This is a genomic window from Pseudarthrobacter sp. NIBRBAC000502771, assembly GCF_006517215.1.
GTDB classification, from domain to species: Bacteria; Actinomycetota; Actinomycetes; order Actinomycetales; family Micrococcaceae; genus Arthrobacter; species Arthrobacter niigatensis.
The window spans coordinates 508,678-563,550 of sequence record NZ_CP041187.1 but is presented as its reverse complement, the minus strand read 5'-3'; the positions used below and the strand labels follow the sequence as shown (position 1 = coordinate 563,550).

The window sequence follows — 54,873 nt, the reverse complement described above, 5'->3', positions numbered from 1 at the left end:
CTGCTTCCGGACCGGCCACGCCTTCAATGGCACCCTTGCCGAACTCTTCCGGGTGCTTGCTGAGGCGCTTTTCCGTCACGTAGGACAGGAACGTGGGGATCTCTGCGCCACCGGCCGGCAGGGCACCGAACGGGAAGCCGAAGGCGGTACCCCGCAGCCACGGCTTCCAGGACCGCTTCCAGTCGGACTTGCCCATCCAGGGCTGGCCCACCGGGATGGCGTGCAGGGGAGTGCGGCGCAGGTGTGCCGCCACCCAGAGGGCCTCGCCCACGGCGAAGATGGCCACGGCCACCACCACGATGTCCAGGCCGTCCGCAAGGAGCGGCTGGCCGAACGTCAGGCGGCGCTGGCCGGTGACGGAATCCATCCCTACCAGGCCGATGGCCAGGCCGAGGCCCAGGGAGGCGAATCCACGCAGCCGGGACGACCCGAGCACGGCGGTGACGGCCAGGAGGGCCAGGACCATGATGGCGAAGTAGCTGGGGGCGCCCAGGCTGACGGCGAACTTCACCACGACCGGTGCGCAGACGGCCAGCAGGGCCGTGCCAATGGTGCCCGCGACGAACGAGCCGATTGCCGCCGTCGCCAGTGCCTGCGCCGCCCGGCCCGCCTTGGCCATCTTGTTGCCTTCGATGGCCGTGACCACCGACGACGATTCACCAGGGGTGTTGAGCAGGATCGAGGTGGTGGAGCCGCCGTACATGCCGCCGTAGTAGATGCCGGCGAACATGATGAAGGCGCTGGTGGGTTCCAGGGCGTAGGTGACGGGGAGCAGAAGGGCCACGGTCATGGCCGGGCCCAGGCCCGGGAGGACGCCGACGGCGGTACCCAGGATGACGCCGATGACGGCGTACAGGAAGTTCATGGGGGTGAGGGCGGTGGCGAAACCGTCCATCAGGGAGGACCAGACGTCCATTTAGAGGATTCCTTCCAGGAGGCCGGCCGGCAGCGCGATGCCCAGGCCGAGGTAGAAGCCGTAGAAGGTCAACAGGGACAGGGCAACGGAGATCAACCCGTCCCGGACAAAGTGGCGGCTGCCCAAGGCAAGGACGCTGCCCCAGAACAGGACCGTTCCGGAGACCACCCACCCGGCCCAGTCGATGAGCAGGATGTTGAGGATGAAGGCTCCGGCCAGCGGCAGGACGGTCTTCCAGTCGGCGGGGTGCGCCAGGTCAACGTCCTCGCCGCCCTCGGCCTCACCCTTGCCGCCGCGCAGGACATTGATGGCCAGCAGGACGGCGCAGACCACCAGCATCCCGGCCACGATGAACGGGACGGTTTTGGGCCCAACCGGATCAGACTTCGAATACGGGGTTGCCAGGCCGTTGGCGTCAAGGAAGACCAGGACGCCGGCCGCCCCGAGCAGGAGTGCGACCCCCAGCTCGGAGCGGCCTTTAAGGCCTGTGGTCAGCGACGTCACGCCAACCCAAGCTTGGTCAGGACATCCGCTACCCGCTTGTCCTGCTCGCTGAGGAAGGTTTTGAACTGGTCGCCGGTGATGAAGGCGTCGGTCCAGCTGTGGGTCTTCAGCGCTTCCTTCCAGCCCGCAGTGCCGTGCATCTTCTCCAGGGCTGCGATCAGTGCCGCCTTGTCCTTGTCACTGATTCCCGGAGGGGCCACCACGCCGCGCCAGTTGGTGAACACCAGGTCGATGTTGGATTCCTTGAGCGTGGGTGCGTCCACGCCGTCAAGGCGCTTCTCGCCACTGGTGGCCAGGACACGGACCTCGCCGGATTCGATCTGCTTCAGGTACTCGCCGGCGCCGGAGGCGGCGAAGCCGAGCTTGTTGCCAAGGATCGCGGGGAGAAGGTCGCCGCCGCCGTCGTAGGAGACGAAGTTGACCTTCGTGGCGTCGATGCCCACGGCGCCCGCCAGCTGCATGGGCAGCAGGTGGTCCGGACCGCCGGGGGAGGAGCCGCCGCCTACAGCGATGGAACCGGGATCGGCCTTCCAGGCCTTCACCAGGTCATCGATGGTCTTGTAGGGCGAATCCTTGCCCACCATGATGGCGCCGGGCTCTTCGATGAGCCGGGCCAGCGGGGTGGTGTCCGTCAGCTTGGACTCTGACTTGTTGGTGTAGCTGGCACCCACAACGCCCAGGCCCATGAGCATGGCAAGGTCGCCGTTGCCCTTCTCGTTGACAATGCGGGCAAGGCCAACGGTGCCGCCGGCACCGGCGAGGTTGAAGACCTCGGTGTTGGTGGAGATCTTCTCGTCGTCGAGGACCTTGGCGGCGGCGCGGGCGGTGGTGTCGTAACCGCCGCCGGGGGTGTTGGGGACCATGATCTGCAGGCCGGTGATGGGTGCCGCGGCGGCGCCGGAGCTTTCCGGGCCCGTGGAGCCCTTGCTGGTGGCACCGCAACCGGTGGCCATCAGGGCGATGCCGGCAGCAACGGCGGCAACTCGCAATGCGCGGATCTGGCGCATGTGTTCCTCTTCTCTCGAACAAATCTGGCCGGCATCGGCTGACTCGTGGTTCCGATGCCTTGTGGTTCCGATGCTAGGGGCGGCAGTGACGCCGATCACTCTTGTGTACGCAGAGAAAGTTGTGTTCATTGCGTTCACGTTTCCGGCATCCCACAGCCGCCCTGCCGCTGGCTTTGGGATATAGTTCCCGGTACACCACCCCAGGCCCTGCGCCCATATCCTGTGTGCGCTGCGGCCTGCCACTGGCGCCGGGCCTCCGGTTCCCCTGCCCGCACATACCAGGAAGACCATTGTGACTCGACGACGAGGAATGTCCCTTGCGGGGCAGTACCTGCTGCTGCAGTTGCTCATCGTCCTGGCCGTGCTGGTGGGCGTCGTGGCCATCTCCCTGGCGCAGTCCGCGGCGGCCTTTGAACGGATTGAGGGCCGGCGCGCCCTGTCCGCAGCGGAAGCCTTGGGCGGCAACCCCGTGGTGCGTGAGCTCCTGCCGGAGACGGAACCGCGCGGAGGGGCAGTACTGCCGGCGGTGGCGGAGTCCGTCAGGATCGTTTCCGGCTCATCCCGGGTGGCGCTGGCACGCATCGACCGCACGGTGGTGGCGTCCTCGGATCCCAGCCTGCTGGGCCTGCCGCTGGAGCTTGGTGCCAGCAGGGTCATGGAGGGCCGTGCCTGGACGGGAGTGGTGGGCGGGACCCCTGCGCCGTTGCTGTCCGCGCACGTCCCCGTCCTGGATGACACTGGGCGCATGATCGGGATTGCCTCCATCAGCCGCAACTATCCAACGGTGCTCGAACGCCTGGGCGACGCCGTGCCCAACCTCCTGACCTACCTGGGCGTGGCGAGTGTCCTGGGCATCGCCGGGTCCTTTTTGCTGTCGCGCCGGGTAAAGCGGCAAACCCTTGGCATGGAGCCCAGTGAGATCACCAGCCTGGTGGAAAACCGCGAGGCCATGCTGCACGGCCTCAAGGAGGGCGTCGTGGCGCTGGACCTGCATGAGCGGATCACCGTGGCCAACCACAGCGCGCGTGCCCTGCTGGGCCTCCCGCCTGACTGCGTGGGCAAGCGCGTGGCGGCGCTCGCCGTCGAACCCGCCCTCAAGGAAGTCCTCACCCGCGAGCAGCCCGGGCCCGACCAGTTGGTGCTGGTGGGGGACCGGCTGGTGGTGATGAACCGGGTACCGTTCCAGTCCCGCGGCCGGGTGATCGGCTCGGTGACAACCCTGCGCGACCGGACCGAGCTCTCCGAACTGGAGCATGAGCTTGGCACCACCCGCACCGCCACGGACACCCTCCGCGCCCAGGCGCACGAGTTCGCCAACCAGCTCCACGTCATCTCCGGCCTGATCCAGATCGGCGAGTACGATTCCGTGGTCCAGTTCGTCAACGGCGCCACCGTGGACCGGACCCGGCTCAACGACGAAGTGTCGGCCCGCATCAAGGACCCCGCGCTCGCCGCCCTGCTGATCGCGAAGTCGAGCCTCGCCACCGAACGGGGCGCGGCCCTGCAGCTGGACCCGGACTCCGTGCTGGACAGCGTCGATGACGGGCTGTCCCGGGACCTCACCACCGTGGTGGGGAACCTGGTGGACAATGCGTTCGACGCCGTCACCGGGCTTCCGCAGGCGGCCGTCAAGGTGCTGGTGGAGGGCAACGGGGCGGGAGACGTGGTGGTGACTGTCCGCGATAACGGTCCCGGTGTCCCCGGGGGTGCCACTGACCGGATCTTCCGCCAGGGCTTCACCACGAAGGATCCCGGCCCGGCCGGCAGCCGCGGCTTCGGATTGGCGTTGTCGCGGGCAGTGTGCCGCCGCAGCGGCGGGAACCTGACGGTGGCGAACGATAATGGTGCAGTCTTTACCGCTGTGCTGAAACGAGGGAGTAGCCGGCCGTGATCAAGGTTTTGATCGTCGATGACGATTTCATGGTTGCCAAGGTGCATGCCGGCTTCATCCAGCGCACGCCCGGCTTCACCGTGGTGGGGGCCGCCCATACCGGGGCGCAGGCCGTCGCGGAAACCGGGCGGCTCCAGCCGGACCTGGTGCTGCTGGACATCCACCTGCCGGACATCAACGGCCTGGACCTGATGCAACGCCTCCGCGCTGTCGCTCCGGAGCTGGACGTGCTGGTCATCAGTGCCGCGCGCGAGGTTGAGACCGTCCGTAAAGCGCTGCGCGGCGGCATTGTCCATTACCTGATCAAACCCTTTTCGCAAACGGACCTGCAGGAGCGGCTGGAGCACTACCGGAATGCGTACCAGGGCCTGGATGCGTCCAAGGACGTGGCCGAACAGTCGGATGTGAATCGGGTGTTCGGCCTGGACCGCGCCGAACGGCCGCTGCCAAAGGGTTGCAGCATAGAGACGCTGAAGCTGGTGGAGGCAGCGTTGAACGCCGCCACCGGCGACGTGTCGGCGGCGGAAGTGGCCGAGGAACTTGGAACCTCCCGTGTCAGCGCCCGCCGCTACCTTGAGTACCTGCACGATGAAGGAACGCTGGACGTGCGGCTCAAATACGGGGTGGGACGGCCCGAACGGCGGTACGTCCTGAAGGCCTGACGGGACCCCGCCGGAACGCCGCCGGGGGACCAGCCCTCAGCGCAGCAGCGTGTCAATCAGCCGGGCGGCGGTCCTGGCCGTCCGGCCGTCAATGTCGAACGCGGGATTCAGCTCCGCCACGTCCAGGTGCAGCAGCTTCCCGCTCCGGGCCACCTGCCGGCAGACGGCCGAAATGACGGGTAGCTCGACACCGTAGGCTGCCGGCGCACTGACCCCGGGTGCCACCGCGGCGGGCAGCACGTCAAGGTCGATGGTCAGGTACAGCACGTCAATGTCGGCCAGGAAGGCCGCCACGAAGTCCCGGGTCCGGTCCGCGTCGCAGTCCTCATCCAGCAGGTACCGGACCCCCAGCTTGTCCGCGGTGTCGAACAGGACCCGGGTGTTGTTCGGCTCCGAGATGCCGGCGACGGCGTAGCGGAATTCGCGTCCGGCGTCCGCTTCCGCGCGGGCCATCTGCAGGAACGGCGTGCCGGAGCTGGCCACCGGCTCCTCGCGGAGATCGAAGTGCGCATCCAGGTTCAGGACCCCGAGGCGCTGCCCGCTGTGGACCGCGGCTGATGCGCTGAGGCCGAGGTAGCTGGCATAGGCGGTTTCGTGTCCGCCGCCCAGCACCACGGTTTGGTGGCCGGCATCCAGCAGTTCCGCCAGAACCTGGCCAAGCCGTTCCTGGCCCGCCTCGAGGTCTTCCCCGGACACCACCACATCGCCTGCGTCGGCCACGGTACGGTCCAGGTGGAAGGCCAGCGGACCCAGTGCTTTCCGCAGCGCCGCCGGCGCCGCCGCCGCGCCGGGCCTGCCCTTGTTGCGGCGCACCCCCTCATCGCTGGAAAAGCCCAGCAGGGCCACCGGCTGCCGGCTGGATGATGCCACCAACGGTTCTTCATCCTGTCCCGCTGCAGCCCCGCCGGCCGCCGACGGACTCTCGTGGTTCACCGCCTGCCACCAGCGGCGGTGGGCCGGCCCATCGCCGTCGAACCTGCCGGTCCAGGGCTGGGGCGGGACGTCGACGGAGGGAAGCTGGAAGGACATGCTCCAAGCTCACCGCACGCCGGGCGCGAAAGCCAGCACGCCCGCCGTCGTCCTGTCCGGAATCCGAGAATCAGGAGGCGCCGGACATCCGTGGAACGTCCCGCCGTGGGTACGGGGGATAGGGTGGGACCGGGCCGCTCCGCAGGCGCAGGCAATGGCTGCGGGCCGGCAACGAAACACTTCCAGGCTGGAGAGCCCATGTTTGAAGCCCCCGACATCCTTTTTGCCGCGGCCGGCGTGGCCGTCTTCGTCGCGGCGGTCCTGCCCAAGCTGCTGCGCAACATGCCGCTGTCCATGCCCATGGTCTTCCTGGGCGCCGGGATGGCAGCCTTCGCGCTGATCCCCTCGCTGCCAAGTCCCAACCCGGTGGAGCACAGCGACTTTGTCATGCACCTTGCCGAGGTGTGCGTGATCATCTCGCTAATGGGCGCCGGGCTTGCCCTGGACCGCCCCGTTGGACGCCGGCGGTGGTCCACAACGTGGCGCCTCCTGGGTATTGCCATGCCGCTGTGCATCCTCGGGCTGACCCTGCTGGGGATGTGGCTCCTGGGCCTGGGGCTCGGCGCGGCCCTGCTGGTGGCCGCCAGCCTGGCCCCCACGGACCCTGTCCTGGCATCCGAGGTCCAGGTGGGAGAACCTGCCGACCAGGACGACCACACCGACAAAGAGGACGAGGTCCGGTTCGGCTTGACGTCGGAGGCCGGACTCAATGACGGGCTGGCGTTTCCGTTCGTCTACCTTGCCATTGCCATCAGCGTTGCCGGAGCGGACCCCGCAGGCTGGTTCGGCGAATGGTTCGGACTGGACGTGGTGTGGCGGCTGGCTGTCGGGCTGGTGGTGGGGTTCCTCACCGGAAAGCTGCTCGCCAGGCTGTTCTTCTCCGCCCGCGCGGAGAGCTTCAGGCTGTCCAACCACTCGGAGGGCTTTGTGGCCCTGGCCGCGACGTTCCTGGCCTACGGGCTGACGCAGATGGTGGAGGGCTACGGGTTCATTGCGGTGTTTGTGTGTGCCGTGACCATCCGCGCCGCAGAACGCACCAACGGCTACCACCGGGTGCTGCACTCCTACGTGGAACAGCTGGAGCGGCTCCTGACGGTGGTGATCCTGGTCCTGCTCGGCGGTGCCATCGCCCGGGGGCTGCTGGCAGGGATCGGGCTGCCGGAACTGCTGGTGGCCCTTGCCTTCCTGCTGGTGGTCCGGCCGCTGGCAGGCTGGCTGGGCCTGCTGGGAGGCAAGACCGGTCCGCGGGAACGCGTGGCACTGTCATTCTTCGGCATCCGCGGAATCGGCTCCCTGTACTACCTGGCCTTCGCGTTGGGGGAAGGACACTTCATCGGCCAGGGACGCTGGCTCTGGTCCTTTGTCGGGCTGGTGGTGGCCCTGTCCATCGTGATCCACGGAGCCACCACCTCGCCCCTGATGAACCGGCTGGACCGGCTGCGGCAGCGGAAGGCGCTGGCCGTGTCCGGCGACGAGGGGCTCGCCCCCAACACCCCGGTGTAGGCGCACCGCCAGGGAAACCCGGGCAAAGCAAAAGGGCTGGTGCGGCGGACGCCGCACCAGCCCTTTCCCGGGACAGGGGTTACTTCATCCCCAGGGCCGCCTCGATGGGGCCGATGGCGAAGAACAGCGCGAACGCTGCGGCCACGGCCCACATCAGCGGATGGATGTCCTTGATCCTGCCTTGGACGGTGCGGATCAGGACGTAGGCAATGAAACCTGCGCCCAGGCCGTTGGCGATGGAGTAGGTGAAGGGCATCAGGGTGAAGGTGAGGAACGCGGGGATGGCGATGCCCCAGTCCTGCCAGTCGATCTTGCCCACCTGGGAGACCATCATGAAGCCCACCACCACCAGTGCGGGGGCCACGGCCTCGAACGGGACCAGGTTGATCAGCGGAGTGAAGAACATGGCCACCAGGAACAGCAGGCCGGTGACGATGGACGCCACGCCCGTGCGGGCGCCCTCGCCGATGCCGGCGCCGGCTTCCACGTAGATCTGGTTGGAGGAGACGGAGGCGCCGCCGCCGATGATGGCGCCGAGGGCGTCCACTTGGAGCACGCGGTCGACGTCGGGAATGTTGCCGTTCTCGTCCACCGTGCCGGCTTCGTTGGCCAGGCCCACCATGGTGCCCATGGCGTCGAAGAAGATGCTGAGCAGGATGACGAAGGCCAGCAGGGTGGCTGCCACGAAGCCAAGGTGCTCGAAGGCGCCGAACGGGTTGGCCTTGCCGATCAGCGACAGGTCCGGGGCAGCCCAGCCGGAAAATGCCGGGGCAACCAGGGACCAGCCCTGCGGGTTGAAGTTCTTGCCGTCGAAGCTGGGGCCGATGTGCAGGGTCATCTCAAGGATGACGGACAGCACGGTGGAGGTGATGATGCCGATCAGGATGGCGCCCTTGACCTTGCGCACCACCAGGGCGATGGTCAGGATCAGGCCGAACACGAACACGGCGGTAGGCCAGCCCAGGAGTTTGCCTTCGAAGCCCAGGCCCACTGGGACGGTGGTTCCCGCAACGTCCGGGATGCGCCGCACAAACCCGGCGTTGACCAGGCCGATCAGGGCGATGAACAGGCCGATGCCCACCACGATGGCCGTTTTGAGTCCGTCCGGAACGGCTTTGAAAACGGCGGTGCGGAAGCCGGTCAGGACCAGGATCAGCATGGTCACGCCGGACAGGACCACCAGGCCCATCATGTCCGGCCAGGTGAGGCCGGGGTTGGTGGCCACGGTGACAGCCACGAAGGCGTTGACGCCAAGGCCGGTGGCCAGGGCGAAGGGATGCCGTCCCCAGGCCCCCATGAGGATGGTGAGGACGCCGGCCACCAGTGCGGTTACGGCGGCGACGGCGGTGAAGCCCAGGGTGGTGCCGTTGGAGTCCGCGCCGGACAGGATGAGGGGGTTCAGCACCACGATGTAGCTCATGGCGAAGAACGTGGCGAACCCGCCGCGGATCTCGCGGGAAAGGTTGGAGCCGCGCTCGGTGACCCTGAAATACCGGTCCAGGGCAGAGCCTTGCTTAAGCATTAGTCCTCCGGGGAAGTGTGTGGGGATACCTGCATCCTAAGGGAGCGGCGGGGAGGGGGCAGGCAATTTCGCCTAGTCTGTAAGGAAGCCAACACGAGGAGCAGCCCCACCATGCGCCAAGTCCCCCGCCAGTTGCTGAGCATGGTGCTCGGTGTGTTTATCTTGGCAGCCGCTGCACTGGGCCTGGCCGCCCCGGCCTCCGCCCATGATGCCGCTGAATCCACCAGCCCGGCGCAGGGGGCGGCACTGGCTGCTCCGCCCGCCGAGGTTTCGGTGACGTTCAGCAGCAAGCCGCTGGGCATCGGGTCGTCCTTCTCCGTCAAGGATGCCGGCGGAACCGAATGGTCTGACGGCTCCGTGCAGATCGTGGACAACGTGGCCACCCAAAAGCTGCGCCCGGGCGGCCCGGCGGGAACGTACACGGTGGCGTGGCGCGTGGTCAGCTCGGACTCACACCCCATCGAGGGAACCTTCACTTTTTCTGCGGCGTCCGGCGCCGCACCGCCAGGCGCGTCCACCGGTGGAAGTTCGACGGCGGCCGGTACGGTCCCCGGCATGGGCACCGCACAGCCGGGAACCACGGAAGAGCAGTCGGAGCCTGCGGCCGCGGGCGAGCCGTTCCAGTGGAGCATCGTGATTTTTGCGGTGGTAGCCGTCGGCCTGCTGGTAGCGCTCGGCGTCATGGCCAGGCGCAGGCTCACCGGTGACGGAGACGCCGAGTAGGACGGGAGCAGTCCCACCCGCTCCGGGCCGTTGGTTCCTGCCGCGCACCCGGCCGGCGGACCCTCAGCAGGTGAGTACCGCAAAGCCGCCGGCGGCCGGCAGGGCACCCCGGGAGGGCTGCCCGCCGGCCGCCAGTCCGCTGTCGGGGTTGACCTTGGCGGAGATGGCCTGGCCCACGGTTTTAGCCTGGCGCAGCACTTCCTTGGGTGATGGCGTGATGAGTTCGCCCACCCCCACCAGGTAGATGCCAATGGCCCGCATGGCGGCTGCCACGTTGCGGCCCACGGCAATGCCGAAATCGCTGAGCATGCGCCGCAACTGGCTGTGTGCGCAGCGGGTGAGCACAATATGGTCAGCCACCAGGATGCCCGTGGGGGTGTGTACCTGCCACTGGGGCGCCACCTGGTCCGGAGTTTCCAGCATGGTCAGCTGGACCGCCCGCGTGGTGTTCCGGACATCCACACTGTGGCTCGCGGCGTAGTTGCGCAGGTGGCGCAGGATCTCGTTGCGTTCCCGGAGGGTATCGCTGTCCGCTGCGTCGCACCGTTGCAGTGAAGTAGTGTTCGCAGGCTGCGCCTGGCCCAGGATGTCGAGGCCGTCCACCACGATGGAGTCCACCCCATGGCGGCGCAGTTCGGCGGCCACGGCCAGCCCGGACAGGCCAGTGCCAATGACGACAGTGGTGGTCTGTTCGGTCCCGGCGTTCCCAGGCGTGCTTGACACTACAGTTTCCCTCCTTTGGAGCTTCGGCAGGTGCCGGCGTCCTCGCCGGCGCGCGTTCCGTTACCCCCAAGTACGGCCGCAGCGCATGGTCCGGGACCGTCCTGGCAGGAAAATGCGGTTGGCGTCCCGGACCAACAATGTCCTGAAGACTACAGACAAAACGCGGCCGTGGATAGCCCAGTGGAGAAAACATTTCCGCCCTGCGAAGGCGCTTTCCGGAAGCCATCCGAAACCCTGTGGATAACTTCGCCCACATGCCCCTGAACAGGCTTGCTAAGCACTGGGGGACGGAGAATAGTGGGGAGCAGGAGCGGTCCTGTTCCTGCCCGCGCCGGTGTTGTGCCGGGTGCGCAGGAAGCGGCCCGTTTTCTGGCAGAATAGCCGCAACATCAGGCGTATCGCGAGGAGGCGGCCCCCATGGGCTCACGAGAGTTGCATCCGGACCCGGCCCGGGACGGTGGCGGTACACCTTCCGCCCCGCGGGGCATCGTGGTCGGCGTCGACGGATCGGACCATGGCCAGTGCGCCCTGGTGTGGGCCGCTCGCGAAGCCCAGCGCCGCCGGCGCCCCCTCCATATCGTCACCGCCTACTCCGTACCGATCTTCGCCGCATCCGGCCTGGACGGGGGTTACGCCACCGTGGACGACTCCGTGATCCGCGAGGGTGCCGAGGCGATTCTCCGGCAGGCACTGGAAAAGGTTGCCGCGTACGACGTCGATGTCACTTCCTCGGTGGAGAACGGCGACGCCGCAGGCGTCCTGCTGGAGATCTCCGAAACCGCTGAACTCCTGGTGGTGGGAACCCGCGGCCGCGGCGGCTTCGTAGGGCGGCTCCTTGGTTCCGTCAGCAGTGCCCTGCCCGCCCACGCGAAGTGCCCTACCGTGACGGTCCCCTTGTTCTGCTCGGACCGGCTTGGGGAGTCCACGGAGGACCGCCGCGTCAAGGCTGAACAGGCCAAGTCCGGCCACCGCACGGTTGAGAATGTGGTGGTGGTTGGTGTGGACGGCTCCGAGCAGGCCCGCGTCGCCGTCCTTGAAGCAGCCGACCAGGCCGAGCGGCTCGGGGCCTCCCTCCGCGTGGTCTGCGCCGTTCCCCAGTACAGCGGCTCGCTGGCCTGGGTTCCCGCGCCCATGGACCGCAAAGCCCTCTTCGACGATATCCGCGTCACCCTGGAAGCCGGCATGGCGTGGCTCCGCAGCCACTACCCCAGGCTGCAGGCAGAGTACGAATTGAAGGACGGCTCGCCGGTGGACGTGCTCGTTGAGGAAAGCCGGCACGTTGAGCTGGTGGTGGTGGGTACCCGCGGCCACGGCGGCTTCACCGGAATGCTGCTGGGCTCGACGTCGGACGGCGTGCTCCACCATGCGAAGGGCCCAGTCATGGCTGTCCCGGACCGGGAGGACCCGCGCCTGGCGGACCGTGGACGGTTCGGCCCCATCCTGGGCGACGCCGCGTAGACGGCGACTTTACCGGGCAGCCAGCGGAAGACCACGGACATGACGCAGCGCACCCCAACCGATGACGGGTCCGGCGGGCTGGTGCTTGACCTGGCCCAGCTCAACGCCGGAATGCTGGCGCTGGTGGGTGGCAAGGCTGCGAACCTTGGAGAGCTGTTGTCGGCCGGGCTGCCGGTTCCGGAGGGGTTTTGCCTCACCACCGCTGCATACCGGCAGGCTATAGGCGCCACCGATGCATTGCTTCCGCCGCTGGCCGGGGTGTACGCCGCGCTTGGGGATGGGGATGGGGATGGGGATGGGGATGGGGCGGGGGCCGGCGGGGCGTCACCCGATGTGGCAGAACTCGCCGGAACCGCCCGCGCAGCAATCCTGGCGGCTCCCATTCCCGCAGGAGTTGCCCAGGCGGTGGAGCTGGCCTACACCGCCTTGGGTCCCGACGTCCCGGTGGCAGTAAGGTCGTCCGCCACGGCGGAAGACCTGCCTTTCGCCAGCTTTGCCGGCCAGCAGGACACCTACCTGAACGTGGTGGGCACCGCCGCGGTGCTGGATGCCGTCCGGCGGTGCTGGGCATCGCTGTGGACCGACCGTGCAACTGCCTACCGGGCAAGCCTCGGGATCGACCCGGCCACCGTGGCGCTCGCGGTGGTGGTCCAGCGGATGGTGGGCGCGGAGACTGCGGGCGTGATGTTTACGGCGAACCCGGTCACCGGCAGCCGCCGGCAGGTGGTGATCGACGCCAGCCCGGGCCTCGGCGAGGCCGTGGTCTCCGGCGCGGTCAACCCGGACCACTTCGTGGTGGACGCCCTGACCGGGAGGGTGCTGGAAAGCAAACCCGGCGACAAGACCGTTGAGATACGTCCGGCCGCCGGCGGCGGGACTGAGCTGCGAGAGGTGCCGGGCCGCCGGGGTGCCGCCTGCCTGACGGACCGGGAAGTGGCCGGCCTGGTGCGGCTGGGGTTGCGGGCAGGGGAACATTTTGGTGCCCCGCAGGACACCGAATGGGCCGTGGACGGTGGGGGCGCCCAATGGCTGACCCAATCGAGGCCCATCACCACGCTCTATCCCGTCCCCCGGAGTAATGGTGCCGCCGGCCGGGTTCCGCCGGGTTCCACCGCCGGCGGGACCAGGGCGTACCTCTGCTTCAGCCTCGCGCAGGGACTCACCCGGCCTCTTACTCCGATGGGCCTTGCGGCCGTCCGGCTGATCGCCTCATCGGTGGCCACCGTTGCCGGGTTCCCCGTTCCCGACCCCCGGGGAGGACCGTCCCCGTACGCCGAGGCGGGGCAGCGGATCTACATCGACTTCACCACGCCCATCCGCAGCAGCGTGGGCCGCCGCCTCGTTCCCCGCGTCTTCGACATCATGGAAGCCCGGACGGCAACGGTCATGCGGCAACTGTTCGCAGACCCCGCCTTTTCGGTGACCACCAGGACGCCTTTCGGGCTGCTGCGGCACGTCGTGCCCGCGGCCGTCCGGGCAGAGGTTCCCGCCAACTTCCTCCGTGCGTTGTTCCGTCCCAGCGCGGCCTTCCGCCGGTTGGACCGTTTTATCCAGGAGTTCGACGCTTCCCTGGCTCCCGGTGAGGACGCGGCCGCACTGGCACGCCTTGACCATGCCGAGGAGCTGGTGGGCTCACGCCTGTTCCGGATCGTTCCGGCGATCCTTCCCCTTCCCGCCCTTGGCTTTGCGATGCTGGGTGTTGCCGGCAGGCTGCTGGGCGGGGATGCCTGGGCCGAGCTGCAGCCCGTGATCCGCGGCCTGCCCAACAACGTCACCACGGAAATGGACCTGGAGCTGTGGCACCTGGCACAGGCAATCCAGGAGGACGCCGAATCACGTACCGCCCTGATGGACGGCGACCCCGCAGCCCTGGCTGCAGCCTTCCAGGCCGGCCGACTGCCGGCGCGCCTGGACACCGGCCTGGCAAGGTTCCTGGACAGGTACGGCCACCGGGCCGTGGGCGAAATCGACGTCGGACTCCCGCGGTGGTCGGAGGAGCCGGCACACATCCTGGGAATCCTTGCCAACTACCTGCGGCTGGACAACCCGGCCCTGGCGCCAGACGCCCAGTTCAGCAAGGCCGCCGAGGCCGCCGAGGCGCAGGTGGCACGGCTTGTGGCCAGGGCATCCGCACGCGGCAAGATCCGGGGACGGCTGGTGCGTGCCGCGCTCCGCAGGGCACGGCTGTTCGCCGGCCTGCGCGAGCTGCCAAAGTACCAGCTGGTGCTGGCCCTCGGGGAAGTCCGCCGCCAACTGCTCCTGGTGGGCAACGAACTGGCGCAGGCGGGAACGGTGGAAAGGCCCGACGACGTATTCTTCCTGGACTTCGCCGAGACCCGGCAGGCCTTGGCCGGAACAGCCGGGAACAGCGGAGCTGCCGTCCGGGACATGCAGACCCTCGTGGCGGCGCGGCGCCAGGACTATGCCGTGGAGCTCAGGCGCCGGCACATCCCCCGGGTCCTGCTCTCGGACGGCACGGAACCCGAAGCGGTTCGTACCGCCGTCGGACCCGCAGGAAACGGAGCCGTGCCAAACGGGACCCTGGCCGGCAGCCCGGCCTCGGCCGGGACGGTGACCGCTGCGGCACGGGTCATCCTGGATCCTGTCGGGGCGCGCCTGGAACCCGGCGAGATCCTGGTTGCCCCGTCCACGGACCCGGGCTGGACACCGCTGTTCCTGACGGCGGGAGGACTGGTGATGGAGATGGGCGGGGCCAACTCCCACGGCGCCGTCGTTGCGAGGGAATACGGTATTCCCGCGGTGGTCGGAGTGCCGGACGCCACCGGCCTGATCAGCACGGGCCAAAGAATAACGGTCGACGGCGCCGCAGGAACCATCGTGCCGGAACACCCCGGCAACCCCCGGAATGGACCCGTCCCCAGGGGCACAGACCCCCCTGCGCGGGCGTAGTCTTGGTTTATGGGCTCCAACAGGCTGGATTCCAGCGGACAGTCTCAACACATCAACGTGCAACGAAGCAGCACCAGGGGCCGCAAGGCGTGGCTGCGATGGCTTCCGGCCGTCGTGGCTCCGGCGGCCATCGCCTCCGCAGCCCTGGTCGGGTCCCTTCCGGCCGGTGCCAGCAACCCTCTCCCCGCCAAGACGCCCGCCCAGGTCCTCGAGCTGGCCGCCAGCCACCGAGGGGGCACATTCTCGGGCACGGTGGAACAGTCGGCCGACCTGGGGCTGCCGGAACTTCCGGCCGCCGGGAAACCATCCGGTTCCGCGTCCGGTCCTGCGTCCGCCGGCAGTGTCGCTTCGGTGATTGAGCTCCTGACGGGCAACCACACCGCGCATATCTACGTGGACGGCAAAGACAACGCCCGTGTACAGGTGATGGACCAACTGGCCGAACGGGACGTGGTTCGCCACGGAAACGATGTCTGGTTCTACTCCTCAAAGGACAACACGGCAGCCCATCTGGCCCTGCCCCAGCGCGCCCAGGGCCCTGCCCCCACAACGGACCCCGCGCCTCCAAACGACCCGCACGGGTCACCCGGCATGCACACTCCCGCTGAACTGGCCCAGCAGTTCCTGTCGAAGGTGGACCCGAGTACCGCCGTTTCCGTTGGCCCCGATGTATCCGTTGCGGGGCGTGCCGCCTACAACCTGCTGCTTGAGCCCCGCACGGACGGGACCTTGGTGGGCAAGGTGGCCATCGCCGTCGACGGTGAGAGCGGGATGACTTTGTCCGTCCAGGTGACCGCTCGCGGCGCCGACAAGCCTGCGTTCGCTTCCGGGTTCACCAGCCTCTCGCTCGACGCGCCGGACCCGTCAGTCTTCAGCTTCAGCCCGCCCCCGGGCAGCACGGTGAAGGAGATCCCGGTCCCGGAGAATCCCCATGATCCCGCCGATGCCCATGGCCCGGGTGCCATGCACGGCGGCGCCAAGGGGAATGTTGCCGTCACCGGTACCGGCTGGGAGACGGTGGTGGGAACGTCGGCTGGCTCGGCTGCGGCGGCCGAACCACTGCTCCAGGACCCGTTGCTGTCCCAGGCCGCCATCGCCGTACCCGGCGGCCGGCTGCTCTCCACCGCGCTGCTGAACATCCTGGTGACCGACGACGGCCGGATATTCGCTGGAATGGTGCCGCCCGAGGGGCTGCAGGCCGCAGCAGCAGCGCGGTAGGCGTTGGACGGACGGGGGAGTGGCGGCCGGGCCGGAGCAGGCCAGGTGACTTCGGGGCTGGCGATTGAGACCCGGGGCCTCAGCAAGCACTTTGGCCAGCAGGCCGCCGTCGACCACGTGGACCTGGCTGTCCCGCACGGGACGGTCTTCGGATTCCTGGGGCCCAACGGGTCCGGGAAGACCACCACCATCCGGATGCTGCTGGGACTGGCTGCCGCGTCTGCAGGCACCGTGACGCTGCTGGGCCAGGAGATGCCGGACAAACTCCACGAGGTGTTGCCGCGCGTCGGCGCCCTGGTGGAGGGCCCCGCGTTCTACCCCTTTTTGTCCGGCGCCGCCAACCTCCACCGGCTCGATTCCGCCAGCCCGCACACTGTGCCTGCCACGCGCAGGGCCCGCGTGCAGCAGGCCCTGCAGCGTGTAGGCCTGGAACACGCCGCAGGGAAGCGCGTGCATGCGTACTCCCTGGGCATGAAGCAGCGGCTGGGCATCGCCAACGCACTGCTCTCGCCCCGGGACCTCCTGGTCCTGGACGAGCCCACCAACGGCCTGGATCCGCAGGGGACCCGCGAAGTCCGCAACCTGGTGCGCTCGCTGGCGCACCAGGGCACCACTGTCTTTGTCTCCAGCCATCTTCTGGCCGAGGTGGACCAGATGTGCACCCACGCTGCGGTCATGAGCGCCGGCAAGCTCGTGGCGCAGGGGCCGCTGGCCGAGCTGCGCCAGGCCGGAAGCACGCGCCTGCGGCTGGTAACACCCGACGGCGGTGCGGCGCGGCAGATCCTGGCGGGGCTGGGGCTGGTGCCCGGGCTGGGGGACGCCGAGGCGGAGCCTGCACGTTCGGGCCGTCCAGGCCCGCAGGGGCCGGAACCACGGCGCACCCAGCCGGACGGGGAGACCATCGTTGCGGCGTTGGATGCGAGCCTGCAACCGGCCGTGCTGCCGGAGGACGTCGTGGTGCGCCTGGTCCACGCGGGGGTCCGTGTCCGGGGCTTCGCCGTCGAACGTGAAAGCCTTGAGGACCGCTTTGTTGCCCTGACCGGGGAAGGATTCGACGTTGCCCAGTAGTGTTCCCGCGGATCTTCCGGAGGCTGCCGGAACAGCCCGGCCGGCCGCAGTGCCGCGCAGTTCCGGGCTGTCCCTGTTGGGGTCGGAGTTCAAGGTCCTTTTCGGGCGGCGGCGGACCTGGGCCTTGCTCCTGGCGCTCGCCGCCATCCCCGTACTCATTGCCGTGGCCGTGAAGGTTTCCTCCAGGGTCCCGCCGGGGCGGGGCCCTGCATTCCTCGACCGGATCACCCAGAACGGCCTGTTTGTGGCTTTCACCGCCATGCTGGTCTCGGTCCCGCTGTTCATGCCGCTCGCGGTGGGGGTGGTGGCCGGCGATACGATCGCCGGAGAGGCCAACCTGGGCACCCTCCGGTACCTGCTGGTGGCGCCGGCCGGGCGGGTGAGGCTCCTCCTGGTGAAGTACGCGGGGGCACTGGCCTTCTGCATCGCGGCTCCGTTGACCGTTGGCCTGGCAGGTGCGGCCATTGGGGCTGCGTTGTTCCCCGTAGGCCCGGTGACCCTGCTCTCCGGAGGGGTAGTGCAGCCTGGCGAAGCCTTCCTGCGGATACTGCTGATCGCCGCCTACCTGGCTCTGTCCCTTGCCGGGCTCTCGGCAATCGGGCTGTTCCTGTCCACGCTGACCGTTGTTCCGGTGGGGGCCATGGCCGCCACGGTGGTGGTGTCTGTGGTGTCCGAGGTCCTGGACCAGCTTCCCCAGCTGGAGTGGCTGCACCCGTGGCTCTTCAGCCATTACTGGCTGGGTTTCGCCGACATGCTGCGCCAGCCACTGGTGTGGGACTCGTTCGGCAGCAACGCCCTGCTCCAGGCCGGCTACGTGGCGGTGTTCGGGGCGCTCGCGTATGGCAGGTTCGTCACCAAGGACATTCTGAGCTGACGACGGCGGCCGGAGCCTTCAGGAGATGCAGCCCCAGGTAGCAGCTCAGTAGCGGGCCGCGTACGGATACAGGTCCATGCCCACCATCGAACTGATCGTGGAAACGGTGATGCCCTCCTGGGGGTTCAGCGCCTGGACCACTCGGCCGTTCCCCAGGTAGATGGCCACGTGGTAGAAGTTCGGGGCGGAACCCCAGACCAGCAGGTCACCCCGGCGGGCCTGCGAAATCGGAACGTGGACGGGGGCTGCCGCGTACTGCTGGGACGCGGTGCGCGGAAGGTACGTACCGGCCGCGGCGAAGGCATTCTGCACCAGGCCCGAGCAGTCGAAACCATACGGCCCCGTGCCACCCCATTGATAGAAGTACGGTGCGCCCACCTTGCCCAAGGCGACGGAGATCGCTGCCTCGTACGTGCCCGAGCCGGCGGGAGGCGCAGGCGCGGGGGCAGGGGCCGGTGCGGCGGGGGCAGGTGCGGGTGCCGGGGCAACCGGAGCAGGGGCCGGAGCAGCGGGTGCCGGGGCGGCCGGGGCAGGTGCCGGGGCGGCAGGGGCAGGTGCTGCTGCAACGGGGGCCGGTGCCGCCGGCGCGGGGGCTGCCGGGGCTGGCGCGGCGGGAGCGGGAGCCGCAGGGGCAGCCACCTGTCCGCCGCCGTTCTGTCCTGCACCGTCCTGGCGGCCGGCTTGGTCGTTGGCTGCCTTGTCCTGTGCTGCTTTATCGGCCGCTGCTTTGTCGGCGGCAGCGGACAAAGCAGCAAGGCGTGCCTCTTCGCGCTGCCGGTCAAGGGCATCCACCCGCGCGGATTCGAGCGCCACTGTGGTGTTGCGGAGCTGGGCCAGCTGGTCCACCAGGACGGTCCTCTGTGCCTTGGCATCGGCGACTGCCTTTGCCTGCGCGGCGTTGGCCTGCTCCGCCTGGGACCTCCGTTGCTCGGCGGTCTTGGCGGCGTCGTCAGCAGCCTTGGTGGCATCATCCGCGGCTGCGGTCAGGGACTGGTAGGCGGTGGCTGCGCTGTCCGCGGCTTCGAACGCGCGGCTGCGGCTGGCGGATAGGGCCTCAAGGGTGGCGGCCTGCTGGAGGCTGTCGCTGCCGCTGGCCAGGGTTCCGAGGGTGGGGTTCAAGCCGCCGTTGCGGTACAGGTCGCCGGCGAGCTGCCCCACCTGCTTCCGGGTCCTGTCCTGCTGGTCGCGGGCGGACGATGCTTTGGCGGCGGCAACGGAAGCCGCTTCAGTCCGCTGCTGCAGTTCCACGAGCGCTTCACTGTAGGAATTGTTGGCCTGCATGGCCACCGCGAACGCCGCCTGCTGGGCAGTTGACGCATCCGCCAGAATCCGCTCGATCGCCGTGACCTGGTCTGCCGTCGCGGACTCACTTGCCTTTGCGGCGGCGATGTCCTCCGGGGACGGGATCTCCGGTGATGCGGGACGGACCGTAAGTGCGGATGGTGCCGGCGCCGCCAGCGCGGGCGGGGCCACAGAGGCAAAGAGTACGACGGCGGCGCACAGCGCAGCGGTCCTGCGGCCGGATCCGGGTATAGCCATCTGCAGAGACCTCGCAACGGTAAGGCTGGGAGTGAGGTTCTGGATGCGGCACGACGGTGCCCCTCAGCTGCTCGCCAGCAGTCCGAGGTTACGTGACGGTATGCACATTGGCAACAGCAGTCACATGAATAACATAAACCACAAAGATGTCATTCTCCACGGAATTCACCACGGTGTGTCGGGGTCAGGCGTGCTGGTGTTCCTCGTGTTCTGAGTGGCTGGCAGGCTCCAGCTGGAAGGTGCAGTGGTCGGTATCAAAGTGAGAGCCCAGGCAGGTGATGAGCTTGTCCAGCAACTGGTCGGCGCCCCGGGCGTTCAGCACCCCATCCTCCACCACCACGTGCGCTGAGAAGACGGGGACGCCGGAGGTGATGGTCCAGATGTGGATGTCGTGGACGTCGGTCACACCGGCTACCGACAGGATGTGCTCGCGGATCATCTGGACTTCCACTCCCTTCGGGCTGGCCTCCAGCAGGACGTCCACCACGTCGCGCAGCAGGCTCCAGGCGCGGGGGAGGATCATCAGCGCGATAAGGACGGATGCGATGGTGTCTGCTGCCTGGAAACCGGTGGCCAGGATCACTATGGCGGCGATGATGACGGCCACCGAGCCCAGGAGGTCGCCCAGCACCTCCAAGTAGGCGCCGCGGATGTTCAGGCTCTCCTCCTGCCCCCCACGCAGGACCAGCAGCGATACCAGGTTTGCCACGGCGCCGAGGATTGCGGCGAACAGCATGATGTCCGTCTGCACCTCGGGGGGTGCGCCAAACCGGCGAATGGCCTCCGTGAAAATCACCACGGAGATCACGATCAGGATCAGCGCATTCGCCAACGCCGCGAGCACCTCTGCCCGCTGGTAGCCGTAAGTCCGCTGGTCGCTCGCCGGGCGGCCGGCGATCCAGGCGGCAAGCAGGGCGATGGTGACACCGGCCGCGTCGGAGAGCATATGCCCTGCGTCCGCCAGCAGGGACAGCGACCCGGACAGGGCCGCGCCGACGATCTGGATGACCACAACGCCGAGCGTGATCCCCAGGACCGCCACCAGCCGTTTCCGGTTCCGCCCGGTGGCAGTGATCCCGTGGCCGTGGTTGTGGTCGTGTCCCATGCCTACAAGGCTAGCCCCAGCCCAGCTCGTGCAGCCGGTCGTCGGAAATCCCGAAGTGGTGGGCGATCTCATGGACCACGGTGACGGCCACTTCGTGGATCACCTCGTCCCGGGAGGCGCAGATTTCCAGGATGGGTTCGCGGAAGATGGTGATCCGGTCCGGGAGCGAGCCGGCGTCCCACCATGAGTCGCGTTCGGTCAGGGGGACGCCTTCGTACAGCCCCAGCAGCACGGTGTCCGGGTCTTCCCCTGGGCCCGGCACGTAATCGTCGTCGATGAAGACTGCCACGTTATCCATGGCCCGGGCCAGTCGGTCCGGAATGCTGTCCAGGGCATCCTGGACGGCTGCTTCGAATTCGTCAGGAGACATGGTGAAACCTGACGGTTCATGCGGCCCTTCGGGAATGATGGGCAGTCCCGGCGGAAGGCTGGCTGGCATACCCCGACTCTAGCCCGCCGCCCGGCCCGTCCCGATGCGGGAGGGGCGCGTCCTGCGCCGGGTCAGTCCCACTCCCACCAGGCAGACCAGCCCGCCCACCAGTCCCCAGGCTGTGGGGATCTCCCCGAGCAGCAGCCAGGAGATGAGCACCGTGGTCCCGGGCACCAGGTAGGTCGTGGCAGCCAGTTTCCCGGCTTCCACCAGCGAGAGCGCGTATGCCCAGGTTGTGAAGGCGATTGCAGTGGGAAACACGCCAAGGTACACCAGCGCCCAGGTGGCCTCCGGAGGGGCGGCCCGGACTTCGGAAGCCAGTTGCCCGGCGAAAGGCAGGCAGCACACCGCGCCAACGATGATGCCGAACCAGGTTGCCTGCGCCGCCGGGAACTTCCGCACCACCGGCTTCTGGATGATGACGCTGACTGCGGCGAGCACCGCTGCAAGGAGGCAAAGCGCCACGCCCGCCAGGTCCGTCGTCGAACTTTCCCCGGCGCTGCGCGGCTGTCCGGAACCCAGGGCGATCAGTGCAACTCCCGTGAACGCCACCGTGCTGCCGATGAGCAGCCAGCGGGGAAAACCCTCTTTGAGGAAGATGCCGGCCATGATGGCCACCAGGATCGGGTTGACGTTGATCAGCAGGGCGCTGGTGCCGGCGTCAAGGATGTGTTCGGCGGCGTTCAGGGCTACGTTGTAGCCGCCGAACCACATTACGCCATAGGCGAGGATGGGCAGCCATTCGCGCCCCCTGGGCAGCATCCGGCTCCTGAGCAGTTGCGGCACCACCAGGAAAGCGAGGACGACGGCGGCGACCGCCAGCCTGCCGAGCGTCAGGGATCCGGGGGAGAAGTGCGGCCCGATGGCGCGGATGCCGACGAACGCGGAGGCCCAGAGCACCACGGTAACCACCATGGCCGCCACGCCAAGAGCCTTCACTGGCGTGGGCGCTGCAGCGGGGGAAGCCAGGGGCTGGCGGGCGGGACTGTTGGAAGGCATGAATCAAATGTACGGCTGCTGCAGGCACCGGACTGGCGGAAATCGGCCGTGTGGGTGACCCCGGGCCAGGCAGAAGCTGGCAGACGCCGTCGAGTAACGGGGTTCAGCTTCGCTGACGGTCCGAGGAGGGCCTAGCTCCGCGAAGCCCAGGCGAGCAGCTTGTCCACCGGCCACGTGGTAATGATCCGGTCTGCCGGAACGTTGTTGCGGGCCGCCCGTTCGGCACCGTACTGCAGGAAATCCAGCTGGCCGGGGGCGTGGGCATCGCTGTCAATCGAGAACAGGCACCCGGCTTCCAGGGCCAGCTGGATCAGGGCATCCGGCGGGTCCTGCCGCTCGGGACGGGAATTGATCTCCACGGCGACGCTGTGCTCTGCGCAGGCGGCAAACACTTCCTTGGCATCGAATTCCGACGGCGGCCTGGTCCCGCGCGAGCCTTCCACCAGCCGGCCGGTGCAGTGGCCCAGGACGTTGGTCTGCGGGGCCGTAACGCCCCCGAGCATCCTCGCCGTCATGGTCTTCCGGTCTGCCCGGAGTTTTGAATGGACGCTGGCCACCACGATGTCCAGCCTGTCCAGCAGTTCCGGTTCCTGGTCCAGCTCGCCGGATTCCAGGATGTCCACCTCGATGCCGGCCAGGAGCCGGGTGGGTCCGTCCTTGCCGTTGATGCCCGCCACCACGTCCAGCTGGTCCCGCAGGCGTTCGGGCGAGAGGCCGTTGGCGATGGTGAGGTTGGGGGAGTGGTCTGTCAGGGCCACATACTCCCTGCCCAGCACCTCCGCGGCCGCCACCATCAGCTCGATGGGGGAGCCGCCGTCGGACCACTCACTGTGGCTGTGAAGGTCCCCGCGCAGGGCCCTGCCGATCTCTGCACCGCCGGATGCAAGCGGCTCGGCGCCCTTCTCCCGAAGGTCTGCCAGATACTCGGGGACCTGGCCGTCCACCGCCTGCCGGATCACCGTGAAGGTCCGGTCCCCGATCCCCTTCGTGGATTTGAGCCGCCCGTTCCGGGCCCGCGCTGCCACTTCCTCCGGGCCGAGCGCGCTGATGGCGGCGGCTGCCTTCCGGAAGGCCTGGACCTTGAACGTGGCCGCGCGTCCGCGCTCCAGCCAAAAAGCGATCTCGTTGAGCGCATCGACGGCATCCATCCGTCCATCTTGACCCGTCCAGGGCCCAAACGGCGGGGTTTTCCGCCGATTTTGGAATATTCCGGGTTAGCCCCTATAGTTTTAGAGTCCAGTTCGGAGAAACGCAGAGGACAAAGACGGAAAGCCCCGCTTGACGCCTTTTATTTTGTTCCGAACGGGTTCTGGCCCCCATCGTCTAGCGGCCTAGGACACCGCCCTTTCACGGCGGCGGCACGGGTTCGAATCCCGTTGGGGGTACGCAAGGAACTGGTCAAGCAGGCTAAAAAAGTCTGGTAGGCTGGAAGCCTTGAAAAAAGCGGTAGAGATACTGCAAAGCAAGAAACGCAAGGCCCTGTAGCGCAGTTGGTTAGCGCGCCGCCCTGTCACGGCGGAGGTCGCGGGTTCAAGTCCCGTCAGGGTCGCTCTGATTGTTGGAAGAAATTCCGGCTGTCATGGTGACTAGTCACCTAGGCTCTGTAGCTCAGTTGGTAGAGCGTTCGACTGAAAATCGAAAGGTCACCGGATCGACGCCGGTCGGAGCCACCACTGGGAAGCATCAGTTCTTCGGAACTGGTGCTTTTCTGCTTTAAGGCTCATCCGGTTTCCGGGCCCCATAACCCTCCAGCTTGGTCGCATACCCCTCTACCTTGTTCGCGGATCGCGACGCTGAGGGTCGTGGTACGCGCACAAGCTTCGGAGCTGGTGCGGGTATATGCGTTGGTCCCGTAAACGGGACAGCGGCGGGTCCCGCACTGTGTGGCGCAGACAACATTCCGTCCGGCCTGGGAAAATTATTTGTCTGACTTTTGAAACATTTGACCTGCGCCAAACGGATATGGCACGCGCGCGCATTGGCTGATGTAAGCGCTTGCACTCTACTCGCCGGTAACCCGTTTTGGCGTGTGAAACAGGGTTTGAACTGTCCGTTCCACCCCGTCTACGGTGGAGCGCGGCCGGAGGACAGCATGCTTTCCATCGGCCGGCCAGGCCCTACCCAGGCCTGCCTCCACCCGCAGCACAACGGCGTCCCCGATGACGCCTGAGGTGTCGCCGGGGCCGCGGTTTGTTTCGGGATCATGGGCACACGCCCGCCTTCCACGAAATGTCACAACTCCGCGAGAAGAGCAAGAAATGCACAAGCACCCCCAACCCCGGCTGCTGCGGTGGCGCACTGCGGCCGCAGCGCTGGCGGCGACCCTGGCCGCCTCGGCCTTCCTGGCCGTCCCCGCGGCCCAGGCCAATGAGCCCTCAGATCCGCCCGCCGTCCAGCAGATGCCTGCCCCCACGCCAGGCTTCCCCTTGCCGACGCAGCACACGCAGCAGGCCTTTGACCCGGCGTCGGACTTCACCTCCAAGTGGACCCGCGCAGACGCCAAGCAGATCATGGCGCAGAGCGACTCCACCGTCTCCCCGGGCGCAAACTCCATGAGCCCTGACGTCACCATGCCGGAGATCCCGCAGGACTTCCCCACCATGAATGACGACGTCTGGGTCTGGGACACCTGGTCCCCGACGGACGAAAACGCGAACCAGATCAGCTACAAGGGGTGGGACGTCATCTTCTCCCTGGTCGCCGACCGGCACGCCGGATACGGCTTTGACCAGCGCCACTGGAACGCCCGGATCGGGTACTTCTTCCGCAAGACCAACGCTGATCCCGCCAAGGACAAGTGGAACTACGGCGGGCACCTGTTCCTGGACAACACGTCCATCGGAAACACCGAGTGGTCCGGCTCCACCCGCCTGATGCAGGGCAACCACGTGAACGTCTTCTATACCGCCACCACCTTCTACGATGTGGCCGAGCGGAACGCCGGCGGCGGCGGCATCGCCCCCGACGCCGTCATCGCCAAGGCGTTGGGAAACATCCACGCCGACCAGAACGGGGTTACCTTTGACGGGTTCGAGCACACCAAGCTGCTGGAACCGGACGGAAAGATGTACCAGACCAAGGCGCAGAACGCCGGCTTTGCGTTCCGGGACCCGTACACCTTCCAGGACCCGGCCCATCCCGGCAAGACCTACATGGTGTTCGAAGGCAACACCGCGGAAAACCGCGGCGACTACCAGTGCAAGGCCGAGGACCTGGGCTACCGCCCCGGGGACCCGCACGCAGAAAGCGTCACGGACGTCCAGAACAGCGGCGCGTTCTACCAGACGGCCAACGTTGGGCTGGCGGTCGCGGACAACAAGGATTTGACCAAGTGGTCCTTCCTCCCGCCCATCCTTTCCGGGAACTGCGTGAACGACCAGACCGAGCGCCCGCAGATCTTCATCCAGAATGAAAACGGCAAGAACAAGTACTACCTGTTCACCATCAGCCACCAGTTCACCTACGCGGCAGGGATGCGCGGTCCCGACGGCGTGTACGGGTTCGTGGGCAACGGCATCCGTTCGGACTACCAGCCCATGAACAACAGTGGCCTGGCCCTCGGCTCGCCCACGGACCTGAACCTTCCGTCCGAGTCCCCGGAGGCGCCCACGCCGAACCAGAACGGGCGGCAGTTCCAGGCATACTCGCACTACGTGCAGCCCGGCGGCCTGGTGCAGTCCTTCATCGACAACGTCAACGGAGTCCGTGGCGGTTCCCTCTCGCCGACGGTAAAGATCAACTTCCGCGACGGCGTGTCCCAGGTGGACAGGACGTTCGGCCGGAACGGGCTGGGTCCGTTCGGCTACCTGCCCACCAACGTCAGGGTCGGCGGCGAAGGCCTTTACAAGTAGGCCTGCCCACCGCGGCAGCTTCAAGCAGTACGTGAACCAGGCGGGGAGTCCCACGGCTCCCCGCCTGGTTCCTTTAATAACCGCTTTCCTTCAACACTCCTGGACCCGGTCTGTGCGGCTGCGCCGACGGGTTTCCAGCCCATCTGTCGCAGCCTGGGGATAGGGTGGAACCAACAGAAGGGGGAGTGCCTGATGGAATACCAGAACCCACAACCCGTGGTGCCCAACCGTCCTGCCGCCAGCCCGGCTCCCGGTCCGGGCCGGACAGTTATTTCCGAGACCGCCGTGGCAAAGGTCGCGGGGATCGCTGCCCGCGCGGTTCCCGGCGTCTACTCACTGGGGTCGGGCCCGTCCCGTGCCCTGGGCGCCATCCGCGACGCCGTGGGAAGCTCCGACCACGCCGCGGGTGTCCACGCGGAAGTAGGCGAAACGCAGGTAGCCGTCGATATCACCCTGGTGGCCAGCTACGGAACGCCCCTGCATGCGCTGGCCAACAGCGTCCGTGCCGCCGTTTACCGGGCGGTCGAAGAACTGGTGGGTCTGCAGGTGATCGAGGTGAACGTCGAGATCACCGACGTCTATGTCCCACCCCCGGTCAAGACCGCAGCCCCGGCCGCTTCCGAACGGGAGGCGTTGCTGTGAACCTCACCGTGGCAGGCACGGCCATAGGCGCATTCGTGGCGTTCATGTCGCTGCAGTTCGGTCTTTGGGGCTTCCTGGTTTCCCTTCTCTTCATGGCCATTGGGGCCCTCCTGGGCCGCGCCGCCGAAGGAAAGCTGGACCTGCGCGGCATTTTCGATGCCATCATCGGCCGGCGCTCGTCCTCATGAGTTCGCCCGCGCCCGTTGTGCGTGCGCAGGCGCTCAGCGGCCATAACCGGATTAGTACCCAGGCTTTGACCAGCCTTGCCAAAGCGGCGGCTGCGCAGGCGCTGGGCGTCGACGCCCAGGACATCCGTGCGGACTGGACGGACGACGACGGCCTGCTGGCCTTGTCCCTCGTCGCCCCCATCAGCATCCCGCCGTTACAGGCGGTGGCAGCGGACCGGGCGCGAATCGGCATCGTTGGAGGTTCCATCCGGGACCGCACCGTGAAGGCCAAGGAAAGCATCCTGGCGAAGGTGTCGGAACTCAGCGGTTCACAGGTGAGCCGGGTGGACATCCGCATCAGCGGGGCAAGGATCAGTACAGAAGGGCGGGTACGGTGAGCAGCAGCGTGGAGAGCCGCCGGGCCGGCAGCGGGACCCGGAGAGGCAACGGCCCGGACATGGGCAGGGTGGTCTACCGCGAGACACATTCCGGCAGGGCCGTGGTGTCGGTTGTGGCCGCCGTCCTGGTGCTGGTGCTGGCCGGTTACGGCGTCCTCGAATCCGGGGTGCACGCAGTGGGGCAGCCGGCGTGGCTGGTGGAGCCGCAAGTCGCTGCCCAGCGCATCGTGGACCTTCCCGCCGGGATACCCCCGCTGCTGTTGGCGGCAATCGGCGCCGTGCTCGCGATGCTGGGATTGATCTTCCTGCTTAGTGGGATCCTCCCAGGGAAACGCGCGCGCCACGTGCTGGCCGGCGCACCCGGGGAAGGGCTCCCTGCCGTGGTGGTGGACGACGAGGTCATCGCATCCTCATTGGCCCGCCGCGCGCGCCTCGCCGCCAATGTCACCCCGGACCAGGTCATGGTGGTCGTCTCCCAGCGGCAGGTGCTGGTGAATGTCCGCCCTACCTCCGGCGTCCCGGTAAACCCGGAAAGGGTACTTGAGGCCGTCCGGGATGAGCTGGACCGGATGTTGCTGGAACCGGCACCCATCCCTCGCGTCAATGTGGCGCCATCGGGGGTGATCGGGGCATGAACGGCACCCCGACACTGCTCAACCGCATTTTGCTTACCGTGCTGGGCCTGCTCCTGCTGGGGGCCGGACTCCTCCTGGTGCTGCTGGCCACCGTTCCCTCTGTGGGCGCCTGGTGGCACTCTTGGTCTTCCGGTGCCTGGGGCGGCATCAACCAGTTGTTCGATTCCACCCGGTTCCCGGGCCGGCCGGAAAGCTGGTTGTGGATCGTGGTGGCGCTGGCGCTGCTGGCATTGATGGGGCTCATGGTGGCGTGGATCGCGCAGCAGGGAAAGGGCAAGTCAAACCTCCTGGCACTTGACTACGATCCCGGCGACACTCCCGGCGACGTACGCATCGGTGGCGGGGTGGCAGAACAGGCCCTCCGGCATGCCCTTGAAGGGCGCCCCGACCTCGCCGGTGCAACCGTCACCACCTACGAGGTCCAGGGAACGCCGGCCTTGAAGGTCCGGCTCCTGCCGCGCCAGGGCGTGGCCCCGCATCTGCTGGCCGCCGAGGTCACCGGCCTCGTGGACGCCCTGGAGGCCGTGGTGGGCAAGGAGTTTCCCGTCCTCATCCACATCGGCGCCGGGGCGCGGACACGCTTCAGCAGGGCTGAACGCGTCCGCTGACATGCCGCCGAAGGGCGTCCAGGCGCGCTGCGGTTACCTGCCGCCCATGAGGTACACGGTGGTGTCCACGGGAACCTCCCGCATGCCGGTCCATTCTTCGGCCGGCTCGGGACCGCTGGACAGCACCACGACCAACCCCTCGGGTAAGGGGGCGGAAGCGAATCCCATGTTGGACAGGACCGTGACGCCTCCATTCCGGAACGCCAGCAGGCCGCTGTCCGGCGCGTGTTCAGCCGTCCACTCCACACTGCCGCGGCCCAGCTGTTGTGCCGCACGAAGGGACAGGGCTGCCCGGTACAGCTCAAGGGTTGAGCCTTCCTCGCCGTCCTGAAGGTCGGCGGCCAGGGGCCCGAAGCTTTCCGGTTGGGGGAGCCATGGCTCGCGTGCCTCGCCGGACAACTCACCGGAGAACCCGTACCCGGGTTGGTCCGCAGTCCATGGCAGCGGGACCCGGCAGCCGTCGCGCCCGATTTCGGCACCATGGGTCCGGAAGAATGTTGGGTCCTGCCTCGCCTCATCGGGAAGGGTGGTGTGCTCAGGCAGGCCCAGCTCCTCGCCCTGGTAAAGATAGGCCGAACCCGGCAGCGCCAGCGCAACCAGCGTGGCCGCGCGGGCCCGCGCCAGGCCCAGCGCCGCGTCGGGCTGCTCGTCGGCGGCCCCGATGCCCTTCGGGAACGTGGTGGGATCCTTGAGGCCGAACCGGGTGGTGTGCCGCACCGTGTCGTGGTTGCTGAGCACCCAGGTGGACGGAGCCCCCACGGATGCTGCCGCCGCCAGGGAGGCGTCGATGGCATCAGCCATGCGTTCGGCATCCCAGCCTGCCAGGAGGAAGTCGAAGTTGAAGGCCTGCTGCATTTCATCCGGCCGGACATAGCGGGCCAGTCGCTCGGCCGGCTCCACCCATGCTTCAGCCACCATCATGCGGTCCCCGCCGTACTCCGCCAGGACGCGGTGCCAGTCCCGGTAGATGGCGTGGACGCCGTCCTGGTCGAAGAAAGGAGATGGCGGATACATGGGGGACACGGACCGGTGGGGTTCTTCGGCGTCGGTGTGGGCGTGGGGAGCGTCTCCGGGCAGATGGCTCTCCAGGCGGGGAGTGGAGGTTCCCTCCACCATGGCGGCAACACCGTCCCAGTCCGGAAGTCCCGCTTCCTTTACCAGGCCGTGGGCAACGTCCACCCGGAAGCCGTCGGCCCCGCGGTCCAGCCAGAAGCGCAGTACCGAACGCATTTCCTCCTGGACCTCCGGGTTGTCCCAGTTCAGGTCCGGTTGCTTGGTATCGAACAGATGGAGGTACCACTGGCCCGGCGACCCGTCGGCCTCCTGAACCCGGCTCCAGGCCGGCCCGCCGAACACGGATTTCCAGTTGTTGGGGGCCCGGCCACCGTCGCCGGATCCCGGGACCTCGTCCTTGCCGTCCCTGAACATGTATCGGTCCCGCGCAGGGCTCCCCGGGGGTGCCGCCAACGCCTCCCGGAACCAGGCATGCTCGTCAGAGGTGTGGTTCGGAACCAGGTCCACGATGACTTTCAGGCCGCGCCGGTGAGCTTCCTGCAACATGGCGTCGAAATCTTCCAGGGAGCCGAAGAGCGGGTCTACCTGGCGGTAGTCGGCCACGTCGTATCCGCCATCTGCCTGCGGCGACTTGTAGAACGGAGAGAGCCAGATGGCATCCACTCCAAGGGACTCCAGGTAGGAAAGACGGCCCGTGACGCCGCGGAGATCGCCCATGCCATCACCGTTGCCATCTGCAAACGACCGGGGATAAATCTGGTAAACCACGGCGTCCGCCCACCATGCAGAAGGGGTTGGGCCCGGCACCGGAACGGCTGGATCGGTCATTTGGTTCCCCTCTGATAACTTTTTGATGTAAACGCTTGCATTGCAGACAGCAACCTTACTAGTGTGATGGTCACCACATCAACCTCACCTAGCAAGCGCACTGTCGACTTACTTGTCACTCAGCGAGGAGCTTCAAGCTAATGAAAACCCCGAGATTCCTGCTTCCGGCTGCCACTGCCGGCATTCTGGCCCTGACGTTGTCCGCCTGTGGCGGTGGAGGTGGAGGGGGCACCACCGGGGGCGGCGGTGGAGGCGGTGACGCCAGCGCCAACCTCGACGGCCGCGGCCCCATCACTTACGTCCAGGGCAAAGACAACAGCAACGTGGTGCGCCCCCTGGTGGACAAGTGGAACGCGGCCCACCCGAACGAAAAAGTCACTTTCAAGGAACAGACCGACCAGGCCGACCAGCAGCATGACGACCTTGTCCAGCACTTCCAGGCAAAGCAGTCGGATTACGACGTCGTGGATGTGGACGTCGTCTGGACCGCTGAATTCGCAGCCAAGGGCTGGCTGCAGCCGCTGAAGGACAAGATGGCGATCGACACCAGCGCCATGCTCAAGCCGACTGTGGACAGCGCAACCTACAAGGGCACCCTGTATGCGGCCCCGAAAACCTCGGACGGCGGCATCCTTTACTACCGGAAAGACCTGGTACCCACCCCTCCCAAGACCTGGGACGAGATGATGGGCATGTGCTCCATCGCCAAGCAGAACAACATCGGATGCTACGCGGGCCAGTTCAGCAAGTATGAGGGCCTCACGGTCAATGCGTCCGAGGCCATTAACTCCGCCGGCGGTTCCGTCCTGGACAAGGACGGCAAGCCCAACTTGAACACTGCCGAGGCCAAGGCCGGCCTGGGGAACCTGGCCAAGGCCTACGCTGACGGCAACATTCCCAAGGAAGCCATCACGTACAAGGAAGAGGACAGCCGCCAGGCGTTCCAGAGCGGTAAGCTCCTGTTCCTGCGCAACTGGCCCTACGCCTTCAACCTGATCACTACTGAAGGTTCGTCGGCCGTCAAGGACAAGACGGGGCTGGCTGCACTCCCGGGCACGGATGGACCTGGGGCATCCTCACTCGGCGGCCACAACCTTGCCACCAGCGTGTACTCCAAGAACAAGGCAACTGCCCTTGACTTCATGAAGTTCATGACCTCGGCGGAGACCGAGAAGTTTTACGCTACCCAGGGCTCGTTGGCTCCGGTTCTCGGATCGCTGTATGACGACCAGGAACTCGTTGCCAAGCTGCCCTACCTGCCGGTGCTGAAGACGTCCATCCAGAATGCCGTACCGCGTCCTGTGACGCCTTTCTACCCGGCTGTTACCAAGGCAATCCAAGACAACGCCTACTCCGCTATCAAGGGAGAAAAGACAGTGGACTCCGCACTCTCTGACATGCAGAAATCCATCGAATCCGCCGGTGCGGGATCGTAGTTCTGCCATGGCAACCGAACTAGGCCCGACGCCGGTAAAGTCACCGGCGTCGGGCGGGACCCCCGTCCATCACGCGCCCAAGGGCGTAGGCGAGGACAACAGGATCGCCAGCCAGGGACGCTGGGCTTCCTGGCTGCTCGCCCCCACCATCATCGCCCTGGGCATCGTGATCGTCTACCCGATCATCAGCGCCATCGTCATGTCCTTCCAGAAGGACGCCGGCCTGGACCCTGCCACAGGGCTGTTCACCGCAGGTGGGCCGGCCGGCATCCAGAACTATGTGAACTGGCTCGCACAGCAGTGTTCGGCCCCTGCCGGCGGAACTGTTGCCTGCCCGCCCGGCACCCTGGGCGGCCAGTTCTGGTCCGCCACCGCTACGACATTCTTCTTCACCGTCGTCACGGTGGCATTCGAAACCGTTCTGGGTTTCTGGATGGCCATGATCATGGCCCGTGAATTCCGCGGCCGCAGCCTGGTCCGTGCAGCTGTCCTGGTGCCGTGGGCCATCCCCACCGCCGTGACGGCCAAGCTCTGGTTCTTCATCTTCGCCTTCGAGGGCATTGCCAACAAGCTGTTCAACACCACCATCCTGTGGACGGGCAGCGAATGGCCGGCCAAGTGGGCCGTTGTCATCGCGGACGTTTGGAAGACAACCCCCTTCATGGCTCTGCTGATCCTGGCGGGCCTGCAGATGATTCCGGCGGAAGTCTATGAAGCCGCCAAGGTGGACGGCGCCACTGCCTGGCAGCGGTTCCGCCTGATTACCCTGCCCTTGGTCAAGCCCGCGCTGATGGTGGCAGTCCTGTTCCGTACCCTGGATGCGCTTCGCATGTTCGACCTGCCGTACATCCTCACCGGCGGTGCCAACAACACCACCACCTTGTCCATCCTGGTGATCAACCAGATCAGGCAAGGCTTCAACGCGGCAGCTGCCCTGTCCACCATCACGTTCATCATCATCTTCCTGGTCGCCTTCATCTTTGTCCGCTTCCTCGGGGCAAACGTGGTTGAGCAGAGCGGCGCCACAGGAAAGGGGAAGAAATGACCACGGCAACAGCAGACGCCTCGGCGTTGCGGGCCCGGCAGGACAAGGGCCGCAAGGCAGCCCAGAACCGGGAAAAGTGGGCACAGGGCAGGACCTACATCAGTGCGGTCATCGTGCTGCTTTGGTGCCTTGCCCCGGCCTACTGGATGGTGGTCACGGCGTTCCGTGAGGTGGGCTTCACCTACGACACCTCGATCCTCCCCACCCATGTCACCCTGGACAACTTCAAGACTGCCTTCGATACGTCCTTTGGCAACAGGTTCGGGCAGGCGCTGCTGAACAGTGTGTTCATCGGCGGCGTCGTGACGGTGGTGTCCCTGCTGATTGGTGTCTTCGCCGCGTACGCCCTGGCCCGCCTGAACTTCAAGGGCAAGTTCCTGGTCCTCGGCTTCATCCTGGGTGCCTCCATGTTCCCCGGCGTTGCCCTGATCACCCCGCTGTTCCAGCTGTTCACCAACATCGGCTGGATGGGTACGTACCAGGCGCTGATTATCCCGAACATCTCCTTCGTGCTCCCGTTGACGGTCTACACCATGACCTCGTTCTTCCGGGAAATGCCGTGGGAGCTCGAGGAATCAGCCCGCGTGGACGGCTGCACCCAGGGGCAGGCGTTCCGCAAGGTCATCATGCCGCTCGCTGCTCCGGCAATCTTCACCACCGCAATCCTGGCCTTCATTTCCTCGTGGAATGAGTTCCTGATTGCCAGCCAGCTGTCCAGCGACGCAACGCAGCCGGTGACGGTGGCCATCGCCAACTTCGCCGGTGCACAGCCCAACCAGATCCCGTACACGGCCATCATGGCCGCGGGCACCATCGTCACCATCCCGCTGGTGATCCTGGTGCTGGTCTTCCAGCGCAAGATCGTGGCCGGCCTGACGGCAGGTGCTGTTAAGTGATGGGCGCCAGTTCCCGCCCCCGGACCCCGGGGGCGGGAACCCGCAGCCGGTTGGTCCGCTCGGGTGAGGACTTCGACATCATCATCGGCTTCCTCGCATTCTGGGCGCTGGTCCTCCTGGTAGTCACTGTGTGGATGGAAGTTACAGCCCAACCCGCCCTTGGATGGGCGCTGGGCCTCCTGGCCAGCCTGCTGGCCCTGTACGGGATGGTGCGGCTGCGCCGGAAACTTCCAGCCCGACGATAGTGAAGAAGGCACCGGTTACCGGTGGCTGTGACTTTGCACGCAGCCGCCGGTCCGGTTATCACTGCCCGTCCCCGGAATGGAAAAATACAAGGCCGGGGGTAAACGCAGGGCCAGCCGGCCCTACGCCGAAAAGGAGTTAAAAGGGGGACGCGGTGGCACGGACAACGGAAAGGTCCCAGCGGGGCGGCCATAACGGCGTCAGCATCGAAGACGTGGCCGCGGCCGCCGGAGTCTCCACAGCGACCGTCTCCCGCGCGGTCCGCGGACTGCCCCGGGTTTCCCCAGCCACCAGGGAGAAGATCCTGGAAGTGGCCGGAAACCTGGGCTACGTGGCCTCGTCCTCCGCTTCCGGACTGGCCACGGGTCGCACCAAAACCATAGGCGTCCTGGCCCCGTTCGTCAGCCGATGGTTCTTTTCAAAAGCAATCGAGGGCGCGGACCGCGAACTGCACGCCCGGCACTACAACCTCTCCCTCTTCAACCTTGGGGGCCACGGAAGCAACCGCGAGCGGCTCTTCAGCAAGACCATGGTGTACAAGCAGATCGACGCCCTGCTGGTGCTCTGCATGGCCCTCAGCCATGACGAGATCGAACACCTCCAGAAGATCGACATTCCCCTGGTGGTGGTGGGAGGGCACGTCGAGGAGTGCCCCTACATTGGCATCGACGATTACGCCGCCGCGTCCACCGCGGTCCGGCACCTGATCGACCTGGGCCACCGCGACATCGCCTTGCTGCACGGCGACGACGAGACAGACCTGAACTTCGACGTTCCCCGCGTCCGCATCCTGGCATTCAAGGACGTCATGGCCGCAGCCGGTCTGCCCACCCGGCCGGAATGGGACGAATGGGGCGATTTCACCGTGCGCAGTGGCCAGGAGGCCTTCCGCCGGCTGTGGTCGGGTCCGGGACAGAAACCGACGGCTATCTTTTGCGCCTCGGACGAAATGGCCATGGGCGTCATTTTCGAAGCCAACCGCATAGGTGTCAGTGTGCCCGGCGACCTGTCCGTGGTGGGCATCGACAACCACGACTTCGCTGCCGCCATGGGCTTGACCACTGTGGGGCAGCGCCCGGACGAACAAGCCGAACTGGCGACGAAGATGCTGCTGGACGAACTGGACGGCGAGGTCGGGGCTGTCCGCTCCGCAGTGGCGCCCCATGAACTCATCATCCGGCGCACCACGGCGCCTCCCAAGGGCTGAAACCGCCTCAGGAAGCGCGGGCCAGTTGGCGGATGGGAATCCAACGCGAGGCCAGCCGGCGGTAGGCTGCCGCGGCACCGGTCATATCTCCCTCCGCCAGGCATTCGATGCCCAGCCTGATATCCATGGGGGATTCATCCGGGTACACCTTGTCCGCCACGGCCCCGTAGTCCAGTTCCACCATGGAGTTCACGTGGAACAGCTCGAGCCATTCCGTCAGCTGGGCCAGGTCATCGAGCATGTCCAGGTCAGGGGCGGCGAGGGCCAGGTTGGCCACTGCGTAGCGGGCCCGCTCCAGGGCATCGGTGATGGGCGCCCAGACGCGCACGGTGAGGATTCGCCCGGCTGCCTCCACCACGTCCTTGCGGTCGGACTCCATGAACAGAGAGAACCAGCTGAACGGGATACCCCAGGTGGATGCACGGGTGTGGACGCGGACGGACCCGTCGCGCGCCTTCACAAGGTCGATCCGCTCCTGGTGCCGGTCCCGCTGTTCCTCCGGGATCAGCAGTTCGGCCAGCGGGCCGTGAATCCCCTCCATCAGGGCGTTGGCGGCCAGTCCGGCGCGGAGGACCAGCTGGCTGGGGCAATACAGGAGGACTGGCTCATTGCCGGCGTCAGCACCGTCGTCGGCCGTTCCACCGCCCGGTGCCGTGGTGACGCGCACCAGGTCGGTGCGTCCGGTGGGGAAAGGGTCCCCGCCGGAGCGGGTAATCCGTCCCAGCGAGGCGAGCAGTTCAGCGTTTTCGACGGCGGCGCGTGACACGGCCTGCGCGCCCGCCGCCGCGATGGCCGGACGCTGTTCTTCCGGGAAGGCCTCCAGGGGCTCGTAGACGCGCAGCGTGGAGGAGAAAGGCAGGCCGGCCTGGCCCCGGTAAAGGTTCCCCGTCACGACGGTCTCCTTGCATGGGTCCAGGGCGCGGTCATCAGTCGGCCAATTCCACCAGCACGGGGGCGTGGTCAGAGGCACCCTTGCCCTTGCGTTCCTCGCGGTCGATCAAAGCGCCGGTGACACGGGCGGCCAGGGCGGGGGAAGCCAGGATGAAGTCGATCCGCATGCCTTCCTTCTTGGGGAACCGCAGCTGGGTGTAGTCCCAGTAGGTGTAGACGCCGGGGCCGGGGGTGTAGGGGCGCACCACATCGGTGTAGCCGGCCGACTCGAAGGCGTGGAACGCTTCCCGCTCCGGCGGGCTGACGTGCGTTGCCCGGTTGGCGATGAACAGGTCGATGTCCCAGACGTCATCGTCGAAGGGCGCGATGTTCCAATCCCCCATCAAGGCCACCTGCGCCTGCGGGTTCTCCGTAACCAGCGCCTGGGCGTGCGTCTTGAGGCTTTCGAGCCACTTGAGCTTGTACGGCATGTGTTCGTCGTCCAGGGAGCGGCCGTTGGGGACGTAGAGGCTCCAGACCCGGACGCCGCCGCAGGTGGCAGCCATGGCGCGGGCTTCCTGCACCGGGTCCTTTCCGGCTTTGCCGAACGAGGGCTGGTCCAGGAACGTCCGTTCCACGTCCTCAAGCCCCACCCGGGAGGCGATGGCAACGCCGTTCCACTGGTTCACCCCGAAATGGGCCACCTCGTAACCCATCCGTTCAAAGAGTTCCCACGGAAAGTTCTCGTCCTTGCATTTGGTCTCCTGGATGGCCAGGACGTCGCAGTCGCTGCGCTGGAGCCAGGCTTCAACGCGGTCGGCGCGGGCACGGAGCGAGTTCACATTCCAGGTAGCTATCTTCACGGTTCCTAACTTACCTTGGCGGCCGCGCGCCCGGTAAAGCCCTCGCGGGACCGGTCCCGCCTTCCGGCCGCGGTTGGTCCCGGGCAGCAGGCGGCGGGTATATTCGCACCAGAATGGCCTGGATCACATGCCGGCCACCACGTGAAGGAGCACCAGCCGATGACCGCAGCCACGGGCACCACAACGGACAGCAGTGCAGGAAACGGCGGCGCGGAGGTGCTTTTTGGCCACCGCGGCCGGCTCGGTGTGGTCACCCTCAACCGGCCCCGGGCGGTCAATGCGCTCACCGAGGGCATGGTGGACCTGCTCCTGCGGCAGCTCACCGCGTGGGTCAAGGACGACGACGTAGCCGCCGTCCTGGTACAGGGCGCCGGGGAGCGTGGCCTGTGCGCGGGCGGTGACATCGTGGCCATCTACCGGGACATCCTTCACGGCGGAACCCGGACTGCTGACTTCTGGCAGACCGAGTACCGGGTGAACTCGCTCATCGCCCGGTACCCCAAGCCGTACGTCGCCCTTATGGACGGGTTGGTCCTTGGCGGTGGGGTGGGTATCTCGGCGCACGGGAACGTCCGCGTGGTCACCGAACGGACCAGGATGGGGATGCCTGAAACCACCATCGGGTTCGCGCCGGACGTCGGCGGCACCTTCCTGCTGTCCCGCGCACCGGGCGAGACGGGAACCCATGCGGCGCTGACCGGCGCCCACCTGGCAGCGGGGGACGCCTTGTTCCTGGGCCTTGCCGACCACTACGTCCCGTCCCAGTCGCTGCCCCGCCTCGTGGCGGAACTGGAATCTGAAACCCCGGAAGCCGTCGTCGCCCGTTATGCTGGGCAGTCCCCGCCTTCTGCCCTGGCCGGGCAGCGGGACTGGATCGATGCCTGCTACGCCACCGACGATGCCGGGGACATCGTTGCCCGGCTCCGGGCATGGACCGGCCCCGGCCGGGAAGACGCCACGGCGGCGGCGGACACCATCGAAGCCAAGTCGCCCACGTCGGTCAAAGTCACCCTGGCATCACTGCGCCGGGCCGCGAAGCTGACCCTTGACGAGGCCCTTGCCCAGGAGTACCGGGCCGGGCTGCGGTTCCTTGCCGGCCCTGATTTCCGCGAAGGTATCCGTGCCCAGGTGGTGGACAAGGACAGGAACCCGCAGTGGAAGCCGGCCACGCTGGCAGAGGTGCTGCCGGGCCAGGTGGACAGGTTCTTCCAGCCGCTGGACGGCCGGGAACTGGACCTGCAACCCGGAACGGACCTGGAAGTGACGGAGGCGGACCATGCCTGAGAACGGCAGCGTGGCGTTCCTTGGCCTTGGGCACATGGGCGGTCCCATGGCCTTGAACCTGGTCCGCGCCGGTTACCGGGTGACCGGGTTCGACGTGGTGCCCGCAGCCATGGAAGCGGCCCAGGTGCAGGGTGTGCCAGTGGCGGCCACCGCCGTCGAAGCACTTGCCGGCGCCGACGTGGTACTGACCATGTTCCCCAGCGGCCGGCATGTCCTGGACGCTTACCGGGGCAACCCCGGAGATACCGGGCAGCCGGGGGAGCCCGGACTCCTGGCCGCCGCGCCACCGGGAACCATGTTCCTTGACTGCTCCACCATCAACGTCGACGAAGCACGGGAAGCTGCCCGGCTGGCCATTGAAGCGGGCCACCGTTCCGTTGACGCCCCCGTTTCCGGCGGCGTGGTGGGAGCCGAGGCAGGCACTCTGACCTTCATGGCCGGCGGCGACGCGGCGGGCTTCGAGGAAGTGCTGCCGCTCCTGGAAGTGATGGGCAGGCGGGTGGTGCACTGCGGCGCCCACGGAGCCGGACAAGCCGCCAAAATCTGCAACAACATGATCCTGGGCGTCTCGATGATCGCGGTCAGCGAAGCGTTCGTGCTGGGGGAGAAGCTGGGGCTGACGCACCGGGCCCTGTTCGACGTCGCTTCCGCCGCGTCAGGCCAGTGCTGGGCGCTGACCACCAATTGCCCAGTGCCCGGACCGGTGCCCTCCAGCCCGGCCAACAGGGACTACCAGCCGGGTTTTGCCTCCGCCCTCATGGCCAAGGACCTCAACCTTGCCGTCAACGCCCTGGACAGCACCGGGGTGGCGGGACAGATGGGAGCGCTCGCTGCGCGTATTTACGATAGGTTTGCCGCGGAGGGCGGAGCGGGCCGGGACTTCTCCGCCATCATCACGGACATCCGCGGCGCATCGGAGCCGCAGGCCGGGGACGGGCCCGCAGGGGCCGGTGGCACGGAGGTGCCGGGCCGGCGTCCGGCCATAACAGCATACGACGACGGGAGTCCGGAATGACGGAGTACGCCAACATCCTGGTGGAGCAGCAGGGCAGGGTCGGACTGGTGACGCTGAACAGGCCCGCGGCACTGAATGCGCTGAACAAGGCCACCATGGAGGAGGTGGTGGCCGCCGTGACGGCGATGGATTCCGATCCCGGCGTGGGCGCGGTGGTGATCACGGGCTCCGGAAAGGCCTTCGCCGCGGGAGCCGACATCAAAGAGATGGCGGACCAGGGCTACATGGACATGTACGTCGCGGACTGGTTCCGGGGCTGGGAGGAGCTCACCCGGCTGCGGATCCCCACCATCGCGGCGGTGTCCGGCTTCGCCCTGGGCGGCGGCTGCGAACTGGCCATGATGTGCGACCTGATCATCGCCGGGGACAACGCAAAGTTCGGGCAGCCGGAAATCAACCTTGCCGTACTCCCTGGCATGGGCGGCTCGCAGCGCCTGACCAGGGCTGTGGGCAAGGCCAAGGCCATGGACATGATCCTCACCGGACGGTTCATCGACGCGGAGGAAGCGGACCGGTGCGGGCTGGTGTCCCGGGTGGTTCCGGCGGCAGAGGTGGTGTCCGAAGCACTCAAGGTGGCCGGCGTCATCGCCGAAAAGTCAAAGCCCGCGGCGATGGCGGCAAAGGAAGCCGTGAACGCCGCTTTCGAAACCGGGCTGGCCCAGGGAGTGGTGTTCGAACGGCGCCTCTTCCACTCCCTGTTCGCCACGGAGGACCAGAAGGAAGGCATGGCGGCGTTCACCGAAAAGCGCCAGCCGGAATTCAAGCACCGGTAGACCCGGCAGCTGATTCGCCCTGCCCGCAGGCGCCGCCTAGAGGTACTGTGCGGCGAAGCTGTGCAGGGCCTCCCGGACGAAGCGGGCCCCCTCAGCCCCGCCGTAATTGGCGGCGAAACGGGGGTCCTCCACGTACATGTCGGCCAGCCCGGTGACGTACCCCCGGACATCGCCGCCGCTCCCAGCGGCAGGTGTTCCCGGGATGGACTTCAGCCACGCAACATGCCGCCCTGCCAGTTCGCGCGCTTCCGGGCCGTCCGCAGGGACGCCCGCAGCCGCAGCAGCCTTCCAGTCCCGGCCAAGCTCCTCCGCGTGGGACTTCCACTCCTGTTTCTGGGCAGCCCCCATGCCGCGCCACCACTTATCGGATGCCGCGTAGGCGTCCTTGCCCCACCGTTCTTCAACTTCATCCTTGTACTGCGTGTGGTCGAAGCCCTTGAACATGTCCTCAGCCATCAGCTGGCCTCCTGCCTTTACTGTTTCGATTGTTTGCCGCACGGACTCCGCCTGCCGGGCCAGCCGCTGTTGCTCTTGGCCCAGCCATTCCAGATGCCGGCCCAGCGCTGCCACCGGATCCGCCTCGCGGTGGAAGACTTCCGCGATGGCCGGCAAACCCAGGCCCAGTTCGCGCAGCAACAGGATCCGCTGCAACTGGAGGAGGGTGGCGCCGTCGTAATAGCGGTAGCCGTTGTGGCCTACCCGGCTGGGCTTCAGCAGGCCGATGTCGTCATAGTGACGGAGCGTGCGGCTGGTGGTGCCGGCGATCCTGGCTACGTCCTGGATGGACCAGTCACTGCCGCCGGTGTTGGAAGAATCCTGCATGCTGCGAGCCTAAGGGTTGACGCTGCGTCAAGGTCAACAACAATGTCAAAACGGCGCGTGGTGTTCAGCCGGTCCGGCGGTCCCGTGGGGCCCGGTGCCTGGCCTGGGCCACAAGCCGGGTGAACGAAAAAACAAAGATGGCCTCAATGAGCACCATGAGGCCCAGCAGGAGCCACTGCTGGCGGCTGATGAAGACGATGCATCCCGTGAGGGCCAGGACGGTTCCCAGGGCAAGCGCATAGATGGCGAAGCCTACGGCCACGCGGGCGCTGCGGACCCCGGTCCGGAACCCAAAGCCGTGCGGCTCCCCGCCGGGCTGCCCGGGGATGAGGTCCGGCGCTGCTGGGCCGAGGGAGTCGAACTCCTCCCACGGGTCCCTGTCCTGGTCCTGTCGAGTCATGAATCAATTATCCCAAATGTGGAAAGCCGAAGAGTGGCGGCACAAGAAAGCGGCTCCCCCAACTGACGTTGGGGGAGCCGCTGAATGGGGTCCCGGCTTGTGCCGGTGGCCGCCGAAGACTTAGAGCGGGCGGATGTTCTCTGCCTGCGGGCCCTTGGGGCCCTGGGTCACATCGAATTCGACCTTCTGGTTCTCGTCCAGTGAGCGGTAGCCGCTGGTGGCGATTGCCGAGTAGTGGGCGAATACGTCAGCGGACCCGTCATCGGGGGCAATGAAGCCAAAACCCTTTTCGGCGTTGAACCATTTAACTGTGCCTGTTGCCATGGCTGCATTCCTTCATGTGACTCTGATTCTCTCCCCGGAATCGTCCCGGGGTGCGCGGGAGTTAGTCCCCCACAGTCCCCAACGTACGGGGCGCAGGCCCCGGGTGCAAGGGTAGGCGCGATAAAAAGCGCCATTAGCCTGCGCGTTTACACCGATTCCAGGACGCTGACGTAGTTGGCAATGCCCACTCCGCCCATGTTCTGCACGGCCGCCCGGCGCGGCCCCGCGAGCTGCATGTCCCCGGCTGTACCGGTGAGCTGCATGGCCGCAATGACGTGCTGGGAGACTCCAGTTGCCCCCACGGGGTGGCCCTTGGCCTTCAGGCCGCCGGAGACGTTGATGGGAAGCTTGCCGTCCTTGAATACCCAGCCTTCCTCGATAGCGCGGGCGCCCTGGCCGGGCTCTGCCAGGCCGATGGCCTCGTACATGAGCAGTTCGGCGATGGTGAAGCAGTCGTGCACCTCGGCAAAATCGAGGTCCGCCAGGCCCACGCCGGCCATCGCCATGGCCCGCTGCCAGGAGGTGCGGGTTGCGGCGAACGCGGTGGGGTCCCTGCGCTCGGCGGGGAAAAAGTCATTGGCCTGGCCGAAGCCCGCGAGCCGGACCGGGGCGGTGGCGCCGCCGGTGGGGGAAACGGACAGCACGACGGCGGCCGCACCGTCGGAGACGGGCGAACAGTCGGTGCGGCGCAGGGGATCGGCCACCATGGGGTTCTTGTCCGAGACGGTCCGGCAGAACTCCTCGCCGAGGTCCTTGCGGAGCTGGGCGTAGGGGTTGTCCACGCCGTTGCGGTGGTTCTTGGCCGCGATGGTGCCCAGGACGTCGGAGACCGGCCCGTACCGCTTCTCGTAGTGCTTCGCGACCTCGGCGAAGAGCCCGGTGAAACCGGTGGTGGAGGGCTTGCCGGCCATGTCATAGTCAGCGCCGAGCAGCGCCGCGCCCACCACGTCCGCACCGGCGTGGGTCATCTTCTCGGCGCCGATCACCAGGACGGTCCGGGCAGTGCCGGCCAGCAGCGACTTGGTGCCCTGCTGGAAGGCGGCAGACCCGGAGGCGCAGGCGTTTTCGACCCGGGTGGAGGGTACGTTGGCCAAGGCCGGAGAGACCTGCAGGGCCAGCGAAGACGGGAACGCCAGCGGCATCATGCCCGAATTGAACTGGCCGATGTAGATCTCGTCGATCTGCCCGGGTTCGATTCCGGCGTTGCCGATCGCTTCGGTGGCCACCTGGACGATCAGGGACTCGAGGGTCTCCTCCGCCAGCTTGCCAAACCGGCTGTGTCCCCAGCCGGTGAGCAGGACGTCCTTGCCAAACTGTTCCTTCAGGCTCATGCTGCCACGTCCTCGTTATCAAGGCGGACCTCGAAGTCCGCTTCCGTCTTCGTACGGATCTCCTCTTCGGTGACCCCCGGTGCCAGGCGCGTCAGCGTCAGCTGCCGCCCGCCGTCGTCCGTTTTGTACAGGTCGAACACGGCGAGGTCGCTCACGATCCGGTCCACGCAGCTGAGCCCGGTCAGCGGCAGCGTGCACTCGCGGACGATCTTCGCGGTGCCGTCCTTGGCGTTGTGCTCGGTGAGGACCACTACCCGCGGGGTTCCGGCCACCAGGTCCATGGCACCGCCCATGCCCTTGACCATCTTGCCGGGGATGGTCCAGTTGGCCAGGTCCCCGTTGCCGGAGACCTGCATGGCGCCGAGGATGGCTACCTTCACGTGCCCGCCGCGGATCATGCCGAACGAGGTGGCCGAGTCGAAGATGCTGCCACCCGGCAACACCGTGACAGTCTGCTTGCCGGCATTGATCAGGTCCGCGTCCTCTTCGCCCTCGTAGGGGAACGGGCCCATGCCCAGCAGGCCGTTCTCGCTCTGCAGGACCACCCGCACGCCCTCGGGCAGGTTGTTGGCCACCAGGGTGGGTATGCCGATCCCCAGGTTCACATAGTCGCCGTCGTTCAGTTCCGCGGCCGCGATTGCAGCCATTTCATCCCTGGTCCATCCCATGGGGTTTTCTCCTTGGTCTTCTAGCTGTTCTCGTTGGATTAGTTGGGTATTACCGGCGGCACGAACTCGAACGTCATGCCCAGCAGCCACGCGAGCAGCAGCACCACCGGCAGGTGGAACAGGAATTGCTGGAACGTGAAGCCCACCAGGTCCCGGGCGCGCAGGCCCAGCACGGCAAGCAGCGGGAGCATGAAGAACGGGTTGACCAGGTTGGGCAGGGCCTCGGCCATGTTGTAGATCTGCACGGTCCAGCCAAGATTCATGTTCACGTCCGTGGCGGACTGCATGACGTACGGCGCCTCCACCAGCCACTTTCCACCGCCGGACGGGACGAACATGCCCAGGATGGCCGTGTAGATGGCGATGATGACGGCGAACGCCCCGTTGCCGCCGATGCTGGTGAAGAAGTGGGCCAGGTGCTCGGATACCGACAGGCCCCCGGCGCCGGTTGCTTTGGTCAGGATGGCGGCCATCGCGGCATACAGCGGAAACTGCACCAGGATTCCCGCCGTGGCCGGGACCGCCTTGGTGACAGACTGCAGGAATTTGCGCGGGGTTCCGTGCAGGACCAGCCCCAGCATCAGGAAGACCAGGAGGTAGCCGTTGAGTGAGCTGACCACGCTGAGGATGGGCAGGGTCAGGAGCTGGGACACCAGCCAGCCCAGGGTGAGCACGCCTGCCAGGATGGGCAGGACCCTGCTGTATTCCAGCCATTCGCCGGGCCGGGACTTTTCGGCCGGCGGTTCGGGCTGGTCATCGAGGTCCACGCCGAGATCGGCCGCCGTCTTCACGGCGCTTCCCGTCGGTGCGGAAAAGTGCGCGATCACCGTGGTGAGGACCATGAGGATGAGCAGGGTCAGCAGGGACTGCCAGGTGAAAATGGTGGTGCCAAAATCCAGGACGCCGGTGACCTTGAGCAGCGCCGGGGGAATAGAGGCCTTGGTGGCCTGCAGCTGTGCGGCGGAGGAGGACATGCCCAGGGCCCAGACGGCGCCCAAACCCATGAAGGCTGCGGCGCCGAGGGCCCGGTAGTCCACGTGCAGGTCTGCCCGCCGGGCCACCGCCCGCGCCAGGAGGCCGCCGAAGATCAGGCTCAGGCCCCAGTTCACGAATGACACGGACATGGACAGGACAGCCACGAAGCTGACGGCGGTGCGCGCGGAGTTGGGCACCTGCGCCAGCCGGTCAATCAGCCTGGCCACGGGCGGCGACGTGGCCACCACATAGCCGGTCAATACCACCATGGCCATTTGGAGGGTGAACGCCGTCAGGTCCCAAAACCCGTTGCCGAAGGAATCAACGACGGCCTTGGGCGAGGCGCCGATGGCCAGCGCCGCGATGGCCACCAGCACGACGCCGGCGAGGGCGAAGATGTACGCGTCAGGGAACCACTTCTGCGTCCAGCCGGCCAGCGTTTCAGCCATCCGGGCCAAACCCTTCTGGCGGACGTCCGGGTGGTCGGTTTGCATGGTGGTCATGAGGGTTATTTCTCCAATGAGTGCTGTGGATCAGGGGCAGGCGTGGGCCCGTCAGGCGGAGACGAGGCCGGTTCGCTGCCGGACCGTGCGCTGCTCGATGTCCTTGATCCGTTCCGTGGCCTGCACCAGCCGCTGGACAAAGACGCCGGGCGTGGCGATGTGGTTCGGGTCCAGTTCGCCGGGCGCCACGATCACCTCGGCCTCGGCGACGGTCAGGATCCCGGCCGTGGCCACTACCGGATTGAAGTTCCTGGCCGTGTAGCGGTAGGTCAGGTTGCCGTCCGTGTCCGCGGTGTGGGCGTGGACCAGGGCGACGTCGGCAACGATGGCGCGCTCGCGGACGTACGTTTCGCCGTCGAACACCTCGTGCGGCTTGCCCTCGGCCACCAGGGTGCCGACACCTGTCTTGGTGTAGAAGGCCGGGATTCCGGCGCCGCCGGCGCGGAGGCGCTCGGCCAGGGTGCCCTGCGGGGTGAACTCGACCTCCAGCTTGCCTGCGAGGTACTGCTCGGCGAACAGCTTGTTCTCGCCCACGTAGGAGGCGACCACCTTGCGGACCTGGCCCGCTTCGATAAGGATGCCGAGTCCTTTGCCGTCCACGCCCATGTTGTTGGAGACCACCGTGAGGTCACGGACGCCGGAGTCGCGGACGGCCTCGATCAGGTCGGCCGGGATGCCGCTCAAGCCAAACCCGCCGACGGCGAGGGTGATGCCGTCCTGCAGTGCCCCCTCCAGGGCGGTGGCGGCAGAAGCCTGGAGTTTCTTCATGTCGTCTCCTCGTTGAGCGCAGTAGTCCACTTTGTGGACGGTTGGGATCTGAGTTTGGAGACTACGGCCGTCGCGGAGAACGTGTCAAGAATCACTGGAAAATGCCCTACAGTATGGACAGCAGGGCTAAAACAATCCATATTGTGGACAAGGGGACGTGATGGCATCAACGCCGGTGCAGGGCGCGCAGGTGGTGGCACGGATCGCGGGACTGCTGCGGCTGGTGGGCCGCAGCGCCGAGGGGATGCCGCTCGCGGTCCTCGTCCGGGAATCAGGCCTTACCCGGCCAACCGTCCACCGGCTCCTGGCGTCGCTCGCCGCGGAAGGCCTGCTGGACCACGATTCCGTCACTGGCAACTGGGTCCTGGGCCCGGAAATCCTGCTCATGGGATCGGTGGCATCGGCCCGGTTCCCCATGGAGGACATCGCCCGGCCCAGCCTGCGCAGGCTTGCCCAGGCCACGGGGGAGAGCGCATTCTTCTCCATCCGCCGCGGCAATGAGACGGTGTGCGTGCTGCGTGAGGAGGGTACCTTCCCCGTCAGGTCCTTTGTCCTGCACGAAGGAGTTCGTTTCCCGTTGGGCGTCGCGTCGGCCGGGACAGCCATCCTGGCCTTCCTGCCCACGGATGAGCAGGAGGAGCTGCTGGGCCGGTGGCCGGAGCACGCGGGCGCCTTCGCGGCGAACCATACGGTCGATCTTGTCCGGAAGAACCTGGCCCGGACCAGGCTGGCCGGCTACTCGGTGAACCCGGGGCTGGTCCTGGAAGGTAGCTGGGGGATGGGCGCTGCGGTCTTCGACAGGTCAGGGCGCCCCGCCTGGGCGTTGTCGCTGACGGGCATCGAACCACGGTTCAAGCCTGAACGGCAGGAGGAGCTGGGCGGACTGCTGATGGCGGAGGCACACCGGATCACGCAGCAGCTGGGCGGGGGAGCGGACGGCGGACGGCGCACCCGCTGAGTCTCCCCGGCTTTGTCCGTGCACGACGACGGCGGGCTGGGCTTTTTGGCGCGGCCCGCCGTCGTACTCCCCGAAGGTGGGGAAAATCAGCAGGGGGCGGGGGCTACAGCCCGGCGCGGGGCTCCTCGGGACCTTCGCCCTTCCACCATGTGTCAAAGATGGTCACCGGCACGGTGCGCTTGTGGCGGGTCCGGAGGTACTTCTGCTCGATGGATTCGGCCACCGCGTCCGGGACCTGGCGGCCTTCGAGGTAGTCATCAATCTGGTCGTAGCTGATGCCCAGCTCGTCCTCATCCGTGCGGCCCGGCCGGTCATCCAGCAGGTCTGCGGTGGGCACCTTCTCCCACACGCGTGCCGGTGCACCCAGTTCAGCCAGGAGGGCCCGGTTCTGCCGCTTGTTCAGGCCGAACAGGGGCAGGATGTCCGCACCGCCGTCGCCGTACTTGGTGAAGAAGCCCGTGACCGACTCCGCGCCGTGGTCGGTGCCAATCACCAGGTAGTTAAACTCCCCGGCCAGCGCATATTGGGCGATCATCCGGGTGCGTGCCTTGGTGTTTCCCTTGTGGAAGTCGGAGATTTCCGAGCCCACGGTCTTCTCGAACTCGTCCTCAAAGCCGTCCACCGCTGCCGAAATGTTGAACGTCCATTCCGTCTTGGCCTTGATGAAGTCCAGGGCTGCCTGGGCGTCCTCCTCATCGTGCTGCACGCCGTAGGGGAGGCGGACCGCAACGAAGTTGGCTTCCACGCCCTCGGCTCCAAGCTCATCAACCGCCAGCTGGGCAAGCCTTCCGGCGAGCGAGGAATCCAGGCCGCCGGAGATGCCCAGGACAAAGCCCTTGGTGTGGGTGGCCTTCAAGTATTCCTTGAGGAAAGTGACGCGTTTGCGCACCTCCCCTGCGGGATCGATCCGGGGCTGAACGCCCATTTCTTCAATGATCTTGGCCTGGAGTTCGCGCATGATGTCCAGCCTAGCCAGCGGTGTCAACAACCCTCAACTGTTCCGGCCGGCCCCTGCGCGGCGTAGCTTTATGGCATGGAGCGCACGGGATGTGCCGTGGTGGGCGGTGGCCCGGCAGGAATGATGCTTGGCCTGCTGCTGGCACGGGCCGGAGTGCACGTGGCGGTCCTGGAAAAGCACCGGGATTTCCTGCGCGACTTCCGCGGCGACACCGTGCACGCGTCCACCATCCGGCTGATCGACGAACTGGGCCTGGGCGCCGGATTCCGGGCACTGCCGCAAAGCCGGCTGAACAATGTCGCCGTCCCGGTTCCCGGTGCCGGGATGGTCACGCTGGCGGCTTTCGACTCATTGAAACCCCCGTACAACTACGTGGCCATGATGCCCCAATGGGACTTCCTGGATTTCCTCGCCTCGGCCGCCGCCGCCGAACCGACATTCACCCTGCTCATGGAGACTGAAGCCACCGGCCTGGAGTTCGACGGCGGGCGCGTCACCGGGGTGCGCTACCGCTCCACCGGAGACGCCGCCGATGGCGTTGAACGCGTGCTGCCTGCCGACGTTGTGGTGGCCGCCGACGGCCGGCATTCGGTGTTGCGCCAGGCTGCCGGAATGAGGGCCAAGGAGTACCCGGTGCCCTTCGATACCTGGTGGTTCAAAATTCCCCGCCACCCCGCGGAGCAGGGCGACGTTGCGGGCGTGGTGCCCTCGCTGGGAAACCGGGACGCCATGATTGCGCTCAACCGCACCGACTACTACCAAATGGGCTACCTTGCGCCCAAGGGCTCGGACGCCAGGATCCGGGAAGGCGGCGTGGAACGGTTCCGCCAACGGGTGGCAGCACTCCGTCCCGACCTCGCCGACCGTGTCGATTCGATCCGCAGCGTGGCGGACCTGCATTGGCTGGACGTCAGGCTGAACCGGCTGCGGCGCTGGTACAGGGACGGGTTCCTGTGCATTGGCGATGCTGCGCACGCGATGTCGCCCGCGGGCGGGGTGGGCATCAACCTGGCCATCCAGGACGCCGTTGCGGCCGCGGAACGCCTGGCCCCCGACCTGCGCCAGGGGCACGTTCGGACCAGGACCCTTGCTGCGATCCAGCGCCGGCGCCGCATGCCCACGGTGGTGGTCCAAACCGCGCAGCGGATCATGCACCGTGTGGTGTTCGTTCCACTTTTCGCGGGGACCCTGTCCGGAGACATGCTGGCCGTCAGGGATGCCCGGACCCTGTTTCCCGTCCATCGCGTCCTCTTGTTCATCCTGCGCCACAATCCTGTGGTGAAGCGCGTCCTGCCGAGGATGGTTGCCATCGGTCCCCGCCCGGAGCACGCCCCTGGCTTCGCCCGCCCGCTCACCGTCCCGCCACCCACTAAACTTGGGGCCATGACTTCGCCCACTGACACTGCGGTAGACACCGCGGCTGCCCGCGCCCGACTGCTCGAACTGATCAAGGAACTCGCCGTGGTCCGCGGCAAGGTGATCCTCTCCAGCGGAGCCGAGGCCGATTACTACATCGACCTGCGCCGCATCACCCTGCACCATGAAGCGTCCAAGCTGGTGGGGCAGGTCATGCTGGCCCTGGCAGACGACGCCGGCATCGACTTCGAGTGCGCCGGAGGCCTCACCATGGGCGCCGACCCCGTGGGCACCGCGGTCATGCACGCGGCCGTCGACGCCGGCCGGACCGTGGACGCGTTCGTGGTCCGGAAGGCCCAGAAGTCCTACGGCATGGGCCGCCAGGTGGAGGGCCCCTCCGTTGAGGGCCGCAAAGTGCTGGTCCTGGAGGACACGTCCACCACTGGCGGTTCCGCACTGACCGCGGTGGAAGGCGTCCGGAAAGCGGGCGGCAACGTCGTGGCGGTGGCCGTGATCGTGGACCGCGACACCGGCGCCAAGGAGAAGATCGAAGCCGAAACCGGCGTCCCCTACCTGTTCGCGTTCGGCAAGGACGAACTGGGGCTGGCTTAGCCCCGGCGACCGGAAGGGCCGCTGGTTTGGGCAGTGAGCTTCTGCTCCGCCCTCGCGTTTTGGCCGAGATGGCTTCCTTTCCCAAAATAGTGGCGGAACGTATAGAACATGGGCTGCCAGGTTCGCACGTCCACCCGGGATGAATCGAGCGCCAGGTCATCGCGGACATGCACCTGCTGGACGCGCACCTGGACTGCGTGGAGGTCGTCCTCCAAGCACCACGAGTTGACCAGGGCCGCCTCGATGTGGACCGGGCATTGCGCAATGCGGTTGGGAGCGACCTCCACGCCAGGCATCGGGTCCCATCCTGCCAAGGCCCACTTGTCGTGCGCCGTGCGGTAGTCGCCGGCCTTCACTGCCGGGACCGGTTCGCTGCCGGTGGTCATGGAAATCCGTTCAATTGCGGGTGCCATGGAGTCCTCCGGCAAATTGAGCACCACTTCCTTGGTGCGGATCAGGTTGCGGTAGCCCTGATGATGGGAGCTGAGGCCCAGGACGTAGTGGTCCCCCAGCGACCAGGCAGAGGATATGGGCGTGATGTTGGTGGTGCCATCCGGGTTGCCGGTTGTCAGCAGGGCCACCAGGGAGCCGAAGTAGTGGACGCTGGGGGAGATGGTTGTGAACATGGGTCCATCGTTCCTGCCGGAAAGTTTGAGGACGGACAAACGATTCCCCGGGCAGGATGGATACATGACAGCGTATTGGGCGGAGGACCTTGCCATGATGGCCAAGGCCATGGGGGAACCGTCGCGGGCCCGGATCCTGGTCGCCCTCATGGATGCCCGCGCCTGGACAGCGACGGAACTTGCGGGCTGCGCGGGGATCAGCAAAGGCACAGCCACCACGCATTTGAACCACCTCGTTGATGTAGGCCTGCTGGACGAAGTGCGCCAGGGCCGGCACCGGTATGTGCGGCTGAAGAACCAAGGTGTTGCGGATGCAGTGGAAGCACTGGTCCGTCTCAGTCCTTCGTCGGGGCCGGAGTTTCCCTCGACGTACCGCGGGCGCAGGCATCAGCATGAACTGCAGCGCGCCCGAACCTGCTACCAGCATCTGGCCGGGGTATTGGGTGTCAACCTGTGTGTCCTGTGGCAGAGTGAGGGATTCATCTCCTCCGGCTGGGAACTAACCGCGCAGGGTTTTGCCTGGGCGGAATCGATTGGCTTGCGCCTGCCGACCAAGCCGCCACGCCCGCTCGTGCGGCCCTGCCTTGACTGGACCGAGCGCTTAGACCATGCGGCCGGCGTGCTGCCGGAGCTTTTCACCGGGCACGCACTGTCGTCCGGGTGGCTCAAGCGCGGATCGCATCCCCGCTCCGTTGTCCTGACCGAACTGGGAGCCGGGCAGCTTGCCGGCTTTGGACTGGCCGATGCGCTTGGAGCGGGCATCGGCGCTGATTTATGATGTGCGTTAACACTTTTCAGTTGCTTGGAGACCATGCATCTTGCTCCCCCCACAACAGCCTTTGAGCGCAACCGACCAGGTCCAGAACCTCATCCTGGAAAGCGCTGATTTCGAGGACTTCCTCAACGAACTGGCTCGCTTCTCCGCGCACCAGATGGCCGGCGACGGCGACGATGCCCTGTGCGGCATCACACTGCTCCGCGACCGCAAGGCAGCCACCATTGGCTGGAGCAGCGAGACTGCGCGGGAAGTGGATGAAATCCAGTACTCCCTGGCCCAGGGTCCCTGCCTGACCGCGGCAAAGGAAGAGCGCGAAGTCCACGTCCCCGACCTTTTGCAGGAGGACCGCTGGGGTCCGGACTACGCGTCTGCGGTTGCCTCCCACGGATTGCGCTCGGTGCTTTCCCTGCCGTTCAACCTGCAGGGGGAGGCCAAGGCCGCACTGAACCTCTACTCCGACGCCCCGCACAAGTTTGACGGCCCCGCCGCGGACAGGGCACGGGACTTCACCCGGGAGATCTCCGAAGCCCTGCGGCTCGCTGTCAGGTTCTCGCTGCACGCCGACAGTGCATCCAATCTCCGGGCCACGCTGGAATCGCGGACCATCATCGACATCGCCATCGGCATCGTCATGGCGCAGAACCGGTGCAGCCAGGAAGCCGCCGTCGAAATCCTTACCGAGGCGTCCAGCAACAGCAATACCAAACTTCGGGACATCGCCAAGTCGCTGGTGGATTCGGTGGGCGGCTCCGGTGCGCGTACCCACTACCAGGAGCCCGGCAAAGTCAGCCAGGGTCCGCGGGCCTGAGCGGCAGGTTGTGCCGTGGCCCCGGGGAGGGTTAGGCTTGCGGAGGTTGAGCCGTCGGCCATAGAACCTCTTTTGGAGTACCTATGGACCGCGCGCTAGACGCACTCGTTAACCTCGATGTCCCGGCGGACATCGTCCGGATTGAAGTCCGGGGAGCCCTTCACCACGAATCCCGTGCTGAACTGGTCCACATCATCCGCCGTGTCCGGAGGATGGGCATCCGCTGCCGCATCTGCGTCGACCTCTCACAGGCGGAACTTGTCGAATCCTCCGCCCTGGCCGGGCTGCGCTGTGACCTGAACGCCATGGACACCAAGCTCCTGCTGGGCGTCCCGTCCGCCGGGGTGTCCCTTCAGCTCACGCCGGCGGCCCACGACTGGGCGCCAGGTGAAGCGTCCAGCCGGCGCCCGCTCCTCATGGACGACGACGTCAGGGAGCTTTTTCCCGGCGGCGACTTCGCAGGCGAATTCCCCCAACTGCCGGTGATGTGGATCGAAGAGCTGTACGGGCGTCCGCTGACCGAATACACAGACCAGGAACTCCTGCTCGCCAGCGACTCCGCCTTTGCCCTGCTGGACAACCCGGAGGCACCCGACGGCGCCGACCTGCTGGGCCGCTACAACGACATCGGGCTGGAAATCCTTCGCCGCCAGCAGGAACCGCGGGCACCCTTCCCGGCTACCGAAGGCCAGGCCGCCAGCTGACCCCGGCGTCACCGAACGTTTACACGCGTTCATTGCGGTGCCGCGTTTCGCTGGGCTTACGGTAGGACTGTGCCGTATGAGGGGGAGGTCCATCCGCAGAGCCGGCGTGGGGTCTCCGACGCCCGGCTGCTGGCCGAAGCCGCTGCCCTAAAACGCTTCTCACGGCGTTCATTCCTTGCCGGGGCCGGCGCGTCCGGACTGCTGGCCGCCGACATGCTGGTGACCCGTGAGGTGCAGTCTCAGCGCCGGACCACCCGGATCCTGTCCGTTGCCGATGACTTCGCCGACGCCTATTACCCGGACGCCTGCTGGTTCCTGTTCCCCGGGTACAAAACCAGCTGGGAAGAGGCGCAATGGATCCTGAACGCGCTCCGGGGGGCCCTGAACAAGCGTGCCCGGCTCGCCGCCGTCGGATATTCCAACCTGGGCCTCGACGTCACCGAAGTCGTCCGCGCGATCGCTGAGTACGTCGCGGTGGAAAAGATCACCAAGCTGTTCTTCTACGGCCACAGCTTCGGCGGCATGCTGGCCACCCAGGTGGCCGCCCGGCTCCTTGCCGTGGCAGGCATCCAGGTGCAGTTCATCCTCCTGGACTCCAGCCCGTACAGCGCCCACGACGTCCTGGACCAAAGCTGGTTCGACGGCGTGGTGTTCCTCTACGAGAGCGGCGTCAGGTTTCCCTCGACCCTCCGCGGCGGGTATGAACTGGGGGAGCGGATCATCCACAAGGACGAACGGAGCTGGCGGCAGATCCTTAACCAGACACTGGAGCAGCTCTCACCGATCGCCCCGTCCAACGTGCTGGTCCAGACGGAGTCCGCCTACATCTACCACTTCGAGGGAAGGCAGTTCGCCGGGCAGCTCGGCACCGCCAAAATGGCCTACCTGGGCAACCCGAAGGACGCCACCGTGGACTACGAGACGGCGTCCGAAACCTGGGCCGTGGTGTACAAGGACAACATGGTCTCAAGCAACCTCCAGACCACCGGGGCGGTACCCGCCCACGCCAGCCCGGGCTGGAACCCGCAGGTCTACCGGCCCCTGGTCACGGGACTCCTGGACGAGTACTTCCCGCTGCCCCGGGGCGGATCCAGGGTCAGCATCTTCTAGTCCTAGATCTGGTTCTTCAGGTCCGCCACGGAGTTGAGCACCTGGTTGGGCCGGAACGGGTACGCGGCGATGTCGTCCTTGTGCGTGATGCCGCTGAGGACAAGGACGGTGTGCAGGCCGGCCTCCATGCCGGCAATGATGTCCGTGTCCATCCGGTCACCGATCATGGCGGTGGTCTCTGAGTGTGCGTCGATCTGGTTCATCGCAGACTGGGGTTCGGCTTGCCCACAATGTACGGTTCGCGGCCGGTGGCCTTGGTAATCAGGGCCGCGATGGCACCCGTCGCCGGCATGGGGCCGTCCTTGGAAGGGCCGGTTGCGTCCGGGTTGGTGGCAATGAACCGGGCACCGGCGAGGATCAGGCGGATGGCCGTGGTGATGGCCTCGAAGGAGTACGTGCGCGTCTCGCCGAGCACCACGAAGTCCGGGTTCTGGTCGGTGAGGATGAAGCCTGCCTCGTGCAGCGCCGTCGTCAGCCCTGCCTCGCCGATGGTGTAGGCACGGTTTCCGGACTCTGCACCGCCGGCGGAGACCTGGTCCTTCAGGAACTGGGCCGTGGCCAGGGCCGACGTCCAAATGTTCTCCTCCGGGATCTCCAGCCCGGAGGCGCGCAGGCGGGCGGCGAGGTCGCGGGGCGTGAAGATGGAGTTGTTGGTCAGCACCAGGAACCGCTTGGACGTATCCACCCAGCGCTGGATCAGCTCGGCCGCGCCGGGAATGGGCTGGTTTTCGTGCACCAGGACGCCATCCATGTCCGTCAGCCAGCACTCGATCTCCTGGCCGCTGCGGTACACCGAAGGGTTGCCTGTTACCTCGTCTGCTTCTGCCATGCCTGCCTCCGCCTGTGATAGTTGCCCGAAGAGTCCAGTCTAGTGTTGAAGGGTGAACCAAATGCCCGGCATGACAGACGAACCCGACCACCAGCCCGGGGAGGCCGAACCCGCAAAGGCGGAGGTCGGCGTCGGGCCCTGGGAGGGGGAACTGCCCGAAGGCGACCATTGGGACCCCGACCTCCTGGCCGACGGTGACAGACGCAATGTGCTGGACAAATACCGCTACTGGAAGCATGAGGCGATCGTGGCGGAGCTGGATTCGCGGCGGCACAACTTCCACGTGGCCATCGAAAACTGGCAGCACGACCTCAACATCGGCACAGTGGTGCGCACCGCCAACGCCTTCCTCGCCAAAGAGGTGCACATCATCGGACGACGGCGGTGGAACCGGCGCGGAGCCATGGTCACCGACCGCTACCAGCACGTCCGCCACCACCCCACGGTTGAGGATTTCGTCCAGTGGGCGCAGGGGGAGGGGCTCGCG

The 54,873-nt window shown here is 66.8% G+C and carries 53 protein-coding genes, 3 tRNA genes and 2 pseudogenes (2 of these 58 cut by a window edge); 34 read left to right on the top strand and 24 right to left on the bottom strand.

From position 1 onward, the window contains the following. The 3 genes in view from NIBR502771_RS02685 to NIBR502771_RS02675 are tightly spaced (each overlapping or abutting the next) and all read right to left on the bottom strand, a layout consistent with a single transcriptional unit that may run on beyond the window. Positions 1–916 carry the 5' portion of a tripartite tricarboxylate transporter permease gene (locus NIBR502771_RS02685; RefSeq protein WP_141158355.1) on the bottom strand. 623 nt of this gene lie to the left of the window's left edge, so the window shows 916 of its 1,539 coding nt (coding positions 1–916); its start codon is at positions 914–916; its stop codon lies off the left edge, out of view. Further along, positions 917–1,420, bottom strand: a complete 504-nt coding sequence (locus NIBR502771_RS02680) for a tripartite tricarboxylate transporter TctB family protein (protein WP_141158354.1) — start codon at positions 1,418–1,420, stop codon at positions 917–919. Continuing rightward, positions 1,417–2,427, bottom strand: a complete 1,011-nt coding sequence (locus NIBR502771_RS02675; protein WP_141158353.1) for a tripartite tricarboxylate transporter substrate binding protein — start codon at positions 2,425–2,427, stop codon at positions 1,417–1,419. The genes NIBR502771_RS02680 and NIBR502771_RS02675 overlap by 4 nt, the downstream gene beginning before the upstream one ends. 310 nt (positions 2,428–2,737) lie before the next feature. Here NIBR502771_RS02675 and NIBR502771_RS02670 point away from each other — a divergent pair, with 310 nt between their 5' ends. Both NIBR502771_RS02670 and NIBR502771_RS02665 read left to right on the top strand, forming a co-directional pair. Beyond that, the gene (locus NIBR502771_RS02670) at positions 2,738–4,318 is read left to right on the top strand and encodes a sensor histidine kinase (protein WP_141161381.1); all 1,581 of its coding nucleotides are present in this window, start codon (positions 2,738–2,740) and stop codon (positions 4,316–4,318) included. Continuing rightward, entirely contained in the window at positions 4,315–4,980 is a 666-nt protein-coding gene (locus tag NIBR502771_RS02665) for a response regulator (protein ID WP_141158352.1), read from the top strand. The genes NIBR502771_RS02670 and NIBR502771_RS02665 overlap by 4 nt, the downstream gene beginning before the upstream one ends. 36 nt (positions 4,981–5,016) lie before the next feature. On the opposite strand, the gene hutG is transcribed toward NIBR502771_RS02665, so the two are convergent. Then, positions 5,017–6,009: a formimidoylglutamase gene (hutG, locus tag NIBR502771_RS02660; protein WP_141158351.1), complete on the bottom strand. Its 993-nt coding sequence runs from the start codon at positions 6,007–6,009 to the stop codon at positions 5,017–5,019. Positions 6,010–6,207: 198 nt separating this feature from the next. Here hutG and NIBR502771_RS02655 point away from each other — a divergent pair, with 198 nt between their 5' ends. Beyond that, entirely contained in the window at positions 6,208–7,512 is a 1,305-nt protein-coding gene (locus NIBR502771_RS02655) for a sodium:proton antiporter (RefSeq protein ID WP_141158350.1), read from the top strand. 79 nt (positions 7,513–7,591) lie between these two features. Here the strand turns inward: NIBR502771_RS02655 and NIBR502771_RS02650 are convergent, their stop codons facing one another. Further along, complete coding sequence (locus NIBR502771_RS02650; RefSeq protein WP_141158349.1) at positions 7,592–9,034, bottom strand: NCS2 family permease; 1,443 nt, start codon at positions 9,032–9,034, stop codon at positions 7,592–7,594. Positions 9,035–9,145: 111 nt separating this feature from the next. On the opposite strand from NIBR502771_RS02650, the gene NIBR502771_RS02645 reads away from it, so the two are divergent. Further along, on the top strand, positions 9,146–9,757 hold the full coding sequence (locus NIBR502771_RS02645; RefSeq protein WP_141158348.1) for a copper resistance CopC family protein: 612 nt from the start codon (positions 9,146–9,148) through the stop codon (positions 9,755–9,757). A gap of 63 nt (positions 9,758–9,820) precedes the next feature. On the opposite strand, the gene NIBR502771_RS02640 is transcribed toward NIBR502771_RS02645, so the two are convergent. Then, positions 9,821–10,480, bottom strand: a complete 660-nt coding sequence (locus NIBR502771_RS02640; RefSeq protein WP_141158347.1) for an FAD-dependent monooxygenase — start codon at positions 10,478–10,480, stop codon at positions 9,821–9,823. Positions 10,481–10,897: 417 nt separating this feature from the next. Between NIBR502771_RS02640 and NIBR502771_RS02635 the strand changes: the two genes are divergently transcribed. Genes NIBR502771_RS02635 through NIBR502771_RS02615 form a run of 5 tightly spaced genes read left to right on the top strand, consistent with a single transcriptional unit; the run spans position 10,898 to position 18,008 of the window. Continuing rightward, positions 10,898–11,938, top strand: a complete 1,041-nt coding sequence (locus NIBR502771_RS02635; protein WP_141158346.1) for a universal stress protein — start codon at positions 10,898–10,900, stop codon at positions 11,936–11,938. A 39-nt stretch (positions 11,939–11,977) separates the two neighbouring features. Further along, positions 11,978–14,848: a PEP/pyruvate-binding domain-containing protein gene (locus tag NIBR502771_RS02630; RefSeq protein ID WP_141158345.1), complete on the top strand. Its 2,871-nt coding sequence runs from the start codon at positions 11,978–11,980 to the stop codon at positions 14,846–14,848. 9 nt (positions 14,849–14,857) lie between these two features. Continuing rightward, a complete protein-coding gene (locus NIBR502771_RS02625) occupies positions 14,858–16,066 on the top strand; it encodes a hypothetical protein (protein WP_246839788.1) in 1,209 nt (402 codons plus the stop codon). A gap of 45 nt (positions 16,067–16,111) precedes the next feature. Next, a complete protein-coding gene (locus NIBR502771_RS02620; RefSeq protein WP_246839787.1) occupies positions 16,112–17,134 on the top strand; it encodes an ABC transporter ATP-binding protein in 1,023 nt (340 codons plus the stop codon). Then, the gene (locus NIBR502771_RS02615; protein WP_141158344.1) at positions 17,124–18,008 is read left to right on the top strand and encodes an ABC transporter permease; all 885 of its coding nucleotides are present in this window, start codon (positions 17,124–17,126) and stop codon (positions 18,006–18,008) included. The genes NIBR502771_RS02620 and NIBR502771_RS02615 overlap by 11 nt, the downstream gene beginning before the upstream one ends. A 45-nt stretch (positions 18,009–18,053) precedes the next feature. Here NIBR502771_RS02615 and NIBR502771_RS02610 read toward each other — a convergent pair whose 3' ends face one another. The 5 genes from NIBR502771_RS02610 to NIBR502771_RS02590 form a co-directional block, all read right to left on the bottom strand. Next, positions 18,054–19,547: a C40 family peptidase gene (locus NIBR502771_RS02610; protein WP_141158343.1), complete on the bottom strand. Its 1,494-nt coding sequence runs from the start codon at positions 19,545–19,547 to the stop codon at positions 18,054–18,056. A gap of 184 nt (positions 19,548–19,731) precedes the next feature. Beyond that, positions 19,732–20,652, bottom strand: coding sequence for a cation diffusion facilitator family transporter (locus tag NIBR502771_RS02605; protein WP_141158342.1), 921 nt, complete (start codon positions 20,650–20,652; stop codon positions 19,732–19,734). Positions 20,653–20,662: 10 nt separating this feature from the next. Next, positions 20,663–21,091, bottom strand: coding sequence for a metallopeptidase family protein (locus NIBR502771_RS02600; protein WP_141158341.1), 429 nt, complete (start codon positions 21,089–21,091; stop codon positions 20,663–20,665). Positions 21,092–21,100: 9 nt separating this feature from the next. Then, positions 21,101–22,081 (bottom strand): DMT family transporter, encoded by a 981-nt coding sequence (locus NIBR502771_RS02595; protein WP_168225715.1) that lies wholly within the window; start codon positions 22,079–22,081, stop codon positions 21,101–21,103. A gap of 131 nt (positions 22,082–22,212) precedes the next feature. Continuing rightward, positions 22,213–23,229, bottom strand: a complete 1,017-nt coding sequence (locus tag NIBR502771_RS02590) for a PHP domain-containing protein (RefSeq protein ID WP_141158340.1) — start codon at positions 23,227–23,229, stop codon at positions 22,213–22,215. Between the two features lie 164 nt (positions 23,230–23,393). Here NIBR502771_RS02590 and NIBR502771_RS02585 point away from each other — a divergent pair. From NIBR502771_RS02585 to NIBR502771_RS02545, 9 genes are all read left to right on the top strand, one after another. Continuing rightward, positions 23,394–23,466: transfer RNA gene (locus NIBR502771_RS02585), tRNA-Glu, on the top strand. A 90-nt stretch (positions 23,467–23,556) separates the two neighbouring features. Then, positions 23,557–23,630: transfer RNA gene (locus NIBR502771_RS02580), tRNA-Asp, on the top strand. A gap of 48 nt (positions 23,631–23,678) precedes the next feature. Then, positions 23,679–23,754 (top strand) — tRNA-Phe (locus NIBR502771_RS02575). Between the two features lie 585 nt (positions 23,755–24,339). Beyond that, a complete protein-coding gene (locus NIBR502771_RS02570) occupies positions 24,340–25,932 on the top strand; it encodes a glycoside hydrolase family 68 protein (RefSeq protein ID WP_141158339.1) in 1,593 nt (530 codons plus the stop codon). Positions 25,933–26,124: 192 nt separating this feature from the next. After that, complete coding sequence (locus tag NIBR502771_RS02565; protein WP_141158338.1) at positions 26,125–26,574, top strand: Asp23/Gls24 family envelope stress response protein; 450 nt, start codon at positions 26,125–26,127, stop codon at positions 26,572–26,574. After that, positions 26,571–26,762: a hypothetical protein gene (locus NIBR502771_RS02560; RefSeq protein ID WP_141158337.1), complete on the top strand. Its 192-nt coding sequence runs from the start codon at positions 26,571–26,573 to the stop codon at positions 26,760–26,762. Before NIBR502771_RS02565 ends, NIBR502771_RS02560 begins: the two co-directional genes overlap by 4 nt. Further along, entirely contained in the window at positions 26,759–27,139 is a 381-nt protein-coding gene (locus NIBR502771_RS02555; protein ID WP_141158336.1) for a hypothetical protein, read from the top strand. The genes NIBR502771_RS02560 and NIBR502771_RS02555 overlap by 4 nt, the downstream gene beginning before the upstream one ends. Further along, complete coding sequence (locus NIBR502771_RS02550; protein WP_141158335.1) at positions 27,136–27,774, top strand: hypothetical protein; 639 nt, start codon at positions 27,136–27,138, stop codon at positions 27,772–27,774. The genes NIBR502771_RS02555 and NIBR502771_RS02550 overlap by 4 nt, the downstream gene beginning before the upstream one ends. Next, complete coding sequence (locus NIBR502771_RS02545) at positions 27,771–28,382, top strand: hypothetical protein (RefSeq protein WP_141158334.1); 612 nt, start codon at positions 27,771–27,773, stop codon at positions 28,380–28,382. Before NIBR502771_RS02550 ends, NIBR502771_RS02545 begins: the two co-directional genes overlap by 4 nt. Positions 28,383–28,415: 33 nt before the next feature. On the opposite strand, the gene NIBR502771_RS02540 is transcribed toward NIBR502771_RS02545, so the two are convergent. After that, a complete protein-coding gene (locus NIBR502771_RS02540) occupies positions 28,416–30,224 on the bottom strand; it encodes a glycoside hydrolase family 13 protein (RefSeq protein WP_141158333.1) in 1,809 nt (602 codons plus the stop codon). Positions 30,225–30,364: 140 nt separating this feature from the next. Between NIBR502771_RS02540 and NIBR502771_RS02535 the strand changes: the two genes are divergently transcribed. The 5 genes from NIBR502771_RS02535 to NIBR502771_RS02515 all read left to right on the top strand — a co-directional run bounded on the left by NIBR502771_RS02535 (position 30,365) and on the right by NIBR502771_RS02515 (position 35,051). Then, positions 30,365–31,660, top strand: coding sequence for an ABC transporter substrate-binding protein (locus NIBR502771_RS02535; protein WP_141158332.1), 1,296 nt, complete (start codon positions 30,365–30,367; stop codon positions 31,658–31,660). Positions 31,661–31,667: 7 nt separating this feature from the next. Beyond that, complete coding sequence (locus tag NIBR502771_RS02530) at positions 31,668–32,705, top strand: carbohydrate ABC transporter permease (protein ID WP_109045842.1); 1,038 nt, start codon at positions 31,668–31,670, stop codon at positions 32,703–32,705. Continuing rightward, positions 32,702–33,601 (top strand): carbohydrate ABC transporter permease, encoded by a 900-nt coding sequence (locus tag NIBR502771_RS02525; protein ID WP_109045843.1) that lies wholly within the window; start codon positions 32,702–32,704, stop codon positions 33,599–33,601. The genes NIBR502771_RS02530 and NIBR502771_RS02525 overlap by 4 nt, the downstream gene beginning before the upstream one ends. Beyond that, positions 33,601–33,846 carry a hypothetical protein gene (locus tag NIBR502771_RS02520; RefSeq protein ID WP_210411307.1) on the top strand — a complete coding sequence of 82 codons (246 nt, stop codon included), beginning with the start codon at positions 33,601–33,603 and terminating at the stop codon, positions 33,844–33,846. The genes NIBR502771_RS02525 and NIBR502771_RS02520 overlap by 1 nt, the downstream gene beginning before the upstream one ends. Before the next feature lie 152 nt (positions 33,847–33,998). Continuing rightward, positions 33,999–35,051, top strand: coding sequence for a LacI family DNA-binding transcriptional regulator (locus tag NIBR502771_RS02515; RefSeq protein ID WP_141158330.1), 1,053 nt, complete (start codon positions 33,999–34,001; stop codon positions 35,049–35,051). 7 nt (positions 35,052–35,058) lie between these two features. On the opposite strand, the gene NIBR502771_RS02510 is transcribed toward NIBR502771_RS02515, so the two are convergent. Together NIBR502771_RS02510 and NIBR502771_RS02505 are read right to left on the bottom strand one after the other, a co-directional pair. Then, positions 35,059–35,943 (bottom strand): hypothetical protein, encoded by an 885-nt coding sequence (locus NIBR502771_RS02510; RefSeq protein WP_141158329.1) that lies wholly within the window; start codon positions 35,941–35,943, stop codon positions 35,059–35,061. 34 nt (positions 35,944–35,977) lie between these two features. After that, on the bottom strand, positions 35,978–36,784 hold the full coding sequence (locus tag NIBR502771_RS02505; RefSeq protein WP_141158328.1) for an exodeoxyribonuclease III: 807 nt from the start codon (positions 36,782–36,784) through the stop codon (positions 35,978–35,980). A 159-nt stretch (positions 36,785–36,943) separates the two neighbouring features. Between NIBR502771_RS02505 and NIBR502771_RS02500 the strand changes: the two genes are divergently transcribed. Genes NIBR502771_RS02500 through NIBR502771_RS02490 form a run of 3 tightly spaced genes read left to right on the top strand, consistent with a single transcriptional unit; the run spans position 36,944 to position 39,856 of the window. Continuing rightward, the gene (locus tag NIBR502771_RS02500; RefSeq protein WP_141158327.1) at positions 36,944–38,068 is read left to right on the top strand and encodes an enoyl-CoA hydratase/isomerase family protein; all 1,125 of its coding nucleotides are present in this window, start codon (positions 36,944–36,946) and stop codon (positions 38,066–38,068) included. Then, on the top strand, positions 38,061–39,083 hold the full coding sequence (gene mmsB / locus NIBR502771_RS02495; RefSeq protein ID WP_141158326.1) for a 3-hydroxyisobutyrate dehydrogenase: 1,023 nt from the start codon (positions 38,061–38,063) through the stop codon (positions 39,081–39,083). The genes NIBR502771_RS02500 and mmsB overlap by 8 nt, the downstream gene beginning before the upstream one ends. Further along, positions 39,080–39,856, top strand: a complete 777-nt coding sequence (locus NIBR502771_RS02490) for an enoyl-CoA hydratase (protein ID WP_141158325.1) — start codon at positions 39,080–39,082, stop codon at positions 39,854–39,856. Before mmsB ends, NIBR502771_RS02490 begins: the two co-directional genes overlap by 4 nt. Positions 39,857–39,892: 36 nt before the next feature. On the opposite strand, the gene NIBR502771_RS02485 is transcribed toward NIBR502771_RS02490, so the two are convergent. The 7 genes from NIBR502771_RS02485 to NIBR502771_RS02455 all read right to left on the bottom strand — a co-directional run bounded on the left by NIBR502771_RS02485 (position 39,893) and on the right by NIBR502771_RS02455 (position 45,647). Next, complete coding sequence (locus NIBR502771_RS02485; protein ID WP_141158324.1) at positions 39,893–40,678, bottom strand: TipAS antibiotic-recognition domain-containing protein; 786 nt, start codon at positions 40,676–40,678, stop codon at positions 39,893–39,895. A gap of 64 nt (positions 40,679–40,742) precedes the next feature. Next, positions 40,743–41,078, bottom strand: coding sequence for a hypothetical protein (locus NIBR502771_RS02480; protein ID WP_141158323.1), 336 nt, complete (start codon positions 41,076–41,078; stop codon positions 40,743–40,745). A 120-nt stretch (positions 41,079–41,198) separates the two neighbouring features. After that, on the bottom strand, positions 41,199–41,402 hold the full coding sequence (locus tag NIBR502771_RS02475) for a cold-shock protein (protein WP_009357211.1): 204 nt from the start codon (positions 41,400–41,402) through the stop codon (positions 41,199–41,201). Positions 41,403–41,548: 146 nt separating this feature from the next. Then, on the bottom strand, positions 41,549–42,733 hold the full coding sequence (locus tag NIBR502771_RS02470) for an acetyl-CoA acetyltransferase (protein WP_141158322.1): 1,185 nt from the start codon (positions 42,731–42,733) through the stop codon (positions 41,549–41,551). After that, a complete protein-coding gene (locus tag NIBR502771_RS02465) occupies positions 42,730–43,401 on the bottom strand; it encodes a CoA transferase subunit B (RefSeq protein WP_141158321.1) in 672 nt (223 codons plus the stop codon). The genes NIBR502771_RS02470 and NIBR502771_RS02465 overlap by 4 nt, the downstream gene beginning before the upstream one ends. 38 nt (positions 43,402–43,439) lie before the next feature. Continuing rightward, positions 43,440–44,879 (bottom strand): short-chain fatty acid transporter, encoded by a 1,440-nt coding sequence (locus NIBR502771_RS02460; protein WP_210411305.1) that lies wholly within the window; start codon positions 44,877–44,879, stop codon positions 43,440–43,442. Positions 44,880–44,930: 51 nt separating this feature from the next. Then, on the bottom strand, positions 44,931–45,647 hold the full coding sequence (locus NIBR502771_RS02455) for a CoA transferase subunit A (protein ID WP_141158320.1): 717 nt from the start codon (positions 45,645–45,647) through the stop codon (positions 44,931–44,933). A 160-nt stretch (positions 45,648–45,807) separates the two neighbouring features. Between NIBR502771_RS02455 and NIBR502771_RS02450 the strand changes: the two genes are divergently transcribed. Further along, entirely contained in the window at positions 45,808–46,605 is a 798-nt protein-coding gene (locus tag NIBR502771_RS02450; RefSeq protein ID WP_141158319.1) for an IclR family transcriptional regulator, read from the top strand. A gap of 103 nt (positions 46,606–46,708) precedes the next feature. On the opposite strand, the gene nadE is transcribed toward NIBR502771_RS02450, so the two are convergent. Next, positions 46,709–47,563, bottom strand: coding sequence for an ammonia-dependent NAD(+) synthetase (nadE, locus tag NIBR502771_RS02445; protein ID WP_141158318.1), 855 nt, complete (start codon positions 47,561–47,563; stop codon positions 46,709–46,711). 75 nt (positions 47,564–47,638) lie between these two features. Here nadE and NIBR502771_RS02440 point away from each other — a divergent pair. After that, positions 47,639–48,850: pseudogene (locus NIBR502771_RS02440) on the top strand (FAD-dependent oxidoreductase); the annotation flags it as partial. 96 nt (positions 48,851–48,946) lie between these two features. Then, positions 48,947–49,531, top strand: a complete 585-nt coding sequence (pyrE, locus tag NIBR502771_RS20650) for an orotate phosphoribosyltransferase (RefSeq protein ID WP_168223241.1) — start codon at positions 48,947–48,949, stop codon at positions 49,529–49,531. On the opposite strand, the gene NIBR502771_RS02435 is transcribed toward pyrE, so the two are convergent. Beyond that, entirely contained in the window at positions 49,528–50,157 is a 630-nt protein-coding gene (locus NIBR502771_RS02435) for a flavin reductase family protein (protein ID WP_168225714.1), read from the bottom strand. The genes pyrE and NIBR502771_RS02435 overlap by 4 nt on opposite strands. Positions 50,158–50,251: 94 nt before the next feature. On the opposite strand from NIBR502771_RS02435, the gene NIBR502771_RS02430 reads away from it, so the two are divergent. The 4 genes from NIBR502771_RS02430 (at position 50,252) to NIBR502771_RS02415 (ending at position 53,557) form a co-directional block, all read left to right on the top strand. Further along, positions 50,252–50,935, top strand: coding sequence for a helix-turn-helix transcriptional regulator (locus NIBR502771_RS02430; RefSeq protein WP_168225713.1), 684 nt, complete (start codon positions 50,252–50,254; stop codon positions 50,933–50,935). Between the two features lie 61 nt (positions 50,936–50,996). Then, positions 50,997–51,743, top strand: coding sequence for a GAF and ANTAR domain-containing protein (locus NIBR502771_RS02425; protein WP_246839786.1), 747 nt, complete (start codon positions 50,997–50,999; stop codon positions 51,741–51,743). A gap of 83 nt (positions 51,744–51,826) precedes the next feature. Further along, positions 51,827–52,447 carry a hypothetical protein gene (locus NIBR502771_RS02420; protein ID WP_141158313.1) on the top strand — a complete coding sequence of 207 codons (621 nt, stop codon included), beginning with the start codon at positions 51,827–51,829 and terminating at the stop codon, positions 52,445–52,447. Positions 52,448–52,516: 69 nt separating this feature from the next. Then, positions 52,517–53,557: an alpha/beta fold hydrolase gene (locus NIBR502771_RS02415; RefSeq protein ID WP_141158312.1), complete on the top strand. Its 1,041-nt coding sequence runs from the start codon at positions 52,517–52,519 to the stop codon at positions 53,555–53,557. Positions 53,558–53,559: 2 nt separating this feature from the next. Here the strand turns inward: NIBR502771_RS02415 and NIBR502771_RS02410 are convergent. Then, positions 53,560–54,386, bottom strand: a pseudogene (locus tag NIBR502771_RS02410) (HAD-IIA family hydrolase). 70 nt (positions 54,387–54,456) lie between these two features. Here NIBR502771_RS02410 and NIBR502771_RS02405 point away from each other — a divergent pair. Next, positions 54,457–54,873: the 5' portion of a TrmH family RNA methyltransferase gene (locus tag NIBR502771_RS02405; RefSeq protein ID WP_210411303.1), read on the top strand. 240 nt of this gene lie beyond the right edge of the window; 417 of the gene's 657 nt are visible here — the first part of the coding sequence; the start codon lies at positions 54,457–54,459; its stop codon lies off the right edge, out of view.

Excerpts from the sequence above, each read along its gene's own strand:
- NIBR502771_RS02675 (WP_141158353.1), bottom strand. The coding sequence starts at position 2,427 with ATGCGCCAGATCCGCGCATTGCGAGTTGCCGCCGTTGCTGCCGGCATC.
- NIBR502771_RS02670 (WP_141161381.1), top strand. The coding sequence starts at position 2,738 with ATGTCCCTTGCGGGGCAGTACCTGCTGCTGCAGTTGCTCATCGTCCTG.
- hutG (WP_141158351.1), bottom strand. The coding sequence starts at position 6,009 with ATGTCCTTCCAGCTTCCCTCCGTCGACGTCCCGCCCCAGCCCTGGACC.
- NIBR502771_RS02655 (WP_141158350.1), top strand. The coding sequence starts at position 6,208 with ATGTTTGAAGCCCCCGACATCCTTTTTGCCGCGGCCGGCGTGGCCGTC.
- NIBR502771_RS02650 (WP_141158349.1), bottom strand. The coding sequence starts at position 9,034 with ATGCTTAAGCAAGGCTCTGCCCTGGACCGGTATTTCAGGGTCACCGAG.
- NIBR502771_RS02645 (WP_141158348.1), top strand. The coding sequence starts at position 9,146 with ATGCGCCAAGTCCCCCGCCAGTTGCTGAGCATGGTGCTCGGTGTGTTT.
- NIBR502771_RS02635 (WP_141158346.1), top strand. The coding sequence starts at position 10,898 with ATGGGCTCACGAGAGTTGCATCCGGACCCGGCCCGGGACGGTGGCGGT.
- NIBR502771_RS02630 (WP_141158345.1), top strand. The coding sequence starts at position 11,978 with ATGACGCAGCGCACCCCAACCGATGACGGGTCCGGCGGGCTGGTGCTT.
- NIBR502771_RS02625 (WP_246839788.1), top strand. The coding sequence starts at position 14,858 with ATGGGCTCCAACAGGCTGGATTCCAGCGGACAGTCTCAACACATCAAC.
- NIBR502771_RS02610 (WP_141158343.1), bottom strand. The coding sequence starts at position 19,547 with ATGGCTATACCCGGATCCGGCCGCAGGACCGCTGCGCTGTGCGCCGCC.
- NIBR502771_RS02605 (WP_141158342.1), bottom strand. The coding sequence starts at position 20,652 with ATGGGACACGACCACAACCACGGCCACGGGATCACTGCCACCGGGCGG.
- NIBR502771_RS02600 (WP_141158341.1), bottom strand. The coding sequence starts at position 21,091 with ATGCCAGCCAGCCTTCCGCCGGGACTGCCCATCATTCCCGAAGGGCCG.
- NIBR502771_RS02595 (WP_168225715.1), bottom strand. The coding sequence starts at position 22,081 with ATGCCTTCCAACAGTCCCGCCCGCCAGCCCCTGGCTTCCCCCGCTGCA.
- NIBR502771_RS02590 (WP_141158340.1), bottom strand. The coding sequence starts at position 23,229 with ATGGATGCCGTCGATGCGCTCAACGAGATCGCTTTTTGGCTGGAGCGC.
- NIBR502771_RS02570 (WP_141158339.1), top strand. The coding sequence starts at position 24,340 with ATGCACAAGCACCCCCAACCCCGGCTGCTGCGGTGGCGCACTGCGGCC.
- NIBR502771_RS02565 (WP_141158338.1), top strand. The coding sequence starts at position 26,125 with ATGGAATACCAGAACCCACAACCCGTGGTGCCCAACCGTCCTGCCGCC.
- NIBR502771_RS02555 (WP_141158336.1), top strand. The coding sequence starts at position 26,759 with ATGAGTTCGCCCGCGCCCGTTGTGCGTGCGCAGGCGCTCAGCGGCCAT.
- NIBR502771_RS02545 (WP_141158334.1), top strand. The coding sequence starts at position 27,771 with ATGAACGGCACCCCGACACTGCTCAACCGCATTTTGCTTACCGTGCTG.
- NIBR502771_RS02540 (WP_141158333.1), bottom strand. The coding sequence starts at position 30,224 with ATGACCGATCCAGCCGTTCCGGTGCCGGGCCCAACCCCTTCTGCATGG.
- NIBR502771_RS02535 (WP_141158332.1), top strand. The coding sequence starts at position 30,365 with ATGAAAACCCCGAGATTCCTGCTTCCGGCTGCCACTGCCGGCATTCTG.
- NIBR502771_RS02530 (WP_109045842.1), top strand. The coding sequence starts at position 31,668 with ATGGCAACCGAACTAGGCCCGACGCCGGTAAAGTCACCGGCGTCGGGC.
- NIBR502771_RS02525 (WP_109045843.1), top strand. The coding sequence starts at position 32,702 with ATGACCACGGCAACAGCAGACGCCTCGGCGTTGCGGGCCCGGCAGGAC.
- NIBR502771_RS02520 (WP_210411307.1), top strand. The coding sequence starts at position 33,601 with ATGGGCGCCAGTTCCCGCCCCCGGACCCCGGGGGCGGGAACCCGCAGC.
- NIBR502771_RS02500 (WP_141158327.1), top strand. The coding sequence starts at position 36,944 with ATGACCGCAGCCACGGGCACCACAACGGACAGCAGTGCAGGAAACGGC.
- mmsB (WP_141158326.1), top strand. The coding sequence starts at position 38,061 with ATGCCTGAGAACGGCAGCGTGGCGTTCCTTGGCCTTGGGCACATGGGC.
- NIBR502771_RS02490 (WP_141158325.1), top strand. The coding sequence starts at position 39,080 with ATGACGGAGTACGCCAACATCCTGGTGGAGCAGCAGGGCAGGGTCGGA.
- NIBR502771_RS02485 (WP_141158324.1), bottom strand. The coding sequence starts at position 40,678 with ATGCAGGATTCTTCCAACACCGGCGGCAGTGACTGGTCCATCCAGGAC.
- NIBR502771_RS02480 (WP_141158323.1), bottom strand. The coding sequence starts at position 41,078 with ATGACTCGACAGGACCAGGACAGGGACCCGTGGGAGGAGTTCGACTCC.
- NIBR502771_RS02475 (WP_009357211.1), bottom strand. The coding sequence starts at position 41,402 with ATGGCAACAGGCACAGTTAAATGGTTCAACGCCGAAAAGGGTTTTGGC.
- NIBR502771_RS02470 (WP_141158322.1), bottom strand. The coding sequence starts at position 42,733 with ATGAGCCTGAAGGAACAGTTTGGCAAGGACGTCCTGCTCACCGGCTGG.
- NIBR502771_RS02465 (WP_141158321.1), bottom strand. The coding sequence starts at position 43,401 with ATGGGATGGACCAGGGATGAAATGGCTGCAATCGCGGCCGCGGAACTG.
- NIBR502771_RS02460 (WP_210411305.1), bottom strand. The coding sequence starts at position 44,879 with ATGACCACCATGCAAACCGACCACCCGGACGTCCGCCAGAAGGGTTTG.
- NIBR502771_RS02455 (WP_141158320.1), bottom strand. The coding sequence starts at position 45,647 with ATGAAGAAACTCCAGGCTTCTGCCGCCACCGCCCTGGAGGGGGCACTG.
- NIBR502771_RS02450 (WP_141158319.1), top strand. The coding sequence starts at position 45,808 with ATGGCATCAACGCCGGTGCAGGGCGCGCAGGTGGTGGCACGGATCGCG.
- nadE (WP_141158318.1), bottom strand. The coding sequence starts at position 47,563 with ATGCGCGAACTCCAGGCCAAGATCATTGAAGAAATGGGCGTTCAGCCC.
- pyrE (WP_168223241.1), top strand. The coding sequence starts at position 48,947 with ATGACTTCGCCCACTGACACTGCGGTAGACACCGCGGCTGCCCGCGCC.
- NIBR502771_RS02435 (WP_168225714.1), bottom strand. The coding sequence starts at position 50,157 with ATGTTCACAACCATCTCCCCCAGCGTCCACTACTTCGGCTCCCTGGTG.
- NIBR502771_RS02430 (WP_168225713.1), top strand. The coding sequence starts at position 50,252 with ATGATGGCCAAGGCCATGGGGGAACCGTCGCGGGCCCGGATCCTGGTC.
- NIBR502771_RS02420 (WP_141158313.1), top strand. The coding sequence starts at position 51,827 with ATGGACCGCGCGCTAGACGCACTCGTTAACCTCGATGTCCCGGCGGAC.